The organism is Halolamina sp. C58 (assembly GCF_051195095.1).
Lineage (GTDB): Archaea > Halobacteriota > Halobacteria > Halobacteriales > Haloferacaceae > Halolamina.
In genome coordinates, this window is sequence record NZ_JBNTJY010000003.1 from 1 (window position 1) to 57,460 (window position 57,460).

The 57,460-nt window shown below is 58.8% G+C and carries 54 protein-coding genes (1 of these 54 cut by a window edge); 37 read left to right on the plus strand and 17 right to left on the minus strand.

Features of this window, described 5'->3' with window-relative positions:
• Positions 1-180, plus strand: a 180-nt coding sequence (locus tag ACQUSM_RS14415; protein WP_435119738.1) for a hypothetical protein, incomplete at its 5' end; no start/stop codon positions are given.
• Positions 181-501: 321 nt separating this feature from the next.
• Here ACQUSM_RS14415 and ACQUSM_RS14420 read toward each other — a convergent pair.
• Entirely contained in the window at positions 502-1,389 is an 888-nt protein-coding gene (locus tag ACQUSM_RS14420; protein ID WP_092635472.1) for a hypothetical protein, read from the minus strand.
• Between the two features lie 52 nt (positions 1,390-1,441).
• Complete coding sequence (locus ACQUSM_RS14425) at positions 1,442-1,738, minus strand: PadR family transcriptional regulator (RefSeq protein ID WP_435119740.1); 297 nt, start codon at positions 1,736-1,738, stop codon at positions 1,442-1,444.
• Positions 1,739-1,872: 134 nt separating this feature from the next.
• Here ACQUSM_RS14425 and ACQUSM_RS14430 point away from each other — a divergent pair, with 134 nt between their 5' ends.
• The 6 genes from ACQUSM_RS14430 (at position 1,873) to ACQUSM_RS14455 (ending at position 6,027) form a co-directional block, all read left to right on the plus strand.
• Complete coding sequence (locus tag ACQUSM_RS14430; protein ID WP_435119742.1) at positions 1,873-2,040, plus strand: DUF1931 domain-containing protein; 168 nt, start codon at positions 1,873-1,875, stop codon at positions 2,038-2,040.
• 74 nt (positions 2,041-2,114) lie between these two features.
• Positions 2,115-3,167: an exodeoxyribonuclease VII large subunit gene (gene xseA / locus ACQUSM_RS14435; protein ID WP_435119744.1), complete on the plus strand. Its 1,053-nt coding sequence runs from the start codon at positions 2,115-2,117 to the stop codon at positions 3,165-3,167.
• A gap of 2 nt (positions 3,168-3,169) precedes the next feature.
• A complete protein-coding gene (xseB, locus tag ACQUSM_RS14440; RefSeq protein ID WP_255153100.1) occupies positions 3,170-3,352 on the plus strand; it encodes an exodeoxyribonuclease VII small subunit in 183 nt (60 codons plus the stop codon).
• 208 nt (positions 3,353-3,560) lie between these two features.
• Positions 3,561-3,839, plus strand: coding sequence for a hypothetical protein (locus ACQUSM_RS14445; protein ID WP_008580506.1), 279 nt, complete (start codon positions 3,561-3,563; stop codon positions 3,837-3,839).
• Between the two features lie 6 nt (positions 3,840-3,845).
• Positions 3,846-4,265, plus strand: a complete 420-nt coding sequence (locus ACQUSM_RS14450) for a hypothetical protein (RefSeq protein WP_008580508.1) — start codon at positions 3,846-3,848, stop codon at positions 4,263-4,265.
• 28 nt (positions 4,266-4,293) lie between these two features.
• Entirely contained in the window at positions 4,294-6,027 is a 1,734-nt protein-coding gene (locus ACQUSM_RS14455) for a hypothetical protein (protein ID WP_435119746.1), read from the plus strand.
• A 5-nt stretch (positions 6,028-6,032) separates the two neighbouring features.
• Here ACQUSM_RS14455 and ACQUSM_RS14460 read toward each other — a convergent pair whose 3' ends face one another.
• Entirely contained in the window at positions 6,033-7,325 is a 1,293-nt protein-coding gene (locus ACQUSM_RS14460) for an RNA-guided endonuclease TnpB family protein (RefSeq protein ID WP_435119748.1), read from the minus strand.
• Between the two features lie 256 nt (positions 7,326-7,581).
• Between ACQUSM_RS14460 and ACQUSM_RS14465 the strand changes: the two genes are divergently transcribed.
• Genes ACQUSM_RS14465 through ACQUSM_RS14495 form a run of 7 tightly spaced genes read left to right on the plus strand, consistent with a single transcriptional unit; the run spans position 7,582 to position 19,120 of the window.
• A complete protein-coding gene (locus ACQUSM_RS14465) occupies positions 7,582-8,442 on the plus strand; it encodes a hypothetical protein (protein WP_435119750.1) in 861 nt (286 codons plus the stop codon).
• A 2-nt stretch (positions 8,443-8,444) separates the two neighbouring features.
• Complete coding sequence (locus ACQUSM_RS14470; protein WP_435119752.1) at positions 8,445-9,560, plus strand: hypothetical protein; 1,116 nt, start codon at positions 8,445-8,447, stop codon at positions 9,558-9,560.
• A 2-nt stretch (positions 9,561-9,562) separates the two neighbouring features.
• Positions 9,563-10,684: a hypothetical protein gene (locus ACQUSM_RS14475; RefSeq protein WP_435119754.1), complete on the plus strand. Its 1,122-nt coding sequence runs from the start codon at positions 9,563-9,565 to the stop codon at positions 10,682-10,684.
• Positions 10,668-12,902, plus strand: a complete 2,235-nt coding sequence (locus ACQUSM_RS14480; RefSeq protein WP_435119756.1) for a VirB4 family type IV secretion system protein — start codon at positions 10,668-10,670, stop codon at positions 12,900-12,902. Before ACQUSM_RS14475 ends, ACQUSM_RS14480 begins: the two co-directional genes overlap by 17 nt.
• The gene (locus ACQUSM_RS14485; protein ID WP_435119757.1) at positions 12,895-16,719 is read left to right on the plus strand and encodes an ATP-binding protein; all 3,825 of its coding nucleotides are present in this window, start codon (positions 12,895-12,897) and stop codon (positions 16,717-16,719) included. The genes ACQUSM_RS14480 and ACQUSM_RS14485 overlap by 8 nt, the downstream gene beginning before the upstream one ends.
• Complete coding sequence (locus ACQUSM_RS14490; protein WP_435119759.1) at positions 16,716-17,600, plus strand: DNA primase; 885 nt, start codon at positions 16,716-16,718, stop codon at positions 17,598-17,600. Before ACQUSM_RS14485 ends, ACQUSM_RS14490 begins: the two co-directional genes overlap by 4 nt.
• A complete protein-coding gene (locus tag ACQUSM_RS14495) occupies positions 17,597-19,120 on the plus strand; it encodes a primase-associated protein (protein WP_435119760.1) in 1,524 nt (507 codons plus the stop codon). The genes ACQUSM_RS14490 and ACQUSM_RS14495 overlap by 4 nt, the downstream gene beginning before the upstream one ends.
• Positions 19,121-19,251: 131 nt before the next feature.
• Here ACQUSM_RS14495 and ACQUSM_RS14500 read toward each other — a convergent pair whose 3' ends face one another.
• Positions 19,252-19,404 (minus strand): hypothetical protein, encoded by a 153-nt coding sequence (locus ACQUSM_RS14500; protein WP_435119762.1) that lies wholly within the window; start codon positions 19,402-19,404, stop codon positions 19,252-19,254.
• Between the two features lie 150 nt (positions 19,405-19,554).
• On the opposite strand from ACQUSM_RS14500, the gene ACQUSM_RS14505 reads away from it, so the two are divergent.
• The 5 genes from ACQUSM_RS14505 (at position 19,555) to ACQUSM_RS14525 (ending at position 22,931) form a co-directional block, all read left to right on the plus strand.
• Positions 19,555-20,514, plus strand: coding sequence for a transcription initiation factor IIB (locus ACQUSM_RS14505; protein ID WP_435119918.1), 960 nt, complete (start codon positions 19,555-19,557; stop codon positions 20,512-20,514).
• 65 nt (positions 20,515-20,579) lie between these two features.
• Complete coding sequence (locus ACQUSM_RS14510; RefSeq protein WP_435119763.1) at positions 20,580-20,954, plus strand: helix-turn-helix domain-containing protein; 375 nt, start codon at positions 20,580-20,582, stop codon at positions 20,952-20,954.
• Positions 20,951-21,229 carry a DUF7521 family protein gene (locus ACQUSM_RS14515; protein WP_435119765.1) on the plus strand — a complete coding sequence of 93 codons (279 nt, stop codon included), beginning with the start codon at positions 20,951-20,953 and terminating at the stop codon, positions 21,227-21,229. Before ACQUSM_RS14510 ends, ACQUSM_RS14515 begins: the two co-directional genes overlap by 4 nt.
• Complete coding sequence (locus tag ACQUSM_RS14520) at positions 21,226-22,653, plus strand: hypothetical protein (RefSeq protein ID WP_435119767.1); 1,428 nt, start codon at positions 21,226-21,228, stop codon at positions 22,651-22,653. Before ACQUSM_RS14515 ends, ACQUSM_RS14520 begins: the two co-directional genes overlap by 4 nt.
• The gene (locus ACQUSM_RS14525) at positions 22,650-22,931 is read left to right on the plus strand and encodes a DUF7410 domain-containing protein (protein ID WP_435119769.1); all 282 of its coding nucleotides are present in this window, start codon (positions 22,650-22,652) and stop codon (positions 22,929-22,931) included. Before ACQUSM_RS14520 ends, ACQUSM_RS14525 begins: the two co-directional genes overlap by 4 nt.
• 117 nt (positions 22,932-23,048) lie before the next feature.
• On the opposite strand, the gene ACQUSM_RS14530 is transcribed toward ACQUSM_RS14525, so the two are convergent.
• From ACQUSM_RS14530 to ACQUSM_RS14540, 3 genes are all read right to left on the minus strand, one after another.
• A complete protein-coding gene (locus ACQUSM_RS14530) occupies positions 23,049-25,634 on the minus strand; it encodes a heavy metal translocating P-type ATPase (protein WP_435119771.1) in 2,586 nt (861 codons plus the stop codon).
• Between the two features lie 105 nt (positions 25,635-25,739).
• A complete protein-coding gene (locus ACQUSM_RS14535) occupies positions 25,740-26,633 on the minus strand; it encodes a cation diffusion facilitator family transporter (RefSeq protein ID WP_435119773.1) in 894 nt (297 codons plus the stop codon).
• A 76-nt stretch (positions 26,634-26,709) separates the two neighbouring features.
• Positions 26,710-27,879, minus strand: a complete 1,170-nt coding sequence (locus ACQUSM_RS14540) for a hypothetical protein (RefSeq protein ID WP_435119775.1) — start codon at positions 27,877-27,879, stop codon at positions 26,710-26,712.
• A 437-nt stretch (positions 27,880-28,316) separates the two neighbouring features.
• On the opposite strand from ACQUSM_RS14540, the gene ACQUSM_RS14545 reads away from it, so the two are divergent.
• Entirely contained in the window at positions 28,317-29,225 is a 909-nt protein-coding gene (locus tag ACQUSM_RS14545; protein ID WP_435119777.1) for a cation diffusion facilitator family transporter, read from the plus strand.
• Positions 29,226-29,269: 44 nt separating this feature from the next.
• Here ACQUSM_RS14545 and ACQUSM_RS14550 read toward each other — a convergent pair whose 3' ends face one another.
• The gene (locus tag ACQUSM_RS14550; protein ID WP_435119779.1) at positions 29,270-29,680 is read right to left on the minus strand and encodes a CopG family ribbon-helix-helix protein; all 411 of its coding nucleotides are present in this window, start codon (positions 29,678-29,680) and stop codon (positions 29,270-29,272) included.
• 101 nt (positions 29,681-29,781) lie between these two features.
• Here ACQUSM_RS14550 and ACQUSM_RS14555 point away from each other — a divergent pair, with 101 nt between their 5' ends.
• Entirely contained in the window at positions 29,782-30,567 is a 786-nt protein-coding gene (locus ACQUSM_RS14555; RefSeq protein WP_435119781.1) for a hypothetical protein, read from the plus strand.
• A 111-nt stretch (positions 30,568-30,678) separates the two neighbouring features.
• Here ACQUSM_RS14555 and ACQUSM_RS14560 read toward each other — a convergent pair whose 3' ends face one another.
• A complete protein-coding gene (locus tag ACQUSM_RS14560) occupies positions 30,679-30,921 on the minus strand; it encodes a hypothetical protein (RefSeq protein WP_435119782.1) in 243 nt (80 codons plus the stop codon).
• An 81-nt stretch (positions 30,922-31,002) separates the two neighbouring features.
• Here ACQUSM_RS14560 and ACQUSM_RS14565 point away from each other — a divergent pair, with 81 nt between their 5' ends.
• The 6 genes from ACQUSM_RS14565 to ACQUSM_RS14590 all read left to right on the plus strand — a co-directional run bounded on the left by ACQUSM_RS14565 (position 31,003) and on the right by ACQUSM_RS14590 (position 34,352).
• Positions 31,003-31,227 carry a hypothetical protein gene (locus tag ACQUSM_RS14565; protein ID WP_435119784.1) on the plus strand — a complete coding sequence of 75 codons (225 nt, stop codon included), beginning with the start codon at positions 31,003-31,005 and terminating at the stop codon, positions 31,225-31,227.
• Positions 31,228-31,919: 692 nt separating this feature from the next.
• Entirely contained in the window at positions 31,920-32,360 is a 441-nt protein-coding gene (locus ACQUSM_RS14570) for a hypothetical protein (RefSeq protein ID WP_435119786.1), read from the plus strand.
• A 217-nt stretch (positions 32,361-32,577) separates the two neighbouring features.
• Entirely contained in the window at positions 32,578-32,868 is a 291-nt protein-coding gene (locus ACQUSM_RS14575; protein WP_435119788.1) for a hypothetical protein, read from the plus strand.
• A complete protein-coding gene (locus ACQUSM_RS14580; protein ID WP_435119789.1) occupies positions 32,868-33,203 on the plus strand; it encodes a DUF7558 family protein in 336 nt (111 codons plus the stop codon). The genes ACQUSM_RS14575 and ACQUSM_RS14580 overlap by 1 nt, the downstream gene beginning before the upstream one ends.
• A gap of 49 nt (positions 33,204-33,252) precedes the next feature.
• The gene (locus ACQUSM_RS14585; protein ID WP_435119791.1) at positions 33,253-33,852 is read left to right on the plus strand and encodes a DUF7437 domain-containing protein; all 600 of its coding nucleotides are present in this window, start codon (positions 33,253-33,255) and stop codon (positions 33,850-33,852) included.
• The gene (locus ACQUSM_RS14590; protein WP_435119793.1) at positions 33,849-34,352 is read left to right on the plus strand and encodes a hypothetical protein; all 504 of its coding nucleotides are present in this window, start codon (positions 33,849-33,851) and stop codon (positions 34,350-34,352) included. Before ACQUSM_RS14585 ends, ACQUSM_RS14590 begins: the two co-directional genes overlap by 4 nt.
• Positions 34,353-34,415: 63 nt before the next feature.
• Here the strand turns inward: ACQUSM_RS14590 and ACQUSM_RS14595 are convergent, their stop codons facing one another.
• From ACQUSM_RS14595 to ACQUSM_RS14605, 3 genes are all read right to left on the minus strand, one after another.
• Positions 34,416-35,198, minus strand: coding sequence for a winged helix-turn-helix domain-containing protein (locus ACQUSM_RS14595; protein WP_435119795.1), 783 nt, complete (start codon positions 35,196-35,198; stop codon positions 34,416-34,418).
• A complete protein-coding gene (locus ACQUSM_RS14600) occupies positions 35,195-35,398 on the minus strand; it encodes a hypothetical protein (protein ID WP_160140710.1) in 204 nt (67 codons plus the stop codon). Before ACQUSM_RS14600 ends, ACQUSM_RS14595 begins: the two co-directional genes overlap by 4 nt.
• 643 nt (positions 35,399-36,041) lie before the next feature.
• Positions 36,042-36,443 (minus strand): hypothetical protein, encoded by a 402-nt coding sequence (locus ACQUSM_RS14605; protein ID WP_435119797.1) that lies wholly within the window; start codon positions 36,441-36,443, stop codon positions 36,042-36,044.
• A gap of 245 nt (positions 36,444-36,688) precedes the next feature.
• Between ACQUSM_RS14605 and ACQUSM_RS14610 the strand changes: the two genes are divergently transcribed.
• The 8 genes from ACQUSM_RS14610 (at position 36,689) to ACQUSM_RS14645 (ending at position 46,284) form a co-directional block, all read left to right on the plus strand.
• The gene (locus ACQUSM_RS14610) at positions 36,689-36,865 is read left to right on the plus strand and encodes a hypothetical protein (protein WP_435119798.1); all 177 of its coding nucleotides are present in this window, start codon (positions 36,689-36,691) and stop codon (positions 36,863-36,865) included.
• Complete coding sequence (locus ACQUSM_RS14615; RefSeq protein WP_435119800.1) at positions 36,862-38,103, plus strand: RNA-guided endonuclease InsQ/TnpB family protein; 1,242 nt, start codon at positions 36,862-36,864, stop codon at positions 38,101-38,103. The genes ACQUSM_RS14610 and ACQUSM_RS14615 overlap by 4 nt, the downstream gene beginning before the upstream one ends.
• A 900-nt stretch (positions 38,104-39,003) precedes the next feature.
• A complete protein-coding gene (locus tag ACQUSM_RS14620; protein ID WP_435119920.1) occupies positions 39,004-39,870 on the plus strand; it encodes a DNA-binding protein in 867 nt (288 codons plus the stop codon).
• Positions 39,871-40,068: 198 nt separating this feature from the next.
• Positions 40,069-40,698 carry a hypothetical protein gene (locus ACQUSM_RS14625; RefSeq protein ID WP_435119802.1) on the plus strand — a complete coding sequence of 210 codons (630 nt, stop codon included), beginning with the start codon at positions 40,069-40,071 and terminating at the stop codon, positions 40,696-40,698.
• Positions 40,699-41,236: 538 nt separating this feature from the next.
• The gene (locus ACQUSM_RS14630; RefSeq protein WP_435119804.1) at positions 41,237-42,235 is read left to right on the plus strand and encodes a DNA-methyltransferase; all 999 of its coding nucleotides are present in this window, start codon (positions 41,237-41,239) and stop codon (positions 42,233-42,235) included.
• A 99-nt stretch (positions 42,236-42,334) separates the two neighbouring features.
• On the plus strand, positions 42,335-43,108 hold the full coding sequence (locus ACQUSM_RS14635) for a hypothetical protein (RefSeq protein ID WP_435119806.1): 774 nt from the start codon (positions 42,335-42,337) through the stop codon (positions 43,106-43,108).
• Between the two features lie 65 nt (positions 43,109-43,173).
• Positions 43,174-43,863 carry a PaeR7I family type II restriction endonuclease gene (locus tag ACQUSM_RS14640; RefSeq protein ID WP_435119922.1) on the plus strand — a complete coding sequence of 230 codons (690 nt, stop codon included), beginning with the start codon at positions 43,174-43,176 and terminating at the stop codon, positions 43,861-43,863.
• A 285-nt stretch (positions 43,864-44,148) separates the two neighbouring features.
• The gene (locus tag ACQUSM_RS14645) at positions 44,149-46,284 is read left to right on the plus strand and encodes a Piwi domain-containing protein (protein ID WP_435119808.1); all 2,136 of its coding nucleotides are present in this window, start codon (positions 44,149-44,151) and stop codon (positions 46,282-46,284) included.
• Here the strand turns inward: ACQUSM_RS14645 and ACQUSM_RS14650 are convergent.
• The 5 genes from ACQUSM_RS14650 to ACQUSM_RS14670 all read right to left on the minus strand — a co-directional run bounded on the left by ACQUSM_RS14650 (position 46,281) and on the right by ACQUSM_RS14670 (position 54,668).
• Positions 46,281-47,354: a hypothetical protein gene (locus ACQUSM_RS14650; protein WP_435119810.1), complete on the minus strand. Its 1,074-nt coding sequence runs from the start codon at positions 47,352-47,354 to the stop codon at positions 46,281-46,283. The two genes, ACQUSM_RS14645 and ACQUSM_RS14650, sit on opposite strands and share 4 nt — an antisense overlap.
• Entirely contained in the window at positions 47,347-47,793 is a 447-nt protein-coding gene (locus tag ACQUSM_RS14655) for a hypothetical protein (RefSeq protein WP_435119812.1), read from the minus strand. The genes ACQUSM_RS14650 and ACQUSM_RS14655 overlap by 8 nt, the downstream gene beginning before the upstream one ends.
• 111 nt (positions 47,794-47,904) lie before the next feature.
• The gene (locus tag ACQUSM_RS14660) at positions 47,905-51,531 is read right to left on the minus strand and encodes an ATP-dependent helicase (RefSeq protein ID WP_435119814.1); all 3,627 of its coding nucleotides are present in this window, start codon (positions 51,529-51,531) and stop codon (positions 47,905-47,907) included.
• A complete protein-coding gene (locus ACQUSM_RS14665) occupies positions 51,524-52,468 on the minus strand; it encodes a hypothetical protein (RefSeq protein WP_435119816.1) in 945 nt (314 codons plus the stop codon). Before ACQUSM_RS14665 ends, ACQUSM_RS14660 begins: the two co-directional genes overlap by 8 nt.
• Positions 52,461-54,668 carry a hypothetical protein gene (locus ACQUSM_RS14670; protein ID WP_435119818.1) on the minus strand — a complete coding sequence of 736 codons (2,208 nt, stop codon included), beginning with the start codon at positions 54,666-54,668 and terminating at the stop codon, positions 52,461-52,463. The genes ACQUSM_RS14665 and ACQUSM_RS14670 overlap by 8 nt, the downstream gene beginning before the upstream one ends.
• A gap of 1,038 nt (positions 54,669-55,706) precedes the next feature.
• On the opposite strand from ACQUSM_RS14670, the gene ACQUSM_RS14675 reads away from it, so the two are divergent.
• Together ACQUSM_RS14675 and ACQUSM_RS14680 are read left to right on the plus strand one after the other, a co-directional pair.
• The gene (locus ACQUSM_RS14675; protein WP_435119924.1) at positions 55,707-56,633 is read left to right on the plus strand and encodes a transcription initiation factor IIB; all 927 of its coding nucleotides are present in this window, start codon (positions 55,707-55,709) and stop codon (positions 56,631-56,633) included.
• A 100-nt stretch (positions 56,634-56,733) separates the two neighbouring features.
• Positions 56,734-57,460: the 5' portion of a hypothetical protein gene (locus tag ACQUSM_RS14680; RefSeq protein WP_096396480.1), read on the plus strand. The gene runs 161 nt beyond the window's last position; 727 of the gene's 888 nt are visible here — the first part of the coding sequence; the start codon lies at positions 56,734-56,736; the stop codon falls past the right edge of the window.

The following is a 57,460-nucleotide window of genomic DNA, read 5'->3' on the forward strand; positions in this document are numbered from 1 at the left end:
CTCGCAGCAGGCGTCTTGGCACCGATCGGGATTCTGCTCTCCCCCGCTGTGGGTGCGCTCCTGATGTCGTTGAGTACAGTAATCGTCGCGATCAACGCTCAGCTGCTCCGCCGCGTGGACCTGTCCATCCCCGAGCTTCCAAGCGGGACACCAGCGACTGACGCACAACCTGCAGACTGAAACGCTCCCGATCGCTTCGGAGCTTCTTTCAATTGAGTTCGGTTGATGGACAGCAAATGGCGACACTGCGTGATTTCGGTGGGTATCGCTATGCAGTCACCGATTCCACAGTTTTCCCGAGGGATACGTAGTTTGGTATACACAGACGCTTCCTCTGATGGGCTACATTGTTGCACCAGCACTAGGTTTATACCGCTTGACGGACTTCTTTCCAATATGAGCCTCGAAGAGACAGTTGACTACCTCGCCGAGGAACTCGACCTCGAGCGAAGTGAACACGTTCGCGAGGTCGGACAGTCGGTCGCCGAGCTTCGCGACTGATCAGAACATTTCTCTGAAGTCCCGTTCGACCAGTCCGTTCTCCAGATACGTGAGGAACTCTTGTTTCGTTGGTCCTTGACGGTCAAGTAGATCGTCCCGTCCTGCTCGTTCGAGAACTGCCTGCGCGAAGTCCGTACAGTGAGATTCGTGCTGCCCAGCATACTCTGTGAGGGCTTCTCTCCAGTGCATATCCAGCTCGAACTCGGCTAATCGGATTTGGATCCCGTCTTTCCGTTCGACGACGTCGACGTCCAAGTCTTCGAGTTGCTTGAAACGGAGGTTGTTCCGGCGGACAGTAATGAGCCGTTTGGAATCGACGATATAGGGATCGACCCACTCTCGCCAGGAATCGTCGTCGACGTGCGTTCGTGGCATCTCAAAATCCGGGTCCACACTCTCAATACAGAACTGCAGCATCGCGATGCCAGTTCGATGATTCGCATTCGGGAGGGAATGTCGGAGGATCAAATTCGACATCACCTCTCCAGCGACGGTCGGAAGCGGTGCTTCCCAGGAGACGTGATCGAGTGCCTGCTGGATCTTTTGTGGTTCGAACTCCTTGTAGAGCCGGAACTCATCCTCATCTCGAACATCGACCGCGGCTTCGAGCAACTCTACTAATCGGAATGCGACAACCTGCCCAGCACGGGGGAGGTCACGAATACGGTCGCTCAGCCATTCCTGATCAAAGTCGATATCTTGCGCTGATTCGATCTCTGAATCGCCTTCGTAGAGCACATAGACCGGTGTTTCAAAGGGGTACCCGATGAGCTTTGTCGACTCGTCGGATTGCTCTCGCTGAGACAGGATCTCTGCCACCGATGCCGAGCTAAATTTGAGGGAGAAATTCTCGGCCTGTGGGTGGTGATAGAAGACGAGCCGAGCCATCTTACTGTGGATTCGTGGGAAGTGGGTAAAGCAGTCCCGCTTTATAATGATTCTACGACGGAGTGGGTGCGTTCACGTCTTCTAAATACTGACTTTCCCACTCACGTCGCGCCTGGATTTCCCGCAATCCGCGCTGCGTGACCGTGTACACGTTCGTCCGCTTGTCGAGTTCACCTTTCTCTAGGAGTCCTTTGTCGACGAGGTCGTCGAGGTTGGGATAGAGGCGCCCATGATTGATCTCCTGCTCGTAATAGTCGTCGAGTTCGTCCTTGATTGCGAGCCCATGTGGTTCCTCGAGTCCGGTGGTTACGTACAAGATATCCCGCTGGAACCCAGTTAGATCGTGCATCTGTCTGTTCCCTATTTTTGATGGGTGGCATATGTTCTCTCTGGTACTCCGAGTCGGATACAGCATGACTGGGCAAGAACTCCGCGTGGGAACTTCGAACCTTTATATGGTGGACAAGAGAAGTCCGCGATGGAATGTCTGACCTAATCGTCAAAGCAGCCGTGAAGGACGCACTCTCTGACCACAACGTCTCGGCAGATTTCTACGACGGCCTCAACGAAGAGGTCGCCGAACTGCTCGACGACGCCGCGGAGCGTGCCGAATCCAACGACCGAAAGACGGTCCAGCCCCGCGATCTGTAGGCCAGCGTAACGGCGCCAACCCCAACACTCGAACGTAGCTTTTTGAGGTTCCTGTTCAGAAGTTAGTAGACGTAATGGCGGACGCAACGGATACTGAACGGCAGGCGGTCGACCCCGATGCGAGAGAGGTCCTCAGCGTGTCACAGCTGAACGACCGGATTGCATCGGTCGTCCAGGACACGCCTGCCCTCAACGGTGTCCGCTGTATCGGAGAAGTCACTGACCTCCACCAGAACAGTACGGCGCTCTACTTCACGCTCACCGACGGCGACGCCGAGCTCCCCTGTATGATCTGGGCGAACCGCTACCGGGATATGGACGCCGAGTTCGAAGACGGGACCGAAGTCATCCTCGAGGGCGATATCGACTACTGGGTCGAGGGTGGGAAGATCGACCTCAAACCGTGGGAGGTGATTGTCGTCGGCGACGGCGACCAAGCGGCTGCCGTCGAGCGACTGCGAAGTGAACTCGAAGAGCGTGGCTGGTTCGACGACGAACAGAAACAGCAACCGCCGGCGTTCCCGGAGCGGGTCGGCGTCGTCACGTCCCTCCGAGGGGACGCCCGGTACGACATCCAGAACGCGATCCACGGACAGGACCCCACCGTTGACATCCTGGTGAAGGACGCAACCGTCCAGGGATCGAACGCGCCGACGTCCATCGCGAACGGCATCCATCATCTCGACCGCTCGGAGGACGTCGACGCCATCATCGTCGGGCGGGGCGGTGGAAGCGATTCGAACCTCCAGGCCTTCAACACCGAGCGGGTTGCGGAGGCGATCTTCACCGCCAATACCCCTGTGGTCACCGCTATCGGACACACCGATGACCGACTCATCGCGGATCAGGTGGCGGACGTCGCGACGATCACGCCGACCGCCGCCGGCGAGTATATCGTGAACTCCCGCCAAGAGTTCCTTGCGAGTGAGATCGAGCCGCTGGAGCAACAGCTCGACGCCGCGTACGAGACCTTCCAGCAGGACCACGAACACGAACAGGAGCTCGCCGAAGCAGTCGATGAAGCGACCGCACACGAGGGCCTCCCACCGATTTACTACAAGATCGCCATCGTAGTGCTGCTGTTGCTGTTGTTGGTCATCACCGGACTTTGGCTGGGGGTGATCTAACCGTGGCAAACGACTCCGAAATCCACGATCGACTGAGTCGCGTCGAGGAGATCATTGAACAGCTCGACGCGGACGAGTGCGACCTCGATGAAGGTACTGCACTCCACGAGGAAGGTGAGGAACTCCTGGCCGAAGTGCGAGAAATCCTCGACGAGGGGAACGGCGAAGTTGTGGAGCTCGAGTAAGCGAGCTGATTCTCGGTCTTAACCAACAGAGCCCCCACCGCACTCGGCAGGTGTTGGTTAAGTCTTTTCTACGAGGGCAACAAGTAATTTGGTTATAATTTACTCAACAAATTTGCAGTTATTGCTGGCCAGAAAGCATTTAGGCATCATCCAGCTACCGCGCCAATATGTACCGGGACTCAGCCGGTGCATACCCATACCCGCATGTATGATAACGAGGTCAGTCACCATCGAGGACATCGATGACCTGTACCTGATGTGGAACGACCACATCAACGCCTCCGCCCTCTATCGCCGCGCCCTCCGCGAGGAAATGGAAGTCCGCGGTGTTGACCCCGATGAACTCCGCGACCTCCTCGAACGGGCCCGCGAGCAGGGCTACACGCTCGACGAGATCGCAGAAGACACCAACCGGTTCGACGACCTCCAGTCGCTCGTCGAAGAGCAACAGAACCAGCCACCAGCTGGAGACGCCACAGATGATTGACTCGCTATGTCACAGGATCAGACTCCCTCCGACCCTGAGCCTAGCGTCGAAAACCAGTCACCGCTGACCGGGAAGATCCCCCGGCAGGCAGCGCTCACCGTCGTCCTCCTGAGCCTGTTCGCTGTCCAGCCGGTCGCCGCGCAGAGTAACGCTGTCTGTAGCGCAGACAACCTCCCGAGCATGATTGAGGGGTTCTTCCAGCTGACCACCGCGCTGGGGATCGTCGGCCTCGCCATCGTCTGGCAGGCTGACTCCCTCATCGAGATGTTTACCCTCAATCCCGAGCAGAAGAAGGGGCTGAAGCGCCACAAACGGTCGGCGATGAAGTCCGCGGTCGTCCTCGTCGTGCTCGGCCCGCTGTACACCGTCGCCGGGTCGATGATGGGCCTCCCGCTGGCGCAGTGCGTCGACCTCGTCCCCTGGTAACCACTCCGCAGTCCCCGTTGCGAGCCCTATGAACCATCGAGAGCTCTCCGTGCTCATGGCCGGTTTGCTCGCGACGAGCCTAGTCACGGGTATCGTCGCCGCTGACCCGCCGCGACCAGGTACGGAAGGGAACGGGCTCACGGAAAACGAGTCGGCAACGCTGTGGTCACGTGATGCGGACAACTACATCACTCAAGAGGAGTACCGCCAGCGCTACGGCGAGAACCGCTCCGCTGTCCATCAGGTCGCCAACGGAACGGACGTTACGTTCAAACGACCGCCGGCGACTGCGGCGACGTGGACGCGGAACGACTTTGAGGACCTCGACGCCGGCGGCTCAGATACGTCCGTGCATCCGCCGCACGCGGACCTCGAGGACGGCGTCTTCATCGAAGATGCTCACGCGACGATCTTCGCGGTCCAGCCCTCTACTCGTGGCCACCTCGAGTCCGGTGAAACCCCACTCTACATCGCGCCGAATGGGACGATGCGCGGGTTCGTTGATTACCGCGTTCGCGTCCCCAACGGGAGTTCCTCCGGCAACACGACTATCTCGTGGTCGCTCACGGAGCACGAGATCGAAGAAGTCCGGTTGAAGAAGAACGGCGAGACCATCGCCGAGCGTGACGGGGCCCATACGCCTGCCCTCGACTACCAGATCGAGGACGACTGGAGTGCGAATCTCACGCTGGAAGCGGAGATTAGCGTCCGGCTGAAGAAGACCGTCAGAACCGACCTGGGTGACCAGACGGACGTCGACGTCACCTATCGGACGGAAACACGGAACGTCTCCGATTCAATCGCCGTCGAGATCTACGACCTCTCGGCGTACCCCTACTACGCCGAGTATCCAAACGGCGATGCCGGCGTGGCCATCTTCCAGTCGCGGCCGTGGCAGGGGTACACGCTCACCGAGGACGGTGAGGCACGGGTCCGTGGCATCTGGCGGTTCTACACCGCTCGGAACACCAACTGGGACACGCTCGTCCGGTCGAATCGTACGGATAGCGCCACCGTCCAGTCAGACGCGATTCCGGTGTACGTCCACGCCTATCCCTCGCGGATCGGGCCGCGTGCCGAGCCGGTTCGAGACGGACCGGAACTCATCGAGACCTGGGGGACTGACCGCCCGTCTCCGGTCGGGACCATTGGTGAGAACATCAATATCGACATCATCAACCAGTCGTACACGACGACGTACGGCGTCGCCGTTCGAGCCGAGAACGTCGACCGACAGGCCCTCCACGTTGGGGGAATCGTCCGGGGCGTGAATGCGTCAATCGTCGAGCCGGACGCCGGCTCCGAGCGACAACTCCGACGCAGCAATCTCACTGTCCAGGTCATCCAGCAGAATCAGTCGCAAGCGACGCTCAGGGTCGAACTCCGGGACAATCAAACTGGTGCGCCGATTGCGCTCGACGATAGCCGGCAGTATCCAATCGGCGGCACCACCCGAAACGGGTACATCACGGTCGCGGACCAGCGCATCGAGACCAACGCCTCCGGGGTGGCGATCGTGACCATCGACGAACCGGGCATCTACACGGCTCGGTACCATCCGGGCTCGTGGCTCGGTCACGACCCTGCGTACGTGAGCGATACCGCGACGGCCCGCTGGCACCCTCTAGGGACGATCGACGGCTGGTTTGCGCTGGTGTTCGAGGTCGGCTGGCAGCTCCTGCCGTTCTTCGTGATGTTCTACGCTGGCAAGCGCCTCTTGCGGATGCTCGGCCCAGAAGACATCTTCGGACAAAACCCGTGACATCCTCATCCACCATGAACGGTAGAGTCCCCTACAAAGGAAGGCTCGCGGAGCGAGGAGGTTTCGGAACTGTACGCCGAGAGAGTCATCTGTCGGGGTTTCCGACTCGTCTCTCGGTGTCCCGTGGTGCTGTCACAGGCACTCCCGTCCCGTGGCGAGTCATCGCCCGCCGGTTTCAACGGCAGGCTCTCTCCCCACGGGTCGAGACGGTTAGCGATGTTAACCGCCGCGTTCAGATCTGCCTGATACGTCGTCACCCAACAGCTGTCGTTGGTGCAACGAAACTCCGCCTGACCCGAGCGCGATCCGATGTGGGCGCACGCATGGCACGTCTGCGACGTGTACGCTGGATTGACGTACTCGACAGGGATGCCAGCATCGAGGGCTTTGTCCTCGATACGGTCCTGCAATCGGGCGAACGCCCATGTGTGAAGACGACGGTTCATCCACTTCCCGCAGTCCAGCGACTCACGGATGTACGACAGATCTTCGAGGACAATTACTGGCTTCTCAAACTGCCCGGCGTACTCGACGGCCTCTCGGCTCGCCTTCTCGACAATATCCGTGAGTGCGTTCTGGTGGTAGCTGGAACGCTCGTCAATCCGCCAATCGGCGGCGTTACGCTCTCGAAGACGACGGAGCGTCGTGAACATCTCTTTCCGAAGATGTCGCGCGTGTCCACCGTCAATGAACAGTGGGTCTTGTGGAGCACCGCGCTCGACGGCACAGCCGACGAGCAACGCCGACTCACCCACATCGAAGCCGATCGGTGTAGGCTTTTCAGGCGGTTCTTGCTCCGGTACACTGTATTCGACGGTGACGTTCAATGTCCACGACGTTCGGGTTTGGCGCAATCGGAACTGGCCTACAGACACGTCACCATCGTAGAGGCGATCCCACAACTCCCGCTGATCGGGGTTGATGCGAAGCGGTATCCAAAACGAGGTGCCGCGCCCAGCTTGTGGAACGCGCCAGCAGAACTCGTGGGTCCGATCGGGCGAGTGATCCAATTCCCAACCCCGGTTCGTGAACCGGACTGGGTGATCGTCAGTCAATTCCTTGGCGTTGTACGTATTGTAGAGTTGCGGGACGTAGGACTTGAGCGCGTCCTTAGCGTAGGACGTGAGGTTGTAGTCCGTGACGATGTTGTTGACTGCCGAGCGCGTCTCCGCACCGCTATTGAACGCGTCCGAAAGGGCACGGCGATACGTGGCCACGGTTCGCTGAAGGCGTCGCTCTTTGTGTGTCGTTGGAGGTACGAGCGTTGCCTGAAGCGTTTTCGTGACCGTGGTACCCACACTAATGTTAACGAATGGGTGATAGTTAAGGATAATGAATTGCTAAGTCCCAGAGTAGATGCCGAACCTGAATATCGAGGTCAGCGAGGAAGAGTACGAGCAACTGAGCGAAGTCAAAGACGCTCACGGGCTAACGTGGCGAGGATTGGTGTTACAAGGAGCAAGAGCGCTCGACAAAGAAGGGCCACTCGGATAGTAAATACACGGTCCCGTGTTCGTAGCCGTTCCGTCCCGCAGAGATCTGTTCCCTAAATCAATGACTCAAAAACACTCACAGCTCAGCAGACGGACCGCCCTCCAGACAATATCCACTGCTGCCCTAGCCAGCATAGCTGGATGCATGAATTCAAATGGGAACTCCAAATCCCCCAGTGACGGAACTCCCTCTTCGAACGATCAGGGTCCACTTCAGCGCGTTGTAGTCGATGGGACAGCGATCGTAGTGGAACTCTCGGAAGATACCGATGTTAGCCAAGTCAACCTCATCCAGCCGAATGGAGAACTGTTCGGTCAGCGTGACGTAGCAACAGGAGCACAGCAGGTTTCGTTCGAGATTGGAACCTCCTACACTCCAGGAGAGTATCGTGTACTCGCGCTAGAGGGCGAAGAGACTGTACAAGAGTCCGCTCTTTCCGTTCAACCGAATCTTAGCATTGTGGAGATGGGGATCGGGAAGAATCAGCCTGAAGAGATGTGGGATAGCTCGAGTGACAAAATCTCAAAAGAGGCCTTCGTTTCTGTCGAAAATCAAGGGAATGGTCCGGATGCGATCACGCAGCTCCTCTTTATCGGAGATGTTCCATATCCCTCGGATGAGGAAGGGACGAACTATGATGAAAACGACGATGTCAGTGGCATATACGATCCAGAAAAAGATTCAGAAGTTGACGAGGTAGTAATAGAACCGGGAGAGCAGCTTACACTGTACAGTTACCGTTCACCGTTCGCGTTCGTTCGAGGTGAGGGAACTTCGTGTGAGAGTGAAGAACAAACCGGGAGCTTCGAGGTCATTCTCGAAACACGAGTAGGGACTAACCGAGTTTCCAATACTTACAGTATTCACTACTCCGCTTCAGAAGGGTTCGATAATTGTGAGATTACGATTAGTGAGGGCTAACCATGGTGGACCTAATTGATGTCGTCTTAGAGGGATTCAAAGATGTCGTCGATTGGGTTATCTCCCTCTTCATGGAGGGACTGAACACTGGTTATGAAACCCTCACTGAGGAGATGTTCGGGACTCCAACGCCTGAAACGGAAGGCGCGTTTGTCTTCGGTTCGCCAACAAACGGACCTTGGCCTACAATCCGGGATGCGTTGGTCGGTGGTGAGATTATGCTTATCTCACTGCTTCTACTGGTGATGTGTGTTCAAGGGCGACACACAATTCGGATATTCAATATCGGAAGTGCGTACGAGGCAAGGCGGACGAAGAAGACTGCGTGGGTTGGTGCATTCCTCATCATCAGCTGGTACTGGGTCAGTATTCTTGGACTCTACATCGTCGATGGGTTCACGATAGCGTTGATGCCGAGTCTAGAGACCCTAGGTGATGCGATGCTGAATTTCCTGAAAGAGTCCCTAACCAATCCCGGGCTTGCGTTCGTTTTCGCAATTGTTGGCGGTCTCTCAATGTGGGCACTTGAGGCTCTCTACTACATTCGGGAGGTGTTACTTTACGTGTATGTCTACGGGATGCCGATAGCTTTCGCTCTCGCCTATGGTAACGTTCCAGTCCTTTCGGACATCGCGATGGGATTCTCTAAGCGATTTGTTCCTTTGGCGGTTCTACCCCTTCCAGCAGCAGTCGTGTTCAAAGGATACGATCTGCTCTATTCGCAAGGAGCGCTCACGCCAAATAGTGCGTTTCTGAAGTACCTAGTTGCATCCTCACTACCGCTTATCGCGGTCTATCTCACTTGGAAGACGTTCAAATACGCAACCCCGCTGACGGCGAAAGTTCTCGGCGGTGCCACCAAGGGAGCAGCCCTTATCGGCGGCGTAGCTGCCGGTGCGTATGCCGGGGGCGCCGGCGTCGCGACCACCGCCGCTCGGTGGGGACCGAAAGCCGCAGCCGGCCATGCCGTCGCACAAAAAGCTGCGGCCCGCGGTGGTCATGGCGAGGGGGGAGATAGTACGCCCTCGTACCGACGCACCGAGAACGACCCAGGTGGCACTACGTCGGAAACATCGGGTGAGGAACGCGGAATGGACTTTGATAGAGGTATCCACTAAACATGTCCATCGACAAAGACGCAGCCGCACGGCGCATCATGGACCAGTTCGGTGAGGAGAGCCGCATCCCCTACCTCAACATCGAGGAAGGCGACGTCGGCGTCCTGATCGCCTTCCCGATCGTCGGCCTGTTCATCGCTGGCCTCACCGGCATCGAATCACTCGCCCTCCCGTTCGTCGCAGGTGGGTTCGGGTTCGGCGTCGCGATCGTCTACGTCTCGCCCGACCACCTCAATGCGTGGACGTGGACGAAAGACGTCTATCGCTACGTCAAGCGCCCCCAGATCACGTTCAGCGCCCCGGAGGAAGCTGACAGTAGTACCAATGAGGCAGAGCGCAACGAGGGCGGGCTCGCGAACTACACGCCATTCAAGCCCGACGAGCGGACGCAGGACCTCACGAATATCGAGCGGGCGTGGCCGGGTGCTGGCGCGATCCAGCGCGCGGACGGCACGATGGAGGCGTTCATCGAGATCGACCCCGGCAACATGGACTTCGCGATGTCCGACGACTGGGCACAGCTCCAGGACGCCGGCGAAGAGTTCGCCAACAAGGAACTGGATTGGAAACTCAAACTCCACGCCACGACCCGCTCGTTCCCGGTCGAACAGATCACCGAGAACATCGAAGACCGCCTGAACGACGAGGACGTCAAAGAAAACCCCATCTTCCGAGAACTCCTCGAGGAGTATCGGGAGACGCGGCCGAAAGAAATGCGCGAACGGGGCATCCAGCAGATGCGATACTACATCGGCGTCCAAGTCACCCCGCTGGAAGTCTATGACCGCTTCCGGGATGAGGGCACACCGGCCGAGAAGCTGACGCAGTTCCCCGTCATCGGGTTCCTGTTCAACCCGTTCGTAACCCGCCGGGAGGACCTCACGGACGTCGAGCGCCGCGCCCAGATGTTCGAGAAGCTGGACAGCCGGGTCAACGACGTGCGGTCGGAGTTCATCCAGCAGGCGTCGGGCTGGTCCGCACGCCGGCTCAGCACGGTCGAACTCTTCGTGTTGAATATGGACTTCTGGAACGGCCGCGAACACGAGTACGACGACGCAGAGAGCGTCGTTCGCGAACAATCCATCATCGGCCACTCGCGCCGGGAGGATGACCACGATGCGTAACCTCGTCCTCCAGACTGGCAGCGGAGCCGTCGGCCAGCTCATGGAGTGGCTCACGAACCCAACCTCAGCTGAAGGTGCGGCTCTCTACATCCTGCTCGCGGTACTGGTCGGAATCGGCGGGAAATTCCTCTGGGACTGGTACACCGAAGACGACGAGGAAGAGGTCGAGTTCTCGGACCTCCTCGACGAGGAGACCATCGAACAGGGCGCGGCCGAACGCCAGCTCCTCGACGACATCGCTGAGTCGCACAAGACGGTGACGGCGCCAGCGGCAATCGAGTGGGAGACGCGTGCGGCACGGGTCGGCGAGCAGTGGACGACGACGCTGTACATCGCTGACTATCCGGACTACCCCAACGACGGCTACCTCTCCGAGCTCTTCGAGATGACGGACGTGCAGTTCGATTTGACGGCCCACATTACGCCGAAGAACCAGGACCGGGCGCGGAACGAACTGCAGGATATCGCTGACGACCTTCAGGTGGACGCTGACCTTGAACAGAGCGTGCGGAGTGCCTACCTGCAGGAACGCGCCAACGAGGCCGCAGCGACGTACAAGGCCGTCGAAAACGGCGCGAACGTCTTCGACCAGGGGATGTTTATCACGGTCAGAGCCGACGAGAAGGAGGACCTCCGCGACGCCGTCCAGAAGGTCAAGAGCGCACTCCGCGACGATCCGGCGAACCTCACGCCGAAGACGGCGATCTGTCGCCAGGATCTCGCCCTTCAGTCCGCCGCACCCATCGGCGACAACGAGTTCGGGCGGACGTCGATTGCGCTCGGCGGCGCCATCGGCGCGTTACTGTCTTCGCCGCACAACGCGACGATCCTCGAGGAAGGCGGCGTCGAGTTCGGGATTCACAAGGACAACCAGAGTCCAGTGGTCATCGACCCGTTCGCCCGGGACAACGGCTACGCGATGTTCACCGTCGGCGACACCGGCTCGGGGAAGTCGTTCAGTTCGAAGCAGAACTTTATCCGCTCCATCGAGCAGAGCAAGGACCGTATCGGCATCATCCTTGAGCCGTTGAACAACTGGGCCGGCGTCGCCGAAGCGCTCGATGCCAAGCGGATCACTGTCGGCGGGACACTCGGGCTGAACCCCTTGGAGATTCGGGAGACGCCCGAGCACGTCCAGCGGGCGATGGGCGAGGACGCCAGCCCGTTCAACGAGAAGCTCGACGACGCGATGAGCTTCCTCACCAACTTCTTCGCGCTGCGGGGCATCTCGCTAGGTGACCGCCGGACGACGCTCGAACTCGGGCTCAAACGAGCGTACAAGCGCAACGGGATTACCGACGACATCTCGACGCACGACAACCCGAGCCCGACGATTCAGGATATGATGGACGTCTTCGAGGAGATGGTCAACGACCCCGAGGAGTTCGTCGTCCGGTCCGACGAGGAGGCGGGGAAGATCAAGGAGGACGCGACGTGGCTACTCGACCAGCTCCGCCCCTTCGAGGACGACGGTCGGCACGGCAACCTCGGCCAGGAGTCCGACTTCGATATCCGCGACGAGAAGGTCATCTACCTCGATCTCGCCCAGCAGGAGGGCAGCGTCGACAGCAGCACGGCGCTGACGATGCAGTTGCTCATCTCGCTCGTCTACGAGCGGGCGAAAGTCTCGGAGAAGGAGGTCGTGTTCTACATCGACGAGGCGCGGTACATCATGCAGGACGCCGCGAGCCTGGCGTTTCTTGAAACGGTGTTCCGTCACCACCGCCACCACGACCTCTCGATCCGGCTGGTCACGCAGACGGTCGACGAGTTCTTCGAGCACGCCGAATCCGAGGCGATCCTGGATCAGTGTGCAGTCAAGCAGTTCCACCGCCTCGACGGGATGGACGAGGAGTGGGCCGACGAGTTCGGGCTGAACTACGCGCAGATGCGGTTCGTCCAGGACGCCGTGCCGGGCAACGAGGACGCCGGCTTCTCCGAGGCCCTCGTGGGCGTCGACGGCGAGTGGCGCGGTATCCAGGTCAAAGCGATGCCCAAGGAGAAGCAGGTCATCGACTTCGACCCGACCTCACAGATCCGGTCCTCGCTGCCCGGCGCCGGCGACGACGCCGTCGATACCGAGATGGAGGAGTTCCAGGACGAGCTCGAACACCGAGCAACGAACGGAACGAACGAAACGAGCGAACTGAACGAGGAATCAGACGCCGTCGAAGCTGAGCCAGACGGCGGGTCAACGGAGGACACCAACGATGGCTGAGTACCTGCGCGTCACGCCGACATCCGAGCGGCTTGACCCGGAGAGCATCTCACGCGTCCTCGACAGCCTCCACAAACTGACCACGCCCGGCTCGTCGGGCCTCGGGGCGAAGCTGAACCCACTCCACAGTAAGACACCACCCCGATTCGAGTTCCTCGCGATCAGTGATGGCCCGGACGACCCGGTAGAGTTCTTCTACGGGGCTGATGCGCACCTCGATACGCTTGAGAAGCGCCTCCGCTCCATCTATCCAAGCACGTTCGACATCGAGCGCGTCGACGTCGACGTCGCCGCTCGGCTCATTCAGCCAGTCGAGTTCACACCGCAGGAATTCGTCGACCACTACGAGGCCGGGCGGCTGCAGTACGAGTTTGGCCCGGCAGAACAGTACGACATCGTCGACGAGGAATCAGGTGACTCCGAGCCAGCCGAAGGGGGCCCCGTTGTCGACGGCGGGACAGCAGCCACGAGCGTCCCCGATCATCACGTTACTGTCGGAGACGCAGCCCTCGAACTAGCGCCGCCCGATGCACTTCCAGACGACGAGGAGGAGCGACGGGCCATCGAGAAGCCGACGATGACCTCTGACGGGACGATTCTGGCTCGCCCGGCGCAAGACGCTGTTTCGCCGCTCGGTGTCCGGTGGTGTGGCGCCGCGTCGCGGAAGCAGGACTGGATGACCTCGCTGACGCCGTTCACGGCGGAGGAATCGAACGCCGACCTCTCGTCCGTCGACCAACCCGGGGCAGCGCTCGCGTCGCTTGTCGACCACCTGATGGAGGCGATAGCGCCGACCGCGTTCCAGGCCGTTTTCCAACGACGGACCAGCTGGCAGTCCGACGCGGAGGTGCGGAAAGAGGACCTCGTCGACGGCCGCGACACGTTCTTCCAAGAGGTCGTCGGATCGGTGCTCGAGGTCGAGGACCAGCGGAGCGACCAGGACGAACGGCAGATCAGCGAGTCCGTCGAGAAGCGGATCGAGTATATCGACGCGAAGAACGCCAAACGGTCATTCACGGCCAATATTCGGGCCGTCGGCGTCCCCACCGACGACACCCGCGACGACCTCGATGCCCGGATGAACTCGCTCCTCCCGGTGTTCGACCCGCTTGATGGACCGTTCTACGAGGTTGAAGGACAACGCCTCCGGGACAGTGGCTTCCGCGAGAAAACGAAGGAGAAGAAGGCACGAGCCGCTCTCCAGCGCCTTCTCAACCGCGATCTGACGACGGGGCGTGGGAAGACCCGTCCCGAGCTGGTCCTCTGTGGGACGGAGCTCGCGAACTTCGTACTCGTCCCATCCTCCGAGCAGTTGACAGTTGAAGGGACGCGGGGGACCAGGGCTGAACAGCAGAGCCGGAATCCGCTTCCATGGCCGAATCCAGATCTGATCCAGCAGTTCCAAGACGGGATGGCCATCGGCTACGCGCTCGACGAGAACGGTGAGCCACGGCCGGATCCGATCCGGATCCCGCCGGACCTGTTGCCGACGCATTACGGGCGGTTCGCGTCGACTGGTGGCGGGAAGTCGAAGGCCATCATCAACGACGCGCTCTCGCTCCGCGAGACGACGGGTGGCCCCGTCGTCCTCGTCGACCCGAAGGGTGACGGGATGTGTGAGAACTACCTGCGCTGCCACTACGAGCGGTTCGGTGGCCTCGACGACGTCTACCACTTCCGCGTCCCGGAGACCATCCCCGCGTTCTCGTTCTTCGATATCCGCCCCGCGCTCGAGGCCGGTCGCAACCGAGAGGACGCGATTCAGGACAAGGTCGACCACTGCCACGACATCCTCCGGATGATTATGGGCCGCGAGCAGTACGGCCAGGCGTTCGTCGCGAACGAGATCCTCAGCTACCTGATCAAGGCGCTGTTCGACGAGGAGTACGGGAGCGACGTGTTCGGGCTGGACGATCTCTTCGCCGCTGCCCTTCGGATGCAGCGCGACCAGACGATTCCCCCGGTCTCAGCGGACAACCAGAACATCGAGGAATCGCTGACGCGCCACTTCGCGAAGGACAACCACCAGTTCCAGGTGTCGATGGACGCCGTCGGGAACCGTCTCGACAAGCTGAAAGAGGACGCGCATCTCCGGCGGATCTTCAGCCACGTCCCCGAACAGAACGACGCCGGCGAGTACGTCGACAACCGCTTCGACTTCCGCGAGTTTCTCGATGAAGACGCCACCATCATCTTCGACCTCGGCGACCTTCGGCCGGAGGCACAGCGAGCGATCACACTCCTGCTGTTGAGCAACCTCTGGGACGCCGTGCAGGTGCGCCGGCGCGACGGCCAGACCGACTACGAGAAGCTCACGAACCTCATCATCGAGGAGGCGGCGCCGGTCGCGTCGACGAAGCTCGTCTCCGAGCAGCTACTGCCGCAGGGCCGGTCGTTCGGCTTGAGTATGGGGCTCGTAATGCAGTTCCCCGAACAGGTGCGGAACCGGAACGAGCGGGCCTACGACGAGGTGCTGAACAACATCAAGACGAAGCTCATCGGGAACATCTCGATCGAACGCGATCTCGCGGAGTCGCTTGCCCACGAGGACCTCAGCCCGACCGAACTCCGCAACCGGATCAACACGCTGCCGAGCGGCGAGTGGATCGCGCAGCTTCCGAGTCCGTCATTCGGAGAGACTGGTCCGCCGCCGTTTTCGCTGAAGCCGCTCCCGATTGCGCCGGGGCATCCAGAAAGCGACCAGCCGCTCACAGAGCCCCAGGAAGACCATTTCGAGTCCGTGTCCCGGCCACGAATGGTCGAGCGGACACAGAGCCAGTGCGGGCTGACAGAGCCGGCTGAGTCGAACTCTGCTCCAGAAGAGATTGGCTGGGGGAGTTCAGGGGGAGAGACGACAGGTTCGGCTGCCGACGGCGACTCAGGAACGAATCCGACGCAATCCGCGTTCATCAGCAAATCGACGACCGAAGATGCGTCGACGTCGACCACGCCGACCGAGACGGACAGCGACCCAGATGCAGACGAGTCAGAGATGAGCTCCCTGTTCGGGCAGGCCACCGAAACGGACGAGGACCCAGCTGGTGACCAAGCAGCGCAGCCGGAGAACGGGGCAACGCCCGTCCAGGAAAGCAGCGTACCCGTCCCCGATGACGAACTCCGACAACGCGACCTCAGCCGTGACGACGTTCGGTTCCTGAATCGGGTCCTCGACGTGATGAATCGAGAGGACGACGAGTACACGCTACTGGACAGGATGAGCCAGCTTCGGGACGAATACGACGACCTCCATATAGAGCGGCTCACAGAGCAGGATCTCCTGGAAGCGGACTCCGCTGCCGGGCGCAAGTACTACACCGTCCTCCCCGACGGTCGAGACCTCCTGGGGAGAGAATTGAAGGCGGGACCAGGAGCGGGCGATCTCGGCGAGAAAACGCCACACAAGGTTGGCGTCCGACTCCTCGAACTGTGGGTCCACCAGCAGGACGACGTCGTTCGTGTGGAGCCGTACTACGAAAGCGACGACGGCACGGTACTGGACGTGGCCGGATTCGACGGAGACGGCGATCTCATCTGGGCCGGCGAAGCAGAGCTCGCGAGTAACAACCGGCACGCCCCGGTCGAGGATTACGACAAACTCAGCACGGTGGACGCCGGCGCGATCTGGGCCTTCAACAATCGCGAGACGGCGCTCGACGTCCTGGATAGCCTTGCCGACGCGGATCGGATCGACGAGCGGGTCAGCGGCCGGGCGGCACGATCGTTCGCGACCATCAGAGACGCCGTCGACGAGTTTGATGCTGCGGGCCTGACCACCGTTCGGGGCTTCAAAAATCTCGACCAAGAACTCAACCAATGACCTGGCGACAGGCGACCCGCGAGGAGATTTACGCCTACTACGCCGAGGAGTTCCCCCGCTATCTGGACGACCTGCCGGAATTCATCACGGCGACCGGCCCGAAACAGTACGCCGTCGCCTTCCGCGAGTCCCACCCGGTACGCAAAGACGAGGTGCCGGCCAAGGACTTCATCCGGCGGGATACGTGGCAAACAGATCCGTCGGGGGACCGAACGACGCCCGAGTTCGACGACTTCGAGGATGTCGTCGAGTTCATTCGGCATCCAGCGCGCAACGACCCGCTGGGGCGGAGCGAGTTCGCGCTTGCTGATCCGGAGGTGCTGGAGAAACCGGACCCACGGCCCGACGCCGTCTACTACGCCCTGGATCACTGGGAACGTCCCTGGGTCCTCCTCGTCGACATCGATGCCAAAGAGATTGCCCGAGACCGAGCGGACGAGATGGTGTCGGCGGACGGCGACGATCGGGACGACGATGCGCTCCTCGACGCTGCGGGTATCCTCGACGCCGCTCCCGAGGGGTATCCGTACGCCTTCGAAGACGTCGACCGCGCCATCGAGTACGGGTTCGATGTGCGCGATATCTTCGAGGACGATTTCGACGCCGAGGAAACGATGGTCGTCTACAGCGGGCAGGGTGTCCACGTCTACCTGCTGGATACCGATCCGGCGCACCGATACGACGAGCAGAGTCGCGAGGTGTTGAACGACCTCCTTCTGGAGACGTACGACATCCCGATCGACCCCGTCGTGACGGCCGACCGCCGGCGTGTCGCCCGCCTGCCTTACTCACTCCACGCCGACGTCTGTAGCATTGTCCAACCAATCGAGAGCCCGGCGTTCGACGTTCGGTCGGCGACTCCCGAGGTGATCGACAAATGAGTCCGAGTACGCCCACCGACGACGAGGACATGGCGTATCGAGTTGCGGCCCTCCCGCTGGAGTACGGTGAGACCCGCATCAACCAGCTGTTTACACGTGGGTACAATCGATACGTCGTCGACGGCGAGGACCAACCCGAGGACCTCGTGAACGACGTCGAGCGGTTCGGGACGGCGGCGTTCAAAGAGCAGGTTCGTGCCGATGCCGCCGAGGAGCCGTTCGTCGACGAACCGGGGACGCTCGCTGTGCTCGCGACGCTGAGCGCGATCTGTGTGAAAGAGCACCCGAAGTTCGAACACGCATCGCCCCGGAACATCCAGGTGCTCTACGACATCCGGGAGCTGTACGTCAACAATCTCGCCTCCCTCATCCGCGCTCACGGCGATGGGTCACTCCAGCAGGACATCGCCGACGTGCTGTACAGCAAGGAGCCCGGTGAGGATGGCCCACATCCTGGGCGGGTCTGTACGGGTATCACAGAGATGCCGGAGTTCGGGGATGGGCTCTACCTCGAAATCCCGATGGCGGCGGCGTCGCGCAAATGCCTCGTTCGGGAGGACAAGGCGTCGACGGGGAGTGACGATGGCGAGGAGATACTGACGCGAGTGAAAGACAACCATCTCTACGTCCCGGTCGGTGATTTCGACAGCAAGTATCGGGACTATGCTGAGCGGGCGTTCAAGAAGCTCTTGCGGGTGCAAGAAGACGGGCTCTCAGACGACCAGCTATCGTGGTTGACCACGAACGAGTCGGCGATTACGGATCGGATCGACCGCTTCCTCGAGACCGGCCATCACGAGCGTATCTGGCGGAACTGGGACCGTGGGGAGCGGACAATTCGCGTCCTCCGACGGGCCCTGAGTGACGCCCCCGACGGCGTGGCGCAAACGGGTGAGTTCCACACGGCGAAAGAGCTCTACCGAGCGGTCGAGGCGTATGAGGCCGAGGACGAGTGGGAATCCTCCGTGACGGACTGGATCTCGAGTCCAAGCAGTCTCGCGAAGACACTGGCCGACCACGAGTCCCACTCAGCAGTCACGATCGACCGCGACGGCCGCATCAATACGTACCGAATCGGGCGAGCCGGAACCGGCGCCGAACAAATCGAGGTGCGAGAGATCGAGGACCTCTTCGAACTCCCCTGTATGGCAAATATGGAGGAGCGGCTGCACGAGAAGAAGCCCGTCCGGAAGGATCTCTACAACTTCGCACGGATGGTGATGTGGCTGCCGCAGTACCAAGACAGCAGCCTCGACGAAATCGTCGCGGATCTCAAGGACGTCTTCTCCAGGTGGCCGTGGTACGACGAGCAGGAAACTGAGTACCAAGTCCGCTACGAGTTCTCGAACACCATCGACGGCGACACGCCGTTGCCGATGAACTGCGATAACGACGATCTGCAGCGCTACTGTATCGGCCAGGACCAGTGTCCCTACTCGATCTGGGGCAGCCTCCCGTTCCCGGATGAGATGTACGAGCAGGTTGAGGAGGAGTCCGCCGGTCCCGCTGAGCAGTTCTGAATTACACTCTGTATTTGCAGAATCTTTTGATAGTAATCGATTTAACACCTCTGCTGAATAGAGAGAATAGACCATCTTATTGAATTGCTAAGTACAGAGCATGTCCTTAGCCAGAGCTATTTCCCAGTCGGTCAAATCGCCGACAGAAGAAGGACAGAGACGCCGTACAATCCGACGATGGCGAGACCTATTTTGCCGTAGCGGACGAACCGATCGTGTTCCGTTGACTCTCCATCAGTGTCTTTGTTCGGAAGGTCGTTCCGAAAGAGGTCATCTTCAGTCATTCAGATACGTCACTGTTGAAACGCCCCGTCCAAGGCTGCTTTCCGGACTCCCAAATTCTGGGCGTCGCCCGCTTCTATTTCCATGAGTGCGCTGTATCTGGTGGTTATGATGTACTGGGCGAGATCAATGGAGACAGCCGGTTTAGAACTATGGACCGTGTGAAGAGTTCTGTCGAAGACAGTAGCACAAAGGAAACCAAAACCCGCTCGGTCCAATCGTGCCCGGAGTGTAGTGGGTCGGTCGTTCAGACCAAAGAATACGGTGAGTTTGCCTGCGATAACTGTGGCTTGGTTCTGGATGAAGACGCAATTGATCGAGGTCCTGACTGGCGGTCCTTCCGTGACGAAGACGCCGACGGTCGGCACGTTGGAGCTCCCGTTACAAAGCTCCTGCACGATGACGGACTCAGTACGAAGATCGGGAGAAAACAGGATGGCTATGGACAGACACTCTCGACCGAGAAGCGGCGGCAGATGGGTCGGCTTCGGACGTGGAACGAACGCTTCAGGACGAAGGATTCCCGCGACAGGAATATTAGACAAGCCCTTGGGGAAATCCGCCGGATGGCATCCGCCCTCGGCCTCAGCAGATCCATTCAGGAGACAGCGAGCGTTATCTACAGACGTGCCGTAGACGAGGACCTCCTGCGGGGCCGATCCATCGAGGGCATGGCGACCGCATCACTATATGCGGCTGCCAGACAGCACGGGTCGCTACGTACACTGGAGCGATTTGCGACTGTAAGCCGAGTAAAACAGATGCGATTCCAACGGACCTACCGGTACATCTCTCGTGAACTATCCCTCGGGATTGAGCCGGAGGATCCGTGTGAATACGTACCCCAGTTTGCGTCGGACTTAGACCTCGGAAGTGAGTCTGAACGGTTAGCCATCGACATCCTTTCCGCCATGAAGGACCGAGGGGCGCATAGCGGTAAAAGTCCGGCTGGGTTGGCTGGTTCAGCTCTCTACGCGGCCGCGTACCTCACGAACCAGTCACTTACGCAAGAGGCAGTCGGGAAGGTTTCGAAGGTGAGCAAAGTGACCATTCGAAATCGGTATCAGGAGCTATTAGAAATTTATGCTGAGACTGGAGGCAGAGAGCTGTAATGGATGGCCACTCCGGTAAAACCGGGTTCCATCCACCGACGTTGAACCGAACCCGATAGACTACGATGGAGGATGGTGATTCGAAAGATGCAGAAAGCCTGTTGCCCGCAGTTTTAGCTGTACTCGACGATCCGGACTGTCGAGAAATCCTCCGGGTAACGACTGAGCCACGAACGCCCAGTGAGATTGCGGAGCTCTGTGACCTTCCGGAATCGACACTGTATCGCAAGCTGAACCAACTTACGACGGCTTCTCTCCTCCGAAAACAGGTCAAAGTCGATTCAGAAACAGGCCAAATGACAGAATATGTCCGAAACTTCGAACGAGTCGCAGTCAGCATGGATGACAACGGCGAATTCAACATCAATGTGGAGAAGAGAGAACGTACCGCGGAGGATCGGTTGACCGACCTCTGGTCGAAGCTGGGTGATGAGATATGACGATGGTCGAACTCTGGATTGCCATCGTCAAATCGATCATCTTCATTCTCGGTGGAGGAATCACCTACGTCGCGTACAAAGCGTATAGGAAAACGCCTGAGCGGTCGCTCCAGCTACTGTGTGTCGGCTTTGGAATAATCACCGTCGGGGCACTTCTCTCCGGCGTTGCGAACCAGTTCTTTTCAGTCCCGCTGGCGGAGGGAGTACTGGCAAACAGCGTGTTTGTCGCTACCGGACTGGGAGTGATCCTGTATTCGCTATACCTCCAACAATGAAGGGCCGTGAGATCGTCTCGGCAGAGAAGGTACAACAGATTGCCAGGGGGGTGAGACAGCGTCGAACCGTGCTTGCGATCGTAATCGCGTTCCCGATCGTGACTGGAATAGTCAGCGCACGGGGAGGGTCTGTCGGAGGGACGGCGACTCGGTCAGCGTCGATTCCGATGTGGTTGACGATCCTCACCGGTGGAGCGGTCGTTGCCGGGTCGTTTGTCTTCACCAGCTTTCTCACAGACCACGAGTCGGTTCGCGATGTGAACACTCGCACACTCTTGCTTCCCGAATTCCCATCTCTGGAATCAGTACTCAGAACGGCAGGGGAGCTTCTCGGGATAGCGACCGTCGTCTTCGTCGTGTACCGAGGGCTGGTTGGGACAGTTCGGCCCCAGTACAACGCTGCAATACTGATCGTCTGGACAGGGTGGTGGGCAGGCTACTCTATGAGTACGTACTTCATCGGGAACTCGTGGCCGATACTTAACCCGTGGAAGGCGGTTGCAAGCCGACTCCCCTCTCTCGATCGGCCGTATCCGGAACGGTATGGTCGATGGCCAAGCGTCGCGTTCCTCCTGTTGCTGGTGTACGTTGAGGTCGTCACGCCAGTGGATACAGTACCGCGGTTGCTTTCGTTGGTAATCGTCGCGTACTCGGCAGTGACTCTCGCCGGGGCAGTCGTATACGGAAACGAAACGTGGTTCGAGACAGTCGACCCGATTTCCGGGGTGTTTCGCATGTACGGACGTATTGCCCCGTTCCAGAAGACTGACGATGGATACACCGTCCAGTTCCCCGGAGCGTCACTCGCGGAGAGCGATACCGCAGCATCGAAGGACACGGTCGCGTTCACGCTCGCCCTCCTCTGGGGCACGTCGTTCGACGGCGTCGTGACGACGGGAAGTTGGAGCCGTCTGGCGAGAGCGATCGTCGAGAGCGGGGTTCCCTATCCACTCGTCTACCTCTTGGGTCTCGGAACAGGATTCGCGGTGTTCTATGGGGCGTATCGGTTCGGAGCCACTCGCTCCCGGAAGCGCACGGACACGCCAGTGACCGCAGAGTTCATCGAGGGCTGGTTCGTGCCTGCGCTGATTCCGATCGCTGCGGCCTACCACGTAGCCCACTATCTCACGTACTTCCTCGCCCTTTCGCCGGCACTCGTTGTCGCTCTCTCGAACCCATTCGCTGCTCCCGAAACGTTGTACACGCTGACCATCCCGGCGTGGTTCATCAACATCAAACTCCTCCTGATCGTCGCAGGACACGTGCTTGGGGTCTGGATCGCGCATTCACTCTCTCTCTCGCTGTTCCCAGGGAGCTTGAAACCGATTCGAAGCCAGTACCCGTTCATCGTCGTCATGGTCCTCTATACGATGACGGGTCTCTGGATCATCGCTCAGCCGTACGTGAGGCCAGCATACCTATGACCGAACAACCGATTCACCCAGACGTTCGCTTAACTGATGAGCGAGAGAGCGTTCAGCGGTGCCCGTATTGCGACCGACCGTTCTCCGATGACCGAGCACATGACCTCCACCTTGGAGAGAAACATGGAGAACGACTCGGGGAATCAGAACGCACTCGCTACGAAGACGCGAGCGAAGAAGAAGAGGAGGAAATATTCATCTTCCACATCAAGATGGTCGTCCTCATCGGGATCATGTGGGCCGCAGTCGTGATGCTCTACATGGTGTTTGTGAGTTAACCGACACCGGTATACGGGCCTATAACCCGCGATATTGCTGAAGTAGTGAAGGAGATTGCTAAGCGAATTGCCCCTTTCAAACATTAGGACGCCCAGAAGAAGAGAGCCAGACGTCCGTTACTCGCCGATATCGGAATCGATACGGGAGAGTCGCATCGCGTTCCCGGTGACGCCAAGGGTCATCCCGGCGTCGCCGATCAGGACTGCGGCCCAGATCGGGACGAGGCCGAACGGCACGGCGAGTGCGAGACCGGCCTTCAGGGCGAGACTGGTCCAGATGTTCTGTCGGATGACGCTGTTCGCGTCGTGGGAGAGCTCGTAGAGGTACGGCAGGCGAGAGAGGTCGTCGCCCATCAACGCGATATCGGCGGTCTCGATGGCGGTGTCGGTCCCTGCCGCCCCCATGGCGACGCCGACGGTTGCCATCGCCAGTGCGGGGGCGTCGTTAATCCCGTCGCCCACCATTGCGACGCCATCGTACTGCTCGTCAAGTTCCTGTACCGCTTCCACCTTGTCCTCGGGGAGAAGTTCGGCACGGAACTCATCGACCCCCACCTTCTCGGCGATGGCGCGGGCGGTTCGTTCGTTGTCCCCGGTCAGCATCACGACGTGTTCGACACCGAGGTCGTCGAGGCGGGAAACGGCCTGTTTCGCTTCCTCACGCACGTCGTCGGCGACGGCGATGGCCCCCTCGATCTCGTCTTCGGTGCCGACGAGCACGACCGTCTTCCCTTCGGACTGCAGATCGGGGACGACGGACTCCAGCAGGTCCAGACAGTCGTTCCGCTCGCACATCTGTCGGCTCTTCTGTGTGACCATCCCGCCGTCGGTCGCTGCGTGGACGTGGTTGAGGTCGAAGCCGAGCTCCTCGAACAGTCCAGGTTTCCCTGCGTAGTGGGGGGTGCCGTCGAGTTCGGCTCGGACGCCCTTCCCGGTGATGCTCTCGAACTCCGAGACGCTGCGGTCACCGACACCCCGTGTCTCTGCGTGCTCGACGATGGCGTCGCCGATGGGGTGCTCCGATCTGGTTTCGAGCCCCTTCGCACACCGGAGGACATCGTCTTCGGTGTTCTCTCCGAGCGGTATCACGTCGGTGACGGTGAGTTCGCCGAACGTGAGCGTCCCCGTCTTGTCGAGGGCAACTGCTTCGACCTCGCCCATCGCTTCGAGGTGGTTTCCGCCCTTGATCAGGACGCCGTTTTTTGCACCGCTGGTGATGCCCGAGACGACCGAGACCGGCGTCGAGATCACGAACGCACACGGGCACGCGAGAACGAGCAGCGTCAGTCCGTACACAATCGCTTGGGTCTGTGTCGCACCGAGCAGCGAGGGCGACGCGACCGTTACCAGCACTGCGAAGACGACGACCAGTGGCGTGTAGTAGCCCGCGAAGCGCTCGACGAACTGCTCTCGTTCGGTCTTGTTCGACTGGGCGTCCTCCACCATCTCGATAATGCGAGAGAGCGTGTTGTCGCCGGCCTCGGAGGTCACCTGCACCTCCAAGTAGCCCTGTTCGTTGACCGTACCGGCATACACTTCATCGCCCGGCGTCTTGTCAACAGGAACGCTCTCACCGGTGATCGGGGCCTGATTGACTGCGCTTTCCCCCTCGAGTACTTCGCCGTCCAGCGGGATTTTCTCGCCGGGCTTGACGACCACTACATCGCCGACGCGAACCTCGTCAACAGGGACAGTCACTTCCTCCCCGTCGCGTTGAACCGTCGCCTCGTCGGGCGAAAGGTCCATCAGCTCCTGCAGAGAGTTCCGGGCCTTGTCCATCGAGTAGCGCTCGAGGAGTTCGGCGACGCTGAACAGGAACGCGAGCGTCGCCGCCTCCATATAGAGAGCTTCGCCAAAGACGAGGCTGACCGTCACGGCCCCGAGGATGGCGAGACTCATCAGCAGGTCGATGTCGAGATTCCGGTTCCGCAGCGAGTAGTAACCACCCCGGACGATCTCCTGCCCGCCAGCCACGACAGCGGCGAGAAACAGTACGTCTGCGGTCGAGAGCACGACCTCACCAGTCGCAAGCAGTTCGGCGTTCAACCCACCCAGAACGAACTCGAACAGCAACCCGAGTAGGGTGAACCCCCCACTGATCCATGTCTTGATCGCCCGCGTGCTACGCCAGACGCTCTCGGTCTCGGCGACAGCGCTGTCCCCGTCGTTGGCAGTCGAATCAGTAACCTCGTAACCGGCGTTCTCAATCGCACGCGTGACATTGTCGGCCGAAGTCCGTGACTGGTCGAACGTCACGGTGATCTTTCCGGTCGTCGGCTGGGTCCGGAAAGCGGCGACTCCGTCGACTCTCTCGATAGCGTTCTCGACCTTTCCGGCACAGGACGGGCAGTCCATCTCGGGGGCGGTGAACGTCTCGGTCCTCTCACCGACGCCAGACTCGACAGTGTATCCCGCTTTTTCGACCTGTTCGGCTACCTCCTCCGGTGATGTCCCCCCCTGTTCGTAGCCAACTGTAAGCGTACCAGTCGTCACCTGTGGATCAACAGCCTCCACGGCGTCGATTTTGCGGACGCTTGTTTCGACCTTCCCGGCACAGGACGGGCAGTCCATCTCTGGGACTGTCAATTGGACAGACTCCTCTTCACTGAGGTTTCCAGTTCGGTCGCTCACAGAGTGATCGTGATCATGGTCGTGGTCGTGACCATAATCGTGGTTTGAGTGTGAGTCCCCTCCGCTGGTCATGTATCAGGATAAGCCGCCCAGGCTTAACAAGTCTACTGTCAAAAACCCCCACCCAAATGTGAGAGATTGATAATCAAAAGCATCTAAATTATTAAATTCGGTTCCTCAGTGCTCCCGTCGCCTTTCCGCGCCAGTGCCAGCGGACACGAGATCTACTGTGACGTGGTCGGCATCGTACTCTGAGGCGAGAATCGTCGAAATTCGTTCGTTGAGTGCATCCCGTTCGTCGACCGTCGTCGTACGATCGCGAACATGGACGGTCGCAACACGAAGGGTACTGGATAACTCCCAAATGTGTGCGTCTTCGACGGTTGCGACGCCGTCGATTTCGAGGATTCGTTGCCGAACGTCGTCTACGGAAACGGGACTCCGTTGCAGGAAGATTGCCCCACTCTCACGTATCAACTCGATAGCGGACCAGACAATTATCGCCGCAATGATGACGGCAGTGATCGGGTCCGCAAGCTTTGAACCGGTGAACTGGATGACCAGCATCGAGACGATCACAGCGACGGATGCACCGGTATCTCCAAGGAGGTGATAGTACGCGCCACGCTCGTTGAGACTCATCGACCTACCCTGAATCACGTAGACGGAGACGATGTTGAGAACTAACCCGCCAGCCGCCAAGGCGGCTGTTTGTAGCGGTTCGATCTCGACTGGATGCAGGTAGCGCTGGTACGACTCCCAGACGAGATAGCCGACCATCGGAACCAACAGGACGCCGTTTAGAAAGGCTGCGAGGGGCTCGAGTCGGTTCAGCCCGTATGTCCAGCGGCCATCCGGTTCCGTTCGCCGGCCGATGTAGACCGCGCCAAGTGCAAGCACGTACGCGACTGCGTCGAACAGCATATGCAGCGCGTCACCGATGAGTGCCACCGATCCGAAGAGGAGTCCCCCAGCCAGCTCCGCAACGAACCCGACGAGGTTGATACCAGCAACGATGGCCAGCTTTTGGGTGCTTTGATTTTCTTCATCGTGATTATGAGTTTCCCCCATAGCGGATCACTTGACACGTGTGTCGGCGCCGGGGGCGAAAAATATGGCCTTCAGGGGGAAGATCATACTCTTGCGGTCAATCCGCCTGGACTGGCGCGATATCTGTAGAGCGGTCAGGATGGTATACTGACCCGATGGAGTATAGAATACTACCCGTGAATAGCAGCATGCTCCCGACGATGAAGATCACGCTCAGTGGCGACGAGGTATCAACGAAGATCCAGTACAGTGGAGCCGCAACGGTAGGGCCGGCAAGGAGGACTGCGACCTTTGCGACCAGTGGCCCACAACACCCACACGTACACGTACCGACGATAGCGGAGGTGTTGGCCGTACTCATTGTGGCACCGATCTGCTCGTCAACCCGCCATTTCCGGGCTATGAGACTGGCTTGAATCCCGACCAGCACGCTGAGGGTTCCGATAATAACGACAACCCCTGGCGAGAGTGCGAGGAAGAAGGGGACTTCCGGGATCAGCATCTCGAACGTCGGCCACACGACGAGTTGATACTGTGCCGGGAGCACCGTGATGACTATCTGTTGGGGGACGCCCTCTTCAGGGAAAAACGACAGATAGCCAGTAATCGAGAGGAAAAACAGGCCAGTGACTATGCCTATCCCGACACCAAAGCGTCGGGCGATGGTGTCGTCCATAATGACTTGAAGCACCTCCCCCGCATCTTTCCAGAGCACGTACCCGACGGCGACTGGGGTTCCCAGAACGAGTGCGTACCCGAGCGGGTTCTTACTGGCGAATCCGGGAACGATGTACGGATAAAGAATCCACCCACCCATCAGCATGCCGAGGAAGGTGTATCGCGGACGATAGGGCCAGCGTGACCAGCCGAAGAAGAAGCTCGCAACGATAGTCGACAGCCCGACAGCAGCCCCGATAAATGGATAGAGCGAGCGTGGAAACGGCATCGTGCTGGCGCTATAAACTGGATCCGGAGAGTGTACGTCGAACAGCACTGCACCGATAGCGGCAACAACGATTCCAACAAAGACGGTCGAGAGGACCATCTCCAGCGCCCCCTTGTCGTAACGTTTTGCAAGAATCCCTGCTCCGATAATGAGAGCTCCGAGTACCAAGAGAGCGATACCGTGCCAGTGCGACAGACCACCTGTAGTTGTTCCGTGTGCAGCGACTGTGCCGGGGAGTCCACCCAATAGGAGCAAGACAGCAAGGAAGGGCAGTAATGATGAGGGAGCATCTGCCATTTCGCTCCGAGCGAAATTCTTCATCGAAAGAAGACGTCACGCCAGTCAATTAGTCGTTCTGTTTAATGGCTGTCCTCCCACGGAATGGGACCAAAGAGTAGTCTTCCGAAGAAGAGTCCCCTCCCACTGAGTATAGAAATTATCCTTCAGAGGCGAGAAGAGGGATAGCCTCGGTTGCGGAACGGGGGTACCTACCTCAGTCGAACGGCCATTACTGTGGGTACAGATACATCGATATTTATGCTGTTCGGAGAGAGCGGTGCAGTCGTTCAAGGTCATAATAGACTCTGGTGGGATACGTTGAAGTCAACTATCTATCGAATACGTAGGCACAGTGATGTAAGGGTCTCTTGATTGCCCGTTGACTCTCAGCGCACCGTGAAAAGTTTAGATTGGATCAAAAACCAAGTTATACGCAGCTAATGAGGCCTCTTATGGGGAAGTAACAGTATTATCATAATATGGCAGGCTCACGCGTGGCCTTTCTCAAAGTTTCCTGGGCCAATGTGCTATTAAATGCCCTCAAAATCGGTGTCGAGGGCACACTCGGACTGCTCACCGGAAGCCTCGCACTCACCGCTGACGCAGCGCACTCCGTTGCTGACCTTCTCGCGAGCGGTGTCGTCTTGATCTGGGGCCGATCCGCCTTCGACGATGCTGACGACTCACATCCTCATGGACACAATCGGTTCGAACCGCTTTCTGCGCTCTTCGTTGGCGGTGTCCTCGTTCTTCTCGGACTCAAACTGTTGTACGATGCAGGTCACTCGATTCTCACTGGAGTCTCTGTCGAGTTCAGTATTTGGCTCGTACTCGGACTCCTGTTCGCACTCGGTGATATGTATCTCTGTTACTGGTATACGCAATACAAGAATCAAGAACTCCAGTTACCAAGTCTACGAGCTCTCGCCGCTGACAGCCTCAATGATCTCTATACTACAGGTGCGGCCCTTATCGGTGTCTTGGGTATGGCAGTTGGTTACCCAATTTTTGACCCAGTTGCAGGCGGCATAGTGAGCTTGCTGGTTATCCACCAAGGCGTTGATATCTCGCGAGAGAATATTCAGTATCTCGCCGATGCCGCTCCCCCGGAATCAGAACAAGAAAAAATCAAGGAGCGCATCCGGGAACACTCTGCTGTTCATGGTATTCATGATTTTGTTACTTTCTACTCCGGGCACATGATTGAAGTGGAGTTTCACGCCGAAGTTGATCAAGAACTATCGGTGGTTGAGGCACACGATCTCGAATCAGACCTTCGCCAGCGCGTCCGTGAGGTCGAATCAGTTTCAGATGTCCATGTCCACCTGGATCCGGCAGGGCTCGGGGAGTGGAAAGACGCTGACGAAACAACTACCTCTTCCGCATGAGAGGCACGTATCGTATCGAGAGGGTACTGATTGGAGCAGACGAATCAGTCGTTCTGTTCCGTGGAGAATTCTGGTTGGAGAAACATAACATTTACACGTCCCACGGCATCGAAATCTCGGAGTCGGTATACCAACTCTCGGATTCGTGCCGCAGAGCCCTGGCAGAAGAGCGTCTCGAGACACCACTCCCCGTGGTGCATGTGTTGTGTGGTACTGATGACCCCCTCGAACTCGTGCTGGACCGTATGGAGTTCACCGATGACGAGTGTGTGCTCGTAATCGAACGCCAGCGCTGCGACGACAGGGCCTTCCAACTCTTCCAATTCCGTGTGACGCTCGATGTATTCGTGAATCGCTTCGCGAACGGCCCGGGAGCGTGATTCCAATCCTTCCTCTTGCCACGTCGTATCGAACGACTCGAGAACCTCTTGTGGAATGTTCAAACTCGTTCTCATGTCTGAGCTATGGAAGGCGCTCCTCAAGAGTGTCGTTATTACGAACTCCCGGATCGGGCCATAACAACCAGTATAAACACTCTGACTCTATTATCGAATAGATGGCAAACGAAGTTATCGGCCTTGCACTCGGGGCAAGTGCCCTCGGTCTCACTCACGGCCTTGCCCCCGGCCACGGATGGGCAATTGCGGCGAGTTACGCACTCGACAAACCGAATAAATGGTTCTACGGCGCCGCATCGAGCCTCATTCTCGGGATCGGGCATCTCATCAGTAGCATCGCGATGGTTGTGGTATACTTCTGGGCGCTCTCATATTTCAACATCACTCAGATTCCTTGGATGAACTACGTCGCCGGAGCGTTACTCATTGCCCTCGGAATTTGGCAATACTTCAATGGGCACGATCATGCTACGCCGAACCACGATGACGACTCCAGTGGTCACCACGAGCACGACGGCCACGACCACGCCCACAACAGCCACGATCATACCCACGGCACCGACGATAATCAGGGGTGGATCGCTCGAATACGGCGGGTCGTCCCGTTTGTGGGTCAGTCCGACCATTCACACTCGCACGATCACCTCGACGAAACGCCAGATCGCGGGCTCTACGGGATGGCAGCACTTGCGTTCGCCCTCGGGTTCACGCACAACGAGGAGTTCGATATCATTGCTATCTGTACCGGCTCAACCTATTGCCTCGAACTAATGCTCCTCTACTCGCTGGCCGTCATTACGTCACTCGTCGGTGTGACGCTACTGCTTGTAGCTGGCTACCAGCGGTACGAGGATCGGCTTGAAGCCTACGCTGAGTACCTGCCAGCGTTCACGGCGATAATCCTCATCGTGATGGGGATCGGATTCATTTTGGGCATCTTCTAAGGAGCTGTTCTGCGGAATTTCTCAACGTGGCACGTGTGTCCTCACTGGCCCCCGATAATCCATTCACTACCAAGACTTCTTTCAGAGCCGAATTGACAGATTTCGGGTTGTTCAGGTGATCAGGTCAACTAGCTTCGAAAGCAACAGATCACGGCCGGCTGCGACAACGCCACCGTATAGTGCGACCATGCCCAGCATTAGAAACCAAATCGCCAGCAGGATAGAGCCGGTAGCGAACGTCTCAACCGCTAATTGTTCGGCGAGAACACCCATGTAGGTCAGTATCCCGGAAATCAAAACGTATGCGAATAGTGTGAGAACTTCGATCCCGATCTCCCATAATCCGGAAGTCATGTAGCGACATTCGTATTAGCGGTAAAATCGTTTTCGACCTCGGAAGAGGTAAATATCGAGATCCCATTTATTCGACCCGATATGGGTAGATACGGGAATATCGACTATCCGTTGTTCATCAAGCGGGGCGTTCTGCTCGGGTTAGCTCTCATGTTTGTGGGTGAACTCGGCGGGTTCCTTTCAGAGAACTACATTTCGTTGCCGGCATGGGAGGGGTCATTATTCCTCCTGCTCGCCGGAATTGGCTTACTACTGTTCGCCACTACCCCCATCCTGTTCGGGATCGTACTCCCCTTAACTGAGTAGACACAGGCCCAATCGTAATCCAGACACTTCTCAGAAGGACCATCTAATTGACGTTCGATTATCCTCGTCTGACATTTGAATCAAATATTGGAGGCATTCTGCATCTCTCCCCTAGATTCAGCAAGCCAGTTGAGTAAGTTGAGAATATTCAGTAGAGTCGACCCTGTAAGTACGGCGATGATTATCCGACGGACTAGAACCAGGTTCTTCTGAACTCCCGTCGAGCAATTTTCAGCGGCTAACACGACCGGAATAGTGGGAATAGGGAGTATTTCACGATTCGAGGTGGCGACCCGAAGAACCTCGAGAGATATACAATAGGTGAAGCAGCGGTTCCCGGTATCCAGATACGTCTGAAATCACCTTCGTTACCCTGCCGTCGAGCAATTTTGAGGTTGAAGCATTATTCCGGAACTCGTCGAGGTACTTTCTACGCCCTCAAATCGGCCCGACAAGGTTCTTCTGCAATTTGAGTCCGTTATTCCGCCTTGCATATCGCGGATTTCGTCCAATGAAAGAGGCGATATGCAGTGTGCGAAGGCCGCCGGCTCTCTCAGGCCGAGGGGCCATCAGAGGGGTAGCGGAACTACGGACGTATCAGAATTAGCGCATAGGTTGACGGGGTGCGTTTCGGTGGGGTCTGTCGCCCCCACGAGGGGGTGGCGGGGCGCATCACGTGCCCCCGATAGACGATGGCTTCGGAACAACGCAGGAAGACACGAGCAGCGGATCGCGCAGCAACCACCCCCGACGGTCAGGCGCCGTGGGCGGACCTCGAGATGACGGTTCCGACCGACCGGGATCATGCGTCGGTCGTCGCCCTCGTGGAGTGCGCTCTCGTCGAACTCACGCACGAGACCGTGGGCGCCGTCTTCGTCTCCCGGCAGGTCGGGCGGTCGACGCGGACGCAGTACGTCGCCGGCGACGACGTCGGCGAGCAGTTCCAGAAACGGCGCTTCGACGACCGACTGGGCTGGCACGAGACCACCGTCTCTCGACGAACCGTTCGCGACGAGCTCATCACCCAGCTCACGCGGTCGCCCTCGACGTCGGCGGAGCGATCAGGTGAAGGAGCAACCAGCGAGCCAGACACCTTCGTCGTGAAGCCAGTTCGAGAGCTCCGAACGCCGTAGGGACGAGGCTTAACCAATATCCCGACCAATACCGGCACAGTGTTGGTTAACGGTGGGGCTGGATCCACTCCCTCGCCGCCACCCACCGCCCGACTCCTCGAGTGAGTGTATCCTGGCGGCCGGGCGATCCGAGGGGGTACCGAATCTGTACGCCATGAACTGTTTGTCGGCGCCAGGAGGCGTGCAGCGCGCGACAGCGTGCGCTGCGTGACTCACCATGCCTGGTCCCGATCCGCACGACGACACGAGTCGCGACTACGAACAGTTCGAGAAAGAACTGCTCGCCCAAGACCGCGACGCCACCGGCGTCGACACGGCGGACATCGACGACACGACGGCCCAGCGCCTGGTCAGCGACCTCGTCGACGCGGACATCGTCACTCCGGTTCCTGAAGACCAAGTTCTGGTTCACGAGCCGAGCGGCACCACGTTCGACTCGACGACGCAGCTGGCCGTCTTCCACCGTGGCTGGACGGCCGGCCGCGACGCCGACGGGGAGGGCGAGTGATGCAGCAGACCCTCGTCGGCTGCGCGTTCTGCGACGCGCCGCCCGGAACCGAGACTGGCGAGGCCCACACCTGGGGGCAAGACGAGCAGGTCACCCACCCGATCTGCATCGACTGCGCGATCCAGACGGAGCCGGATCCCGACGAGCGCGATCACGTCGCCTGTGACGGCTGTGGGCTGGTCGTCGACACGCTCGCGGCGCTCACCCGGTTCCGGGTCGAACTGGGGCACCTGGAAGGCCCGTTACAGCTGTGCGCCCGCTGTAGTCCGGGCGGGCTCGCGACGTACTGGACGCGCGATCTCGAGGAGCATCTCGTCGCGACGCCGGCGGAGTGACCCAAACACTCTTTACTGCTTCGCTGTAAACTGTAATCAAGAACGAATCGTGTCACGCACCTCAAACCGCGCGGACGGCGACATCGTCCAGGACTTCCTCTCGGTCGCCGATCTCCTTGAGGAGCCACAGCTGGCTCAGCTGTACGCGTATCTCGCTCGGGAGGGGGAAGCGACCGTCCAGGACGTGATGGACGACCTCGACCTCGCACAGGGAACCGCCTACAGCTACGTCAACCGGCTCGTCGACACCGGCGTCGTCGACGTCACCGACGACGAGCAGCCGCGCCGGTACGCCGCCCGTGAGATCGACCTGACTGTAACGACCGCCGCGGGCGACCGTGAGTACACGATCACGCCGGCGCTGATCGACGCCGTCGGCCGCCGCGAGACGGACGCCGACATCGACACCTACATCGACCGCCACGGCGTCGCCGGCCTCGCAACGGCGCTCACCTACGCGATTGCTCGGGAGCGTGGGGAAGTGACCCACCGGCTGATGGCGGAGGACCTCGACATCTCGCCGCTGGCTGCAGAGATGATCCTCCAGGCGCTCCGTCCCGTCGTCCACGAGCACTACGACATCGAGGAAGCTGGGGCAGGACTCGACGAGTTGGATATCGACGACGGCGACGCGGCTGACGACGCGTGAGCCGGCTCCACATCGCCGACACTGGCCTGTTCGTCGCGATGGGACAGCCCTCGAACAGCTGCTACCAGGCTGTTCGCCGATTCGCTCGCCGGAACGACATCACCTTCGTCCTGCCCGAACGGGTGTACGAGGAGCTGACCGTCGACGAGTCCGACGTCGAGGCGCCACCTATCGACGCCGCGATCGACGAGGGATGGGCGACGGTTGCGGCGCCGCTCGAGTTCTCCGAGCCGGTCGTCTCGCGGGTGATGGACGGCGTCCAGCGGTACATCGCGAACGCCGATAACCGCCCTGCCGACGAGGTCGAACGCGCCGACGCTGCCCTCGCCGCCCTAGCTGCCCAACACCTCAGCGCGGGGACGGCGACCGAGGTGTACATCTACACGACCGACATCGCGGCCGGCGAAGGCGCCGAAACCGTACTCGCAAGTGAGGGGTATGGTGACTCGGTGACGTTCGTGAACGGGTTCCGGTTCATCGAGGACCTGGTTTCGTCGTAGTAAGGGATAGGGACGGAAGGAGACGCATCTTACGAGGATTTGTGGTCGCTCAGCATCTCCCCCTTATTCGATTCCAAGTACCATCGCTACAAGGGCGACCAAAAATAGACCAGCGACGACCGTCGCTTCGAACCACGAAAACGCAGAAGATGCAGCTAACCCCGCCTGAAGGTCACTTGCAGCACCAACGAGTGCGCCGCCGATGAGCACGAGCACAAAGAGGCCAACGATGAGGCGACCATCGATCTGACCACGTTGGCTGGATGCTGCAGCATCGGCTTCTTTCCATGTACGTAGTGATTCTCCAGTCAACCGCCGATAGACGACGTGTTCAGTAACAATCGTCGCGAGCTGTGTTCCACCCCCGACGAACCACGCTGCTCCACCACCACCTGCGATGGCGTATCCCCACACGAGCAGTACATCCGCAAAGGGATCGACCGGCGTTGCTGCGAGTGCTGTACTCAAGCTCGTGAAGATGAGGGCAAACCCGGTGAGGAGGATATACATTCCCAGTCGGCGGGTCATTGCAAACTGGTCTCGGATTAGGTCAAAGGCGTGAACAAGGCGGTCGATTTCAGGCGGAACTACGTCTCGCCGTTCATCTGGATGCAGATCCCAAACGAGAACGCTGCCGATTTTCTGTGACTGGACTCGATTCTCGAGTTCGAGCTCGTCTAATCGGTTCTCGACGCCCTGTCGAGACATATCTACTGCATCGGCGATATCCTGCGTTCCCATCGCGATACGGTCGTTCTCACGGAGGACGTTCAGGATCTGCTCATCTGGAACCTCCTTTCGGTCATTCGTCGAGACGAGGTCGACGAGAAGTGAGCGTAGTGTCATACAACCTCCGAGATGACGGCACCGGCTGCAGCTGCAGCGGCCGTTACGAGGACAACGATACCGACGAGGACGTAGACGATACCCCAGAAGCTGAGATCGATCAGCCCCGTCGTACCCAGAGCGCTTCCGAACAGGAGGAAAATGAATCCCCCGCACACTAGCGCGATAGCGCCCTCGGCGGCATCAAGCAGGTCACTCATCTGGACATCACCCGGTTATGATTCGAGTACGTTAATCGCATCGTTCAATAACACGTATATTCCGGGGTTACAAAGGTCATATCGACCGTTTTCGTGATTTTACGGTCTGGATTGGACTGGGGATAGACGAAGTGGCATTTTGCCCCTGCAAACACCGTGTTGGTCCAGAGCAAATCGCACGAATGCAGCGTAATAGACGGTTCACCACTCATCGATGAAAGCCCTCGGTCGCTCGACGTCCCGCGACCGCCGCTGCGCGCCTCGTGCCTGCGGTGCTTGCGGGGTCGGGGGACGATCGAGACGGCCTCGCCCTTTCTGAGTCCGCCAGGACTGTTGATGGCCCACCGAGCGACGTAGCCGGCTGAACGGGTGCGTACGTGACGGCCCGCCCCGCTCGCCGCTGCCGCCCTCCGCGTCGCTCGCGACCGACCATTCCGGGCGTGCGGGCGCTCTCCGCACCGCCCGCGCCCGTTCCGGGCTAAAGTGCATGTGCCCTCGGCGCCAGCGGGTAAGCGCGAGGGGTTGCGCGGCGTGGCTGCTCACTCCCGACTGAGAGGGCTCTGATCAAGGTGCCAAAGAATTGCGCACGAAATGATTATTTTCGTCGTAGGAATCACCGAATCAGCCGATAAGTAGTTCGTGCTTATCGGACAGTCACGAAACCAGCGAGAACGAGTAATGCGCCATAGGAGATCGTTAACAGCGGCGTGACGAGACTGGAGCTTGAACCAATCGTGAGCCAAAGGGCAGTACCCAAACAACTAAGCGCGACGAGTGAGCTGAAGATTTCGATACGACGTGGCTTGGCATTTCCAGTACGGACTCGGCTATACAGAGCGTTTCCGAGCACAGCGATAGGGAAGGCGACTGCGACCACGACCGCGAACTGAACTGCAACCACACCTGCCATGTTGAGTGCTGGCATAGTGTCGCTCATAAGTGTCCCAAGAGCGTATAATCCGAGCAGTCCCACCAAGAGAACCGCAAGGGAACGTTCGACGCTACTGGCCGATGGACGCGGGAAGCGGGAGACCGTCTTACCCATGCTAAGTTCTCTCGTCCAAAGCGGCATAAAGTCTCCGTCAAGAAGTGGGAACACTGTACTTATCGCCCCGAGCCAAGTGTTACAACGGTTCTTCGATACCTCATTCTGACTGAGTAGTGCGGTGGTGTTTTTGAGCGCCTGCGAAGGGTGCAGGCGCGTTCGGTCGTGCCTGCACAGCACAGGTGATTCAAGATGTGTTACCCCGCCAGCGACAGGTGCACCGTCTGATGGAGGCGCGATGATCGATGTCGGTCGAACTGAACGAGATCGAGGAGGCCGAAGTCGAACTGGAACAGTGGTTGGTTGAACAGGCTGAGAACGGCGTCCCGGAGATCGTCCTGATCGGACTTCTTCGGGACTACGCGGACGACATCGAACACCTTGGCTACGTGTCGCGAATGTGGGTTGAGTCAGAGCGATGAGACGGACCAATACCTTCGAGGTCGTCCCGCAGTCGGAACAAGACGAGGCCATTCTTCGACGGCTCCTCGATGCGTCAGCGAGCCTCTGGAACCAGCTGACGTATGCCCGCCGGCAGCAGGTCTTCGCCGGCGAGAGCGTCTGGGGTTGTGAGAACTACTACGACGAGTACGCCGACGTGTTGGGGTCGGCGACGACCCAGCAGATCACCCGCGTCAACGATGCCGCCTGGCGGTCGTTCTTCGAGACAGTCGAGGACGCCGACCAGGAGGTCAGCCCGCCGGGCTACTGGGGGAACCAAGCCGACGGACGCGACCTGCGGACCTACATTCGCAACGACGCCTACACGATCAGCTGGGGCGAGCGCTCCAGGCTCGAAGTGCCCATCGGCAGCCAGCTCAAAGACGAGTACGGCTTCGGTCAGTTCGAACGGCTCCGGGTTGCCGTCCACGGTGAACCGCACTGGCAGGGCGAGCAGGGCCGCCTCCACCTCACCTACGATGACGTCGACGAGACTTATCGCGCCCACCAGCCGGTGACCGTCTCCGAGGCGGAACAGGCGACGCCGACGGGGACGGACGTCGCCGCGCTCGATATCGGCGCGAACGTCCTCGTGGCGTGTACGACAACGGCCGGCGACCAGTACTGGTACAGCGGTCAGGAGCCGTTCCGGCAGTTTCGTGAGACGACCGAGCGCATCGCCGACGCCAAAGCGAAGCTGCCGGATGGACAGCAGACCAGCAACCGAATCCAGCGGCTCTATCGGAAGCGGTCCCGCCGGCGCGACCACGCCGTAAACGCGCTTCTTCGTGATCTGGTTGAGCGACTCCACGGCGATGGCGTCGAAACCATCTATCACGGCGACCTCACCGGCGTCCTTGGCGAATACTGGTCGGTCGAGGCGAACCTTAAAGCGCGTACCTTCTGGGCGCATCGGCAGTGTCTCGATCAACTCGCGAACGTCTGCGAGGAGTACGGCATCGAGGTGGCCTCACTCTCCGAGGCGTGGACCTCTCAGACGTGTCCGGAGTGCGGCGAGCGCGAGCGGACGCGCCGGCATCGCGAGACGCTGACGTGTCCGTGTGGCTTCGAGGGCCACGCCGACCTCGTCGCCTCACGGACGCTGCTCGAACAGGCGACGAACATCGCGGTCAGGCCGACGGCACGGCCCGTGCGGTTCCAGTGGGACGACCACCGGTGGTCCCCCGCCGAGGGGGCCACGATGGGGCCCAACGAATAGCGCACAGACCCGCAAGGTGCCGCCGTGGTGTCGTCGTGACACCAGCGAACGGACGCTCCGTGTCCGCGGAGTGGATGTCGATCCGCTGGTCGCTCGCTTTTCTTACCACTACGCAGTTGATCGACCCCGAAGACCTTACCTCAAAACATTTGGTCATCCCGTGATTCAGACACACTATGAGCAGTAAAACCGTCGAGACAGCTCGCTGGCTTGCCTATTTCGATAGGGTTGCCCGAGGGGTACTGCTACTTGGTGGTGCGTTTATTATTCTACGCACGATTGTCGCAAGCCTCCAGGTCTGTACTGCTGGTGAATCATGCCCCCCAATCATCACTTCTGAAGCCGTCGTCACAGCACTGTTCGGTGTGATAGTAGTTTACGCGGGATATCGATTTCAACCTGAGTAGCAGAAATCGGGATCGGGGTTTGCTGAACAGACTTTGATCAGGCGCTAACGTCTCAATCTTCTCCAGTATCAAGCGTTTACGGCTCGCCCCGCTCGCCGCATTCCGCCCTCCGCGTCGCTCGCGACCGACCATTCCGGGCATGCGGGCGCTCTCCGCACCGCCCGCGCCCGTTCCGGGCTAAAGTGTATGTGCCCTCGACGCCAGCGCTTCACCCGTTCGGGTCCTGCGGACCTCGGCAGAGCCGACCGCGACGGACGTAGTTGCGTCGCGGCGAACGGGGAATGCGCTGGCCGCTCGCTCCGGGCGGGTCGGCGCGCGGTGCTGGTTGGGGCCACCTCATGCAGGCGCGCTCTCGCTCGCGCCCGGTAGGGCGCTCGCGAAGGCGCGAGCGAGAGCGCGCAGATGGTTCTGTCGGTCGTTGTCGTCGGAAAACCGCGATGTAGGAGCATCGCGGAGTCGGCGCGTGAGCGCCTTCGGAATCAGGTCGATTCCAATGTCTAGTAACAACGCTAGCGGAAAGGTCGTTACGGTCGATGAACAGGCATTCGAGAAAGCGGGCGGTCAGGCGGTCGATGAAGACGGCTTCCCAGTCGTCGACGAGACGCCGGAGTTCGAGGCCGCGGTCGAGCAGGAGACGCAGGCGAAGGTGGATGCGAACCACCCGGACGGGATCGCGGACACGAGCGAGGATCGGATTCACGGTGTCACCCTCGAACAGGAGGAGCGCATTCGGGCGCGGGAAGCCGAACTGGAGCGCATCAGTGCCCAGGCCGAGCTGGGAACGCAGGACGGTCGCGAGCAGCGCACGCGGGAGGTCGTCAGCGAGCAGTGTGGTCGTGACGAGCCGGCGCCGGCGGAGCGCACGGATCCCCGAGAGAAACTGACGCAAGAGGAACTCGCGGCGGTCAACAAGCAGGCGATGCGGATCAGCGACGAAGTGCAGGGCGGTTGGTCGAGGGCGGTCGTCGCGAAGCAGCTGGCCGAGAAGGTGCAGCGCGGGCGGGACGTCACGAAGGCGGTGCTGGAAACCCTCGAAGAGCTGAAGGCGGCGCCGGGGGCGATCGTGCCCATCGCGGACGTGCCGGATGTCCCGGTCGGTGAGGTGACAGTTCAAGGAACTGTGCAGACCCTTTGGGAACCGAGCAGTAGCGCGATTCAGCAAGTCGGGCTGATAGCGGATGACAGCGGGAAAATCAAGTTCACCTGCTGGGAGAAATCCGGGCAGACGATGGTGCGTGAAGGTCAGACAGTGCGGTTCCGGGCGGCAGCCAAGAACTGGTACGAAGGCCGGTGCTCAATCGCGCTGACCGGGTGGTCGGATATCCACTTCCCGGAGCGCGGTCGGTGGTGGGAAGAATAGCCAGCTGACGCTCCCCTCTTTTTTGCTATGTGCCGGACCGACCCTAACCCCGCCGCCCCACCCTCCGCTCCGTGCTCGCTCCCTACGGTCGCTGCGCGCGCAGCCACGACCGTTTTCAACAGCGGAGGGGCGACTTCAACACCGCCCAACCAGATGACGCAGGTCGTGTTTATTCGCGCCGGCGAGGGGTGCAGCGCGATGTCAACCGACTCATCCGAGTACCACGATTTCGATGCGTGGTTCGCCGGCTTCTTCGACGGCGAAGGCTGTATCCGCATCTCGATTGCCGACCGAGAGCGGTACAGTACCGGCTTTGAACTTGCACCAATGCTCCGAATCACCCACGAACAGTTGACCGGAACTCTCGACGCAGAAGGATGGATTGGCGTGAAAGTAAACCAGAATAGTGAGTATCGAGTCGACCATCGACTTCAGCCGCAGATCGAGGTCACCGAAACATATCGTGACCACCTGATGGAGGCGCTCTGTGCGTACTGTGATGCTCACGATGTGAACTGTCATGTGTCCAGTCTCGAAGCCAATGAGAACCGGAGCGATCAGTACATTTGGGGCGTGCAGGGTATCAGCAATACACGGACGCTCCTCACCCCGCTCCGCGATCAGTTCATTGTAAAGCGCGAACAGGTCGATCTCCTCCTTGACGAGATTCTACCCCGGATGGAACAGGGCGTCCATCACGAGAAAGAAGGCTTTCTTGAGGTGATATACTACGTCGACCGGTTCAACTCGTACAAAGGTGGCAGTCGAGGGAAATACACACTCGAGTATTTCGAGGACCTCTGGGGGATGGAATACACTCCCGAGTAGCTGTATCGCGCGGTGGCCCCACGAGAGAGCCAGATGAGGACACCTCTTGTTTTAGTGAGCGCCGGACCAGCCCAAGCCCCACCGCCCCACCCTCCGCTCCCGGCCTCCCTCCGGTCGGCCGGCAGCCACAACCGGAGTCACAGCTTTGCGAGTGGTGTCCCCAGAGACAAGACCGCTGTCGAGACGGAGTCTGTTTATTTGCCCCCTGGAGGGGTGGAGGGCACACCAGAACGTGCCCCCGAGAACCAATGTCCGAGGAACGCACTCTCACAGCCCAAGAGCGGCTTCGCATTCACCTTCGCGAAGCCCACCGCACAACCGACTCGCCAATCGTAGAAGCACAGTTAGCCGCCGCACTGGACGCTTGGAACGACCTGCCGCCGACACCTCTGCGGGAGTGTCCCGTCTGTGGGAAGGTCGGACTCCCAGAGCGGATTCGCAATCACGACTGTACGCAGTCGCTTGGGCAGGAGTATCGCTAGTCGAGCAGTCCCAAACTCAAACACTATAAACGATGGCGCTACCAAACCAAGACAAGATGGCTGATTCAGCGGATCTTCGCGAGCATATTCCCGATTCCTGTCGTGACCTGCTCGAGTTGTCCGATCAAGAGCTCAAGTCGGAAATTCCGGCGCTAGCACGCGACAAAGGGCGGATGGGCGACGTCGAACAGGCAGTGAAATCGCTCCCAAGTCACCACGATCTCTATCACGGCGATGCCCGTGACCTCTCAATGATAGATGACGAGTCCGTCCATCTCGCGGTCACCTCGCCGCCGTATTTCAACCTGAAAGACTACAACATCGAAAACGGCGGTGGGTCGGAAGGCCAACTCGGGGATATCAACGATTACGAGCAGTTCAACGAACTCGTCGACGAGGTATGGGAGCACATCTACGAGAAGCTTGTGCCCGGTGGCCGGCTCTGTGTGGTCGTTGGGGACGTCCTCCGCTCCCGGAGCGATCATGGGCGGCATCGTGTGCTCCCGTTGCACGCGACGATTCAGGAACACGCCACCGACATCGGCTTCGACAACCTCGCGCCCGTCATTTGGTACAAGATCGGGAACGCGAGCCTCGAGTCTGGCGGGAACGCCCGGTTCCTCGGCAAGCCCTACGAACCGGGGGCGGTGATCAAAAACGACATCGAGTATATCCTTCTGTTCCGCAAGCCCGGCGGATACCGAAGTCCGGACATCGCCGAGCGGATCCTCTCGACTATCGAGGCCGATACCCACCAGAAGATGTTCCGGCAGCTGTGGGACGACATCAAGGGTGAGCGACAGACAGACCATCCGGCCCCGTATCCTGCCGAACTGGCCGAGCGACTGATTCGGATGTTCTCGTTCGTCGGCGATACGGTGCTCGATCCGTTCGCCGGGACCGGGAGCACCGCCGTCGCGGCGAGTCGCTGTGGGCGTAACTCGATCAACGTCGAACTCGAGTCAGAGTATGTCGACATCGCAGAAGAGCGGATTCAGGCAGAACGGGGAACCCTCACGAACTACGAGAATCTGACCGTCGACGTGACGCGGTAGAGCGCGAACGTTTTTGGAAGCCGGCCCCGGTTTGCGACATCCTCACGTGCGTTCCGATGTGCTATTTTTTATATAGTAGCCTCAAGAACCCGCGAGGTAATGTCGGAGCATCGATATGGTGATGAACGGATTGTTGACTGGCTGAATCAGGAGCGCAACTGGAGTTATCCGCGGAACGTCCCTTATCATCCTCGGAGCGATTCGCATGGCGGCGCACAATGTCGGTATTTTGTCGATGATCTCCTCTATGAGAGCGATGCGATTCGGGAGGCGGCCGCCGCGGGCGAGCTCGTCTACCAGGAGGATTACGAGGTCGGGGAGGGCGGCCTCTCGTGGAACACCGACCTCGTGATCGGCCCGCCCGCCGACAGCGTTCAGGCATCGCTCGATGGCGACCGCGAGATGGCGCAGGCCAACCCCGCCGAGATCTATCTCGCGGCCGACGCCAAGTCGATCATGACCGAACACCAAAAGGCCCGACGCAACCGCCAGAGGGACATCAACTCCTTTGCGGATATTATGCATCACCACCACGAGAAAGCGCTGACAGCGGGTATTTTACTGGTGAACTTGGCCGAGGAGTTCGATTCTCCGCTGCGCGATCCTGACGATATCACCGACCACGTTCACATCGAGCGCATCGTCGGAGAGATCATCGAGATGTTCGACTCGATCAATCGGAGCGAGGGCGAGATCAGTGCTAATCTCGATGGTGCCGGTGTCGTCGTGGTTCGGCATTCTAATCTCATCGACGATATCGGTGATAGCGAGTTGGTTACGGAGCCGCCGGCCCCGCAGCCTGGTGATCGGATACATTACCGGACGCTTGTTCAGCAGATGGCTGACTGGATGGAAGCCCGGTTTCTGTCATGACGTCGGTGCCACCTGTCTCAGATGTCGAAATCGCGGACGCGGTCGAGTATTTCTGGCAGGAGCGGATGTCGAGGGCCGAGAACCGGGCAGATATAGACCATGCGCAGGAGGGCCGGCGTAAAGAGGTGACGAGCGGTGGACACATGGCCGAGTTTGAGGGCTTGCTGTATGATCTGCTCGTGGATGCTGGGTTGCCTGAATCCGCAATTTACACGGGAAAGTCCGCGGATTTACCGGGATATTACCGGCCATCAAAGGAATGGGATCTGGTCGTGCTACAGGAGGGTGATCCGGTGGCGGCGATCGAGTTCAAGTCGCAGACCAGTTCGTTCGGGAACAACTGGAACAACCGGGTCGAAGAGGTTGTTGGCAGTGCAACGGATTTCCGGACGGCAATGGAAAAGGGAGTGATTGATTCGCCGGTACGGCCATGGCTGGGGTATGTGTATTTGATGGATGAGCAAGGGACGCTGGAGGGTGATTCGATTTCGGCGACGGATGCAGGAATGGCGGACGCCTTTGTCGGCGCTTCGTATGCTGACCGATGTGAGGAACTGTGTCTGCGGTTGCTAGATAATGGAATATATGATGGGGCGTCGTTTTTGTTGTCGGGAGAAGAGGCCGGGCTGGATGGTGCGTATCGGACGCCGCATGATCGGTTGAAGTTTGAGCGGTTTGCTGCGTCACTCGTGGGGCACGTGGGGCAGTTTCTTGATGAGTATGGACAGCGGCAGGCCGAATTGGGGAACTATTGATCTGGACTGAGGTAGACTGGTCGAATAACAGCGGTGCTGTTCCATCGCCGTTCTCGTGGTCTTCCCGTTCTATGAGGTGCCGCTCGGTTCGATCTGGAAGTAGGGACGAAGGTTTGCCGACGAGAACGCCCACTACGAAACGGTATTCGGGGGACGTTGGGGGATAGTTCGACCGGGATAACTAAACACAGTAGCAACATCAAGGAAACGTGACCGGTCACCCCCTTATTTCGGATGGAATACACGACCGGTATGGTTTTGACAGTGGACGAACAGCCTAAAACGATGACTGATTACCTGAATGCATTCCCCGTCGATGTCTCCCAGATGGACGTTGGCATCTACGATATCTCTCCACAACCAACAACACCGGCCTGGAACCGACTTGACCAGCTCGAGGACGATGTCTCTTCTGGCACGGACGGGATCGGTGTCCGGTACCACGACGGCGACTCGTGGAGAATCGTGGCCTGCGGGGACTCTAACCCCCCGGAACAGATCAACGATACCGACAGCAATCTCACGCTCATAGAATCAAAGGTGTGGACGCCCGGGACAGATGGCGACCCTGAGGTGATGGCCGAGGCCCTCGAAACCGGACTCAAGGAATATCTCACCAACTACCGTGACTACTGGGATGGTGACTACAACCGGGTGTACCAGTACACTCCGTACGCATCCCAAGGGAGCTACAATATGCACCTTGGGTACAAGCTCTCTGTCGAGTATGGTGATGGGTTCCATCTCTTCCTCGACCCGACGTTCAAGTTTTTCTCCGAGAAATCGTTGAAAGAGTGGATCGACCAGGTCGGGATTGAGCGGGTGCAGGAACAATTCACCGGCGAGAAGTTCATCATGTTCAGCTCACGGACGAGCTACGCCACGCTCGAAACCGTGTACGAGGACCGGACTGTGATGGACGAGTCGGTGTACGGATCGACGATATACGAGCTCAACGCCGATTCTCCGGCACCCCAGGCCGAGGACGTCGAAGAAACGGATCCGCTGTGCGGTGTCACCTACATGAACAATCCGAAGGAGTACACCGTGTCCCCGGCCCTGCTCTACAAAACCCCTGGGAACAGCGACGCATTAAACGATTCCGCGATAATCACGCCGACAGAACGCCGGGATGAGATCCGGTCACTCGCTGAGGACGTATCGTATATCCGAGTCGGCAGCCAGCAATTTAATGTGGGCGACACCGAGCTATCTGGCGAAATCACCCGGTTCTCATACCCGTCCCTGATGTTCGGTAACGGCCACGTATTCGACCCGCAGACGCTGGGCGACCTCCCGGACAAATGGGAATGGGAAAACGAGATACAACGACTGCTTGACGAACATGGCCCGTACAAACGTGTGCGAGGCGAACGGCATATTGCATTCGCGTATCCAGACAGTTATCCGGAAACGGCCGAGGAAACGTACCGGGATATCCAGGAACACCTGCAGCAGTATGCACAGATCACGGCACCCGGCCCGGTTGGTCCGATCGAGCACACTGACCGCCGAGTGTGGGATAAGTGGGTGAACCAACAGGGCGACCAGATTGACGGCCTGCTGGCTGCTTTATCCGATGATTCCGACGATCGGTATTATTCGCTGGTCAACGATGTTGCCGGCGCACCAGTCCAGCACCTCACACCGTCCGCCTTGGACGATTACCGAGACAGCAGCCTGTTCAACGTCGCGATGGGGCTTGCGGCCAAGATTGGTGTCCGCCCATTTGTCCTCGCCGAACCGCTACATTCCGACGTAGTGATCGGGTTCGACGTAAACGGGTTCGACCAGAACTCGATCGGTGCCGTCACCCATGACGGGGACACCGGCGAAGTAATCACTCAAACGACGAGCGGATTCAGCGCGGGCCCGAGTACGGCCGCACCGGAGTTCGAGACGAAGTCAGCACTCCGAAACCAAATCGCAGAGGCTGTGGAGGAGAAGGACTCGGTGTCTTCGATTATCATCCAGCGAGGCGGGATATTGAAAAACACCGAGGAAGCAGCGGTCCGGGAGTTGATCCCGGAACTTGTCGACGAGGGGATGCTGCCCGAAAATGTTCAGTGGGGCGTAGTCGAGGTGAATTCGGACACACCGCACCGGATCTTCGATCAGGACTATGATCTACAGGCGCCGACCGGGGCCTATACGACGATTGGCGACCAGACCGGTATTGTGGTAAACGGTGGACATCCGTACGTGTGGCAGGGAACACCCCGTGCCACGAGCTGTACGCTGGTGGCGGCAAACAGTGAATGGGACATCACGGCATTGACGCAAGACGTTTTCCGGCTGTCCTTCCTTAACTGGGGGTCGCCAGGAAGTGTGAACATGCGTTCCCCGATATCGACCGACCTGGCGACAGAACTCGCAAAGATGTTCGAAAAGTGCAGCGAGATCCAGTATCTTCCGTTCTAGATCGTTTCGAGAAGGTTTCTGTTGACACGGGCTCGTAGAGTAACTGTGTCAGCCGTGTCAGTTCCCGGGTGTGTTATTGCATCAGCGAGCTCCCCTGTGTCGGGCGTGAAGAATTGTTTGGTGTCCTCGGTGATCGCGTGGAGGAACCGGTCATTCCACCAGTCGGTATATTCCGGGGTTCGCTTGGAAGACAGCTGATCGAGGTGGTCTCCATAGTCAGCGGTTTCCCTCTCAGCCAGTCGGTGGAGTTCTTCAGGGAACTCGTCGGCCAACGTTTTCATAACGTGCCGGTAACGGAGAGCCTCCGGCGGATGTTCCTGTCTCACCTGTCTAGCAGGGAGTTTATACGGATTATCGGAGAAAAGACACCGGGTTAAACTGACCGCGTATGCAGGACCGAACGTCAGCGTGCCGATTGTATCACAGTATAGCTCTTCGTACCAGTAACTGAGGGCGTCGGTAACTGTTTCTTCGCGATCATCGAATTCACTGGCGATCCGTCTTCGCTCCTGATTGACGGTGTCTGGAAGAGTGTAGCTCTCCCGGTAGTCCATGGTGACGTGCGCGATCTCGTGGGCAATTAACGGGGCAAACTCGTTGAACGATGCTGTGGAGATGTTGCGGGGGAGCCAGAGTCCATACACCGCTTCCTGGATGAACGTGACGAGAGCTGTCTCGTTCCAGCAGATGGGGATGATATCGAAGTCGATGCCGAGCGGGTGGCAGAGTTCGTCGACGACCGTACGGACGTTGTCAAATACCGCTGTCTTGTCCGATTCCTGGGCAGTATGGAGTTCGTAGTAGGAGATAATTTTCTCGATCTTCTGGAGGTTACCGTGGGCGTCCCAGAGGTCGCTGCAGATTTCTTCGTAGAAATCGCCGGTGTCCTCAGAGAGTTTGGCGAGGGTTTCGATGTCGAATCGGATTTCGTCGAGTAGTGTGTCGAAATCCGCTAGTAATGGATCGAAGACGTTGGCCGGGGTGCGAACGTCGTCGTCAGCGAGACGCTCATCTATGGAGTCTCGTCGGTTTTCCAGGTCGGCTAGTTTTTCGTCGACAGTCTCAGGCAAAGTTGCCTCTAAGTGCCTGCTTGTTCTCTTCGACGGTCTCGTTGGCGACGTCGCGGATATCCTCCAACTTGTCTTTGAGCCTGTCGAACTCGGGATCCGACAACGCTTGTGATGGCTGGGGGCTGTCCTGAAGTGATTGGAGCGAGGAGATAATGTTCTGCAGGTCCGGGCGAATAGTATCATCGGAGTCGCGCCAAGCGTTTTTCACGCCATTGTATAGGGGTTGCAGTTCTTCGTCCGTGTAGTAGGGATCGTGAGAGATCTCGAGCAGACGGTTGATGACCTTTTCCGCGTCTTCCAACTGTTGCTGAATGCGATCCCTGCCATACCGGTCGACGGCATCGTGCCGGATGATGGAGATGGCTTTGAGGGCCTTGTTGAGACTACGGCTGAGGTCCGTGTAAGTCTCTTTTTCGCGCTGGACCCTCCAGAGACTCATGACGAAAATGTACTCTAGCGTTTCACTTATAACTTGTGTGAACCCTAAAACAGCAAATAATCTGGGTTATACCGCCTAATAACGCTGATTTAGGGTGTAGTGCCCCTTCTACTAGTCGTCTGTGCTCTCGATCACGTACCCATTATCGTAGGCGTGTTCCTCCGGGGCACAACCCAGCGACCGGTGAGGACAATGCCGACAATGCGACCCAGGATCCGCCTCAAACGACGGCGAATCCGCCGCCTGCAACATATCCACAACATCGGTCCAACTGCCTTCGATGTCATCCCGATGAATCAAGTCAATCTCACCATCGGCGTCACCAGCCTCACCGACATACACATACCCGGCCCATTCCACCGGTTCGTCGAACAGTTCCTCACAGGCCCGGAGGTACAGCAAGAGCTGTGACGAAGACTCGATGTCTCGTTTCTCGAACGTTGTCTTATAATCCAACACGGCCAGTCCCTTCCCCGGCACCTGCCGCACCGAATCCATATACCCGATCACCGGGCCATCCACCCCGGGAATATCCGTCACTTCAAATGGGAGCTCGGCGGCGACTGGGTCCCACTCCATCAGATCTGTCGCGAATAGTCGATTAATACAGGTCTCGACCTCGTCACGTACCGATTCCAGGTCCCGGGCTCGGACAATCCGGTCACAGATATCCAACCACTCATCTTCTTCTGTGTCATTCCGGTAGAACGCTTCTTCCGCCACGGCGTGGAACACGTTCCCGACTTTCCGCCAGCTCGGTTCGTCCGACTGACCGACTGCTACTTCTGACGGCATCGGGTCATCGAACCCGTACAGCACGTGGTCCAAAAGGTGGCGGCGCGGACAGTCAGAATACGTCTCCAGCGAAGTGTGGCTGTGCTGGACAGGCAGCTCCGAACCGTCGTCGAACGACAGTGAACCTGGATGTATGGCATCCACCGCTGGATCTCGCGGTGTCAGGTCCTCGTCGAAGATTCCCTCCCCCAAGTCATGGATCTCCCCGATCGCCTGTTCGAGGTTCAGTTCGTCCTCGTACCTGTTGTAGTAGGTGATTGTTCCCGGTGTTATATCGGCTGCCTGCGCTACCTCTTCGGAAAGGTTCACGACCGTCTCTGGATACCGATCCTCGACCTCCTTGAACGTCTCTCGCACCGAACTCCACAGATTCATCTGGGGTTGTTCTGGTGACCACGGCGTATTGACATCCGGGAAAACCGTCTCCAACAGCTGTTCCGGTGAGTTTGCTGGTCCCGCCGCCTGAATACATTGCTCCCGCAGATATGACACAGACTTCTGCCAACCATCATACTCCTCCGGCGTCTGACTGAACACCACCAGCAACGACTCTGCCCGGGTCACTCCGACATGGAACGTCCGCCAGTCCTCTTCCTGCTTCTCCTGATAAGCGGACTCAGTCAAGGGATGCGTATACGCGTCATCCTTGATGGCTCGGATGATCGATTGATATCGATGCGCCGACCACGCGGCGTCTTCGGTCGTCGCCCATGACGGTGAATACGTCGTCACCCACTCGTCGTCCTCCAGATATGGGAAAAGCACGGTGTCAAACTGAAGCCCCTTGGCCTGATGGACGGTCATGATATTGACTTTGTCCTCAGACTGAGACCCAATACCGACGGCAAGGTCGTTATCACGACCTTTGAGCGACCGGGCCAGACTGTCGACGAATTCCTCGGAGAACCGGCGGAGAACGTTATCGCTTTCGTATGCCTGCAGGAATTTCTTGATACGGTCCAGCTGTGCACGATCTTCATCCTGCAGATACCATTCAATACACGTTTTGTCGACGAACGCGTTGTAGAAGTACGGTAGCGAATGACTGTCCTTGAGCTCCACTAACTCCTCGAAATCACTCCGTGCCCGGTTAACTCGATTCGGCTGCTCTAACGATATCTCCTCGAGACTCTCATGGTCCAAGACCGCCTCATAGAGTGAATCAACCGAAGCGGTCTCCAGAGCCTTCAAGTCCTCCTCGGTGACGCGGTAGACCAGCATCAGTACCCGGCGAAGATGGATATCTGAGGACGGGTCAACAAGCGCCCGGAAATAGGAAAGAATGGTCTGCACACCCGGCTGCAGGTCCGTCTCGCTCGTGCCGTCAATCCGATAAGGTATCTGCCGATTCCGGAGACTAGCGGCCACGTCCCTGGCCTGCTGGTTGGTCCGGACGATCACTGCGATATCACCAAGTGAACGGTCATCGATCTCATCGAACCCATCTTCCAGCAGCTGAGAGACCGTAGTCGCAACTTCCTGTGCAGTAGTCAGTTCCGTCCAGTCTCCAGCGACCATGCCGAGCCGTGCCTCGTCCGTTTCATCCCGTTCTACGTAGGTCTCTTCCTCCGATGGATCAATAATGCAATCGTCAGAAACCAGGTGTTTCGAATCGTACGCACCACACTGGTTTGCCATCTCCAGTATCTCCTGATCTGACCGGAAGTTCCGCTTGATATCGATCCGGTCGTGATCTGCGAATACGTCCCCGAGGTCGTTCAGTCCTTCCGGGTTCGCTCCGCGCCAACCGTATATCGCTTGGTCAACGTCACCGATCGCAAGAAGTTGCGCGTCACCTTGACACAGCCCGGTGACAACGTCCATCTGTACATCGTCGGTATCCTGGAACTCGTCACAGAATACGTAGTCCCACCTACTCTGAATCTCGTCGCTTACCTGTGAATCGTTAATCAGTGTTTCTGCTCGGTTGATGAGCTCGTCAAAGTCCAGCGCGCCACGGGACTCCAGCTCGGCCACGTAGTCCTGGTAAATCTCTTGCAAGCCGTGCATCTCTTCCAGGGCTTCGATGTAAGACCTGAGATGACCGAGCGGCGTCTGTTTCATGTCCGTCCACCAGTACGTGTAGGCGTTAGTACCAGACTCGAACAGTCCCTGTGGGAGGAAGTTGTACGCCATCACAGGGTCTTCCGCCACGAGAGCTTCCACCATCTCCGTCCACAGCTCCAAATATTCAAGATATGATTCAATGGTGGACCAGGTGTCACCCGACTGGTGGCTCGCAACCAATTGCCAGCGCGATAGTTCCTCCCGGTAATCGTCAAGATTGGCCGCGATACGTGCCTCGCCGGCCTCGAATTCATCGGAAGTGAAATTATCTGGGTCAAACAGTTCCGCTGCCCTCTGTTCCAGATCGATGACGAGCCGTTTGAGCTCGCCGACTGTCGATTCTGCCGGCAGGAATTCCTCTACATCGGCCGGTGACACGGCTTCCTGCCGCATCTCCCTGATGTAGTCCACCGCTTGTCCTTCTACCGCGGCTGCGTCGTCCTGACGCCGTGACACATACTGGTAGTCGTGTTCATCGATCAGATTCTGGATGGTGCGGAACCGTTGGTCATCGGTGATGACGTCGAAGTCCGGATCTAATCCAAGGACGTAGGCGTACTCAGAGACGAGCTGGCTGCAGAACGAGTGGTAGGTATAGACATCGATGTTATACGCCTGGTCGATAGACAACTGCTCCGCATCGGTGATGCTCTCCTGAATTGACGACGCAGCCTCGTTCGCAAACGTCAGAACAAGAACACGGTCTGACGGTGGGGCATCGACCGCGGTGAGCATCTTTTCGATTCGCAACCGCATGGTCGTGGTTTTTCCGGCACCCGCCCCGGCGTCGACACTCACGTATTCGTTGTCGGCGTCGAGGACATCTTCCTGTCCACCCTTCGGCGTCGGCCCGTTCGATTGTTCGGATTCAGACATTGAACATCACCTCCCGTTTAATCGCTTCCTGACAGCCCGCGGCATACGAACAGTACTGGCACGAGTTTTCGACAACCTGCTCGAAGTCGCCATTCCAGTGGTCCTGCTCGTTGAATACTTCCTCGGGGCTGTATGTCTCGTCGGAAATGTTTCCGACCATCCACGCGATCGCGTCGTCCACGGTCTGGCGACTCTCTGCGAGGAACTGCCCCATCCGCCGCTGCTCGATTACTGCCTCGCACTCATCTTCGGTTTCGAACGTGTCTTCCATTACACTCAGATACATTAGCTCCGTTCCGACGTCGTCAGTTCCATACTGGCTGAGGGCTTCCTCTGCTATCCGGGCACCGATCACTGTTCCGACTTTCTCCGGCGAATAATTGCCCTGGTCAAGATGCTTGTCGGCTATCTCGTCATCGGATTCATAGGGAACTTTGCTCCCCCACATCCGATCTGTCAGCCGCACCCCAACGAATTGGCTATCATCGGCCATGATGTAATCGACATCCTTCCCTACCTGCTGACCTTCAAAATCCGCGGTCAATGTGATATCAGGCCCGATCACTGGCTCATCTGAAACCGTAGCTGCCTGTTCGATCTTGTCCAGATGCGTGGATCCGACCGCATCAAAGTAGGCATCTACCCCGGCCTTGGCCCGGTTTTTCTCCGTGGATTCCTGCTGAGACGAGTGATGGTCTGCCGCATCAGTGTAGAATTCCCACGCAGAATCAAGTGCCTCCAACGCTGCGTCACGAGGGTCAACACCGTTGCTCCGGGCCTCATCGTAACCGGTGCAGATCGCCTTTCGGAGAAGCTGGCGGAACAGATCCTGATTCCGCTGGGTGTCCCCGGTCAGTTCGGCCACGTGCTCGAACTCGTACTTCCGCGGGCACAAGAGATACGTCGTCAGTTCTTGTGCGGTGAGGGGTTCAGTCACTTTGCATCACATCCCCGCGGGCCATGGCAAACTGACTGGCAACCGCGTCGGCAAACACCGGGTCCACGTCATCGTCCGACAACAGGTTCTGGATCACTCCGAACACCTCCTCGGTGTCCTCGATCTCCGCTGTTTCACCGGTGTGTGCGGCGTTGACGATACCTTCCAATTCCTCCCACGGCTGGTCGAGGATATACTCGACGACCTTCTCACGTGTCTGGATCGGCCGGTCGTCACTTTCCGGCGACAGGGCATCCACCCCAATCTGTTCCTGGTCCTGCAGATGATTGAGGTAGCGAGACGGGTTGTACGCCCGGCCCAATCCACTTTCCTGAGAGTCGTACGTGCAGAAGTACAGGTTCTCGGTGGCTGCCCGGGCACCAAGAGCCAGTTTGCGACGTTCTCGATGGTGGTAGTACGTGTCGAAGGCACTCGTCGAGCGGTCACCCGTGTAGGTTTCGTATGTTGTCTCTATCGTATCCTCGTCCACAGCGGTGACCGCCGGGTATTCTGGCATATTTTTCAACCACGGCTTGGGGAATAGTGGTGTCAATCGCTCACCGCCGGGATATTCTTGGTCCACCACGTTTAGCAAGAACACCGTGTTGTAGCTCTCATGTTTTACGCCCTGGATATCGGTGACTGTGATGCCGTGCGACTGGGGTGCGGTCTCGATGGTATGGGTGTATGCCGCGTCGAACCTGATAGCCCGCTCCAGCACGTGCTTGAACGTTGGGAGGTCACTGTCCATCAAGGTGGTCTGGTCAATAAACTGTGCCAGCTCGGTAACTCGCTTGATGTTCTGGAACTGTTCTTGGATCTCGATATGGCTTTCACCGGTGGCGACGCGTTCCTTCAGGTCCGTATTGACGATCCACCGGTTGAGGGTCGTGCTAGGCGATCCGCTACCGCATGCCTCTGCGAGCTCCGGGGAGAAGTCGTCGACCCGGGCGGTCAGCCAGGACCTTGCGTCTTCGTCCCGGTTCAGCAGGAACTGCACAAAGGCATAGAGTTCCGTAACAGCCGGATCCTCTGCAAGCGCCGGTGCACCCACGGTCTGAGTGGGAAGACCGGCAGCCCGGAGATGGCGACGAGCTTCTGACAGCCGATCACCGAGACTGTTCACGACAACGGCGAAATCGCTGTATTCGTCATCGTCGTCGTGTCTAAGGTACTCAATTTCATTGGCGACGGCACTGATCTGCTCCCGGAATGTGGATTCGTGGAGGTGTGTCCCTGAGACTGTGTCCGTGAGATCGATGTTGGTGGCTAGGAACGATGCTATCCGGCCTGGCCCGGTCACGGAACGCCGGGTGCCAGCAGGTTCATCGAGAGTGGGCGGTTCTCCGGTTTCGAAGTCGATGACACTGTCTTCGCGGAGCTCGTTGAGTTCTCCCGGTTCAGTTTTCACGCGTTGGATGCTGGCGTTGCGTTCCCCGATTGCGATCAGGTCGGCATCTTGGGCGAGATGGGCGAGGTACCGTCGGTCGTTTGCGGTATATTCCTCGAATTCGAGGGCGAGGATAGCTTCAAACCCGGAGGCGACGTGGTCATAGGTCGTGTCGTCCTGTAGTGCGTCCGTACCACGGGGGATGATGTTGGCCCGTTCGACAAGTCCGTGTGTATCTAACCGTTCATGAAACCGGTCGTTGAGACAGGCCAACGTTGCTATCAGGATGTGTCGTTCTGCTTCGTCGTCTTCCGGTGTGAACCCGCCTTGCCGGGTGGCCTCGAGCAGGACTTGTCCAACGTCCCGTCCGAAGCTGTCCTGCTCGCTTGCAGTCTGGAAGAATTCGATGACGTCCGCCCGCTGGTAGTTTTCCGGCCATCGTACATTGTCGATCCGGGTTGTGGCTTCGTCAACGAGGTCTTCCCAGTTGGTGGATTCGATGACGTCGGCGAGGAGTTCGATACGTTGTTCGTATGCCAGCCGGTCGATGTCCGGGTCGTTGATTTCGACGACGTGGGAGGCGTGTTGTGGAGTTGACTGGACGTTAGGGCGAACCTGCAGCCCGAGCGCGGTCTGTATGTGGTCAGCGAGCGGGTCCAGATTGCAGGGGATGCGTTTGAGGACGAGTATGTCGCGGGGATTGTGGTCGTCGAGGAGTTCCTCATAGACGGCGGCGAACTGGTCGGTGAGGGGAGCTGGAGAGAAATTTAGTGCGTAGAACTTACCAGTTGGGGGAGTGTCCGTATCCATTACCTACGTCATCCTGTCGGAGAACGCAAAAGTATTCTGCCGATAGCGAGGTTATGAATATCATATCCGTTATTGCCGCCTGGAACCCGTGCTCGCTTGGTGTCACTGGCCTGTATTATCTGTGCTGATGGGAATAATCAGTCAGGATCTGCTCTGTTGAATCCGTCGAGGGCGAAGGGATAACGTCGCTCTGAAGGTGGAAGCGAAGCGGAAGAGCCGAATGTGCCTAAACTACTCTTCCGCTTTGGGAAGCAAGCCGCGTCGCTGGTTCAAAAGCGCTGTGCCGCCAGTCCAAAGGCGGTGAGTGATCCGGCTGGCAACGGATTTCCCGGGTGAAAGCACCTAACTCACCACTTTTTGTGCGTTCACATGGATGCGACGTACCGCGAAATCGTGGATTGGGCGAGTGAGATGGATCAAGTTTATAGAGTGTTACAGCTGTCGTGGACGGTGTTTCCCGCACTCTCAACGCTGTACCGGTCATTCGAGGGTTGCCACTGTCAGTGTGGCGCAGGTTCCTTCGGGAGCCTGCGCAGATCTGCGATCCGGGCTCGCATGGTGCCATCGATGCCACGTCTTCGACCGCGAAACGGCATCGAGACACTACCAACACCGCTCGAATCGTCACATACGCACGCTCAAAACGACGGCGCTTATCGATACAGACACCTCCTTGGTCGGTCGGAAACACCGGTTCGGGACAGACCTGAGTGACTTCCATTAGGGATTGTCACTCATAAAGTAGTGACTGGGGCCTATGTGACCTCTCAGAGTATACTCTATTCGCCTTTTGATTACGACTGTCCTCTCTCAGAGGGTAGTAGACGCGGTTCTCTGACGTTCGTTCACTTCTCCTCGCAAATGTATGGATAGAAAGCTGGCCTCGGCACTCAGAGGCATCTTCACTCCCTATTGCAACCCATAGCATGCCCTTCAATGAGACACCATCGCCGTAGGTGAGATGGGATAATTTCTATCATCCCCTGAATGGGTGAGGGGCTCGCTGTACTGGCGGGTTCCCGAAACACGGTGAGAACGATGGCAACCAGAGACATCTACGAAACTGGCTTCGACGAGGACGTCCGAACGGAATCGAGTGCGAACCAGTGTCCCGAGTGCGACGGCCGAGTCACCACGAACGCGGTCGAAACAGTCTGCGAGGACTGTGGCCTCGTCGTCGACGAGCAGCGAATCGACCACGGGCCCGAATGGCGAGTATTCGACGAGGACGAACGCGAACGGACGGGTGCGCCGCTCACGGCGACGCGGCACGACCGGGGGTTGTCGACTGAGATCGGTCGGGGTACCGACGCGAACGGGAATAGACTCTCCGGACGGAAGCGCCGTCAGGTCGCTCGGATGCGCCGAGAGCAAAGCCGGGGGCGGTTTCAGTCGAAAGCCGAGCGCAATCTCGCGCACGGTCTGGGTGAGGTTCGCCGGATCGTGAGCGCACTCGAGCTGTCCGAGATGATTCGTGACCAGGCGTGTCAGCTCTTCCGGAGCGCCCAGAACGAGGACCTCCTGCAGGGCCGGTCGATCGAAGCGATGGCCACCGCAAGCGTCTACGGAGCCTGTCGGTGCAACGGGCGACCACGAACGCTCGACGACATCACCGAGTCGGCGCGCGTCGAGCAATCGCGGGTGACGAACGCATACACGACGCTGAATACGGAACTTGGCCTGCCAGCCCAACCCGTGACGCCCAGTGCGTTCGTTCCGCGGTTGGCCTCGGAGCTCGACGTCTCCGATCAAATCCGGCAGCGGGCTCGGCAGTTGGCGGAAGCATCCGAATCGACTGGGGCAACCACCGGGGTTCGGCCGTCCGGGTTCGCTGCAGCCTGTCTGTACAAAGCCGGACGCGAAGACGGGCAATGGCTCACCCAGTCGGACGTCGCTGACGTTGCGAACGTCTCGGTGGTCACCGTGCGGACCCACCGCGACACACTGGACGAACTGGCTGTCTAACGCCCACACTGCTGATTTTCGATTGTATGTCTGTAGGCTGATTGATGTGAGAGCCATTATTTAAACCCGAAGACGAAGCATGATACGGCCAGATCACTCTATGACCGACCAGTACGCCGACTACGAAGCCCTCCGACCGCTCGGCGAAGCGACCCACGTTCCCGACGATCAACTCGCCAGTAGTAGTGGCGAGCCCCGGCGGCAACGCTCTGGTGGCGTCGACGCGGGCTATCCAGACGACCCGACAGAAGGTGAGACCGAGTGCGATTCCTGTGGAGCGTCGATCCCCGCTGGCCAGTCGAAGTGCCGGTTCTGTCTCACGAACCATCTCGAAGCAGCCGACGATCAGGACACATCGACTGCCGAACAGACTCTCCTCCATATCATCCACATAGTCGTTGAGGCGTCGACGTTCTACGGCGCCGTCGGGAAGGGATCTGCTGCGGCCACCCTCCTCGCGAAGGCAGACGATGACCCAGTAGTCGATGACTGCAAGCTAATCTATGATCTCGACGAGGAACCGGCCCCACGGCTTGTCGATCAGTGGCCCTCGCTCCCCTCGGCGACACGGGTCACGTCTGAATGTGGTAATCAGCTGCTCGCGGCTGCTCGTGAGCGGACGGCGTGGACAGAGACGACGCAGTCCTGTCACGACGGCGAGCACACGACGTTCCTCTACGACGAAACCGGGAGCGAGGTTCGCACCGAAGCTCGTCTTGCAAGCCTACGTGAGGACGCAGACAACGACCTCTGGCTGGTGCCAGCGATTGCGCTCCAGAAATCCGTTGACAAGACCGATACCGAACAGCCACGACGCGAGCGCCCAA

What these genes read in the sequence shown, in the direction of transcription:
- ACQUSM_RS14545 (WP_435119777.1), top strand. Translation starts at nt 28,317, where the DNA reads ATGGCAGGCTCACGCGTGGCCTTTCTCAAAGTTTCCTGGGCCAATGTG.
- ACQUSM_RS14575 (WP_435119788.1), top strand. Translation starts at nt 32,578, where the DNA reads ATGCCTGGTCCCGATCCGCACGACGACACGAGTCGCGACTACGAACAG.
- xseA (WP_435119744.1), top strand. Translation starts at nt 2,115, where the DNA reads ATGGCGGACGCAACGGATACTGAACGGCAGGCGGTCGACCCCGATGCG.
- ACQUSM_RS14475 (WP_435119754.1), top strand. Translation starts at nt 9,563, where the DNA reads ATGTCCATCGACAAAGACGCAGCCGCACGGCGCATCATGGACCAGTTC.
- ACQUSM_RS14470 (WP_435119752.1), top strand. Translation starts at nt 8,445, where the DNA reads ATGGTGGACCTAATTGATGTCGTCTTAGAGGGATTCAAAGATGTCGTC.
- ACQUSM_RS14450 (WP_008580508.1), top strand. Translation starts at nt 3,846, where the DNA reads ATGTCACAGGATCAGACTCCCTCCGACCCTGAGCCTAGCGTCGAAAAC.
- ACQUSM_RS14505 (WP_435119918.1), top strand. Translation starts at nt 19,555, where the DNA reads ATGGACCGTGTGAAGAGTTCTGTCGAAGACAGTAGCACAAAGGAAACC.
- ACQUSM_RS14630 (WP_435119804.1), top strand. Translation starts at nt 41,237, where the DNA reads ATGGCTGATTCAGCGGATCTTCGCGAGCATATTCCCGATTCCTGTCGT.
- ACQUSM_RS14675 (WP_435119924.1), top strand. Translation starts at nt 55,707, where the DNA reads ATGGCAACCAGAGACATCTACGAAACTGGCTTCGACGAGGACGTCCGA.
- ACQUSM_RS14565 (WP_435119784.1), top strand. Translation starts at nt 31,003, where the DNA reads ATGGGTAGATACGGGAATATCGACTATCCGTTGTTCATCAAGCGGGGC.
- ACQUSM_RS14455 (WP_435119746.1), top strand. Translation starts at nt 4,294, where the DNA reads ATGAACCATCGAGAGCTCTCCGTGCTCATGGCCGGTTTGCTCGCGACG.
- ACQUSM_RS14570 (WP_435119786.1), top strand. Translation starts at nt 31,920, where the DNA reads ATGGCTTCGGAACAACGCAGGAAGACACGAGCAGCGGATCGCGCAGCA.
- ACQUSM_RS14535 (WP_435119773.1), bottom strand. Translation starts at nt 26,633, where the DNA reads ATGGGGGAAACTCATAATCACGATGAAGAAAATCAAAGCACCCAAAAG.
- ACQUSM_RS14490 (WP_435119759.1), top strand. Translation starts at nt 16,716, where the DNA reads ATGACCTGGCGACAGGCGACCCGCGAGGAGATTTACGCCTACTACGCC.
- ACQUSM_RS14560 (WP_435119782.1), bottom strand. Translation starts at nt 30,921, where the DNA reads ATGACTTCCGGATTATGGGAGATCGGGATCGAAGTTCTCACACTATTC.
- ACQUSM_RS14620 (WP_435119920.1), top strand. Translation starts at nt 39,004, where the DNA reads ATGTCTAGTAACAACGCTAGCGGAAAGGTCGTTACGGTCGATGAACAG.
- ACQUSM_RS14625 (WP_435119802.1), top strand. Translation starts at nt 40,069, where the DNA reads ATGTCAACCGACTCATCCGAGTACCACGATTTCGATGCGTGGTTCGCC.
- ACQUSM_RS14540 (WP_435119775.1), bottom strand. Translation starts at nt 27,879, where the DNA reads ATGAAGAATTTCGCTCGGAGCGAAATGGCAGATGCTCCCTCATCATTA.
- ACQUSM_RS14645 (WP_435119808.1), top strand. Translation starts at nt 44,149, where the DNA reads ATGACTGATTACCTGAATGCATTCCCCGTCGATGTCTCCCAGATGGAC.
- ACQUSM_RS14530 (WP_435119771.1), bottom strand. Translation starts at nt 25,634, where the DNA reads ATGACCAGCGGAGGGGACTCACACTCAAACCACGATTATGGTCACGAC.
- ACQUSM_RS14595 (WP_435119795.1), bottom strand. Translation starts at nt 35,198, where the DNA reads ATGACACTACGCTCACTTCTCGTCGACCTCGTCTCGACGAATGACCGA.
- ACQUSM_RS14655 (WP_435119812.1), bottom strand. Translation starts at nt 47,793, where the DNA reads ATGAGTCTCTGGAGGGTCCAGCGCGAAAAAGAGACTTACACGGACCTC.
- ACQUSM_RS14420 (WP_092635472.1), bottom strand. Translation starts at nt 1,389, where the DNA reads ATGGCTCGGCTCGTCTTCTATCACCACCCACAGGCCGAGAATTTCTCC.
- ACQUSM_RS14635 (WP_435119806.1), top strand. Translation starts at nt 42,335, where the DNA reads ATGTCGGAGCATCGATATGGTGATGAACGGATTGTTGACTGGCTGAAT.
- ACQUSM_RS14670 (WP_435119818.1), bottom strand. Translation starts at nt 54,668, where the DNA reads ATGGATACGGACACTCCCCCAACTGGTAAGTTCTACGCACTAAATTTC.
- ACQUSM_RS14640 (WP_435119922.1), top strand. Translation starts at nt 43,174, where the DNA reads ATGTCGAGGGCCGAGAACCGGGCAGATATAGACCATGCGCAGGAGGGC.
- ACQUSM_RS14605 (WP_435119797.1), bottom strand. Translation starts at nt 36,443, where the DNA reads ATGGGTAAGACGGTCTCCCGCTTCCCGCGTCCATCGGCCAGTAGCGTC.
- ACQUSM_RS14610 (WP_435119798.1), top strand. Translation starts at nt 36,689, where the DNA reads ATGTCGGTCGAACTGAACGAGATCGAGGAGGCCGAAGTCGAACTGGAA.
- ACQUSM_RS14480 (WP_435119756.1), top strand. Translation starts at nt 10,668, where the DNA reads ATGACCACGATGCGTAACCTCGTCCTCCAGACTGGCAGCGGAGCCGTC.
- ACQUSM_RS14525 (WP_435119769.1), top strand. Translation starts at nt 22,650, where the DNA reads ATGACCGAACAACCGATTCACCCAGACGTTCGCTTAACTGATGAGCGA.
- ACQUSM_RS14510 (WP_435119763.1), top strand. Translation starts at nt 20,580, where the DNA reads ATGGAGGATGGTGATTCGAAAGATGCAGAAAGCCTGTTGCCCGCAGTT.
- ACQUSM_RS14485 (WP_435119757.1), top strand. Translation starts at nt 12,895, where the DNA reads ATGGCTGAGTACCTGCGCGTCACGCCGACATCCGAGCGGCTTGACCCG.
- ACQUSM_RS14445 (WP_008580506.1), top strand. Translation starts at nt 3,561, where the DNA reads ATGATAACGAGGTCAGTCACCATCGAGGACATCGATGACCTGTACCTG.
- ACQUSM_RS14430 (WP_435119742.1), top strand. Translation starts at nt 1,873, where the DNA reads ATGTCTGACCTAATCGTCAAAGCAGCCGTGAAGGACGCACTCTCTGAC.
- ACQUSM_RS14600 (WP_160140710.1), bottom strand. Translation starts at nt 35,398, where the DNA reads ATGAGTGACCTGCTTGATGCCGCCGAGGGCGCTATCGCGCTAGTGTGC.
- ACQUSM_RS14580 (WP_435119789.1), top strand. Translation starts at nt 32,868, where the DNA reads ATGCAGCAGACCCTCGTCGGCTGCGCGTTCTGCGACGCGCCGCCCGGA.
- ACQUSM_RS14660 (WP_435119814.1), bottom strand. Translation starts at nt 51,531, where the DNA reads ATGTCTGAATCCGAACAATCGAACGGGCCGACGCCGAAGGGTGGACAG.
- ACQUSM_RS14425 (WP_435119740.1), bottom strand. Translation starts at nt 1,738, where the DNA reads ATGCACGATCTAACTGGGTTCCAGCGGGATATCTTGTACGTAACCACC.
- ACQUSM_RS14550 (WP_435119779.1), bottom strand. Translation starts at nt 29,680, where the DNA reads ATGAGAACGAGTTTGAACATTCCACAAGAGGTTCTCGAGTCGTTCGAT.
- ACQUSM_RS14495 (WP_435119760.1), top strand. Translation starts at nt 17,597, where the DNA reads ATGAGTCCGAGTACGCCCACCGACGACGAGGACATGGCGTATCGAGTT.
- ACQUSM_RS14555 (WP_435119781.1), top strand. Translation starts at nt 29,782, where the DNA reads ATGGCAAACGAAGTTATCGGCCTTGCACTCGGGGCAAGTGCCCTCGGT.
- ACQUSM_RS14615 (WP_435119800.1), top strand. Translation starts at nt 36,862, where the DNA reads ATGAGACGGACCAATACCTTCGAGGTCGTCCCGCAGTCGGAACAAGAC.
- ACQUSM_RS14520 (WP_435119767.1), top strand. Translation starts at nt 21,226, where the DNA reads ATGAAGGGCCGTGAGATCGTCTCGGCAGAGAAGGTACAACAGATTGCC.
- ACQUSM_RS14515 (WP_435119765.1), top strand. Translation starts at nt 20,951, where the DNA reads ATGACGATGGTCGAACTCTGGATTGCCATCGTCAAATCGATCATCTTC.
- ACQUSM_RS14500 (WP_435119762.1), bottom strand. Translation starts at nt 19,404, where the DNA reads ATGACTGAAGATGACCTCTTTCGGAACGACCTTCCGAACAAAGACACT.
- ACQUSM_RS14465 (WP_435119750.1), top strand. Translation starts at nt 7,582, where the DNA reads ATGACTCAAAAACACTCACAGCTCAGCAGACGGACCGCCCTCCAGACA.